This window comes from Pseudoalteromonas sp. C2R02 (assembly GCF_018860845.1).
GTDB lineage: Bacteria > Pseudomonadota > Gammaproteobacteria > Enterobacterales > Alteromonadaceae > Pseudoalteromonas.
The window spans coordinates 173,015-217,685 of sequence record NZ_JAHKQC010000041.1 but is presented as its reverse complement, the minus strand read 5'-3'; the positions used below and the strand labels follow the sequence as shown (position 1 = coordinate 217,685).

Below are 44,671 nucleotides of genomic sequence, written 5' to 3'. Positions count from 1 at the left end.
AAGCGGAGGTGCATAATACACCTTAAAAGTTTTGAGTCAATGGTTAATTTAAAATTAATTTTTTAACTTTAAATCTGATTCAAACTTTTCGGAGATAAATCTCCTTCCTACATCAGTCGATGTCGCTACATCCCTTTAAGAATGTTGCTTGCCGTCTGTGTCGGTGGAGGCGCAGTATAGGCATTTTTGAAATCTGCGCAAGTGTTTTTTTAAGATAAGTTGATATTTCTGGCCGTTCGCTCATTATATATACAAAACGTCCTAAAATAGGACGTTTCTATTAAATAAAGTCAGTAAATTCGGCTTTATCTCTGTAAGAGATTTAGATTTAGTAACTATTTTACAAATATTTCCATTTCTTCGCCGATTTGCTTACGCATTTCCATTAATCGTATTGCAGTATCATGCTGCTTAATATCAGCTTCAGTTTCTGGGATCCATTTAGGTATTTCGATCTTTTGACCCGTTTCATCAACTGCCACCATAATTACAATACAATGTGTTGTAATACGTCTATTCAGTGACTTTGGATCACAAGCTGTTACTTCTAATGCAATATGCATAGAAGAAGTACCTGTATAAATAACTTTAGCTTCAACTTCAACTAAACTACCGACATGTATAGGTGCAACAAATCGAATACCACCAGCGTATGCTGTTACACAATAGCGCCCACTCCAACCAGCTGAACATGCATAAGCAGCTAAATCTATCCATTTCATTACTGCACCACCATGTACTTTGCCTCCAAAGTTCACATCTTGCGGCTCTGCTAAAAATCTTAATGTTATATCGCGCTGTGGTTTTTTCATGATTTGCTCTCAATAATGCTTAATGAATTAAGCTATTTTTCAACTATATAAACTATTATTTAATAATAGAACAAACTTAGTCAAAGCATAAAGCTATAAATCTGATATTATATAGGGTCAAAACGGCCTAAAAGTACAGCTTTGTACTCAAGGTCTATTATATACAGGTCATAACAGATCAATTATAGGAAAAACACCTTGAGTCAAACCACCTTTACATCCGTTAAGTTACAACCGGCCCTAATAGAGAATCTTACTTCTCTGGGTTATAACAATATGACGCAAATTCAAGCCGAAAGTCTACCCCATGTTCTTGCGGGTAAAGATGTGATCGCACAAGGAAAAACTGGTTCAGGAAAAACCGCTGCTTTTGGTTTAGGTATATTAGAGAAATTAAAAGTTAAACAATTTAGAATTCAATCATTGGTACTTTGTCCTACTCGTGAATTAGCCGATCAAGTTGCTAAAGAAATTCGTAAATTAGCGCGTAGTATTCATAACATTAAAGTTTTAACTATTTGTGGTGGTATGCCTTTTGGTCCACAAGTTGGTTCTTTAGAGCATGGGGCTCATATTATTGTAGGAACGCCAGGTCGAATTGAAGATCACTTACATCGCGGCACATTAAATTTAGACAATGTGACGACTTTAGTACTTGATGAAGCTGATCGCATGTTAGAAATGGGTTTTGAATCTGCGATTGATGCAATAACAGATGCGACACCAGATAACCGCCAGACTTTATTATTCAGTGCTACATTCCCTGATTCTATCAAAACAGTATCTGAACATATCATGGTTGATCCTGTTATGGTGAAAGTTGCTTCTTCTGATAACAATACTAATATTCGTCAATATTTTTATAAAGTAGAAAATAATAAACAACGCTTAGTCGCACTTCGTTTATTACTTTTAAAGCATCGCCCAGAGAGCTGTGTTGTATTTTGTAATACAAAAGTTGAAACACAAAGAATTTCAGACGAACTTAATAACTTTGGTTTAAGCGCCTTAGCTTTAAACGGTGATTTAGAGCAAAGAGACAGAGATCAGACCTTAGTCCGCTTTACCAATAAAAGCGTATGTATATTAGTTGCAACTGATGTAGCAGCGCGTGGTCTAGATGTTGATTCACTTGATATGGTGATTAACTTTGAAGTCGTTCGCGATCCAGAAGTACATGTACATCGCATTGGTCGTACTGGCCGTGCCGGTAAAAAAGGCACAGCGCACTCTATTTTCATTGAAACAGAAACACATCGCTTTGAAAAAGTATCTGAATATATGGATAAAGAGTTCGATCTTTCGGTATTGCCGCCATTTAGCATATTGGAAAAACCAGGTTATAAACCAGACATGGTGACATTGCAAATTGATGGCGGTAAAAAACAAAAAGTACGTCCTGGAGATATTTTAGGCGCATTGACAGGTAAAAATGGTATTGCTGGCAAACAAGTTGGCAAAATCAATATGTTTGATAACTGGGCATATGTTGCAGTACATAAAGATGCTTCAAAACCAGCCCTTGCAAAATTATCTGAAGGTAAATTAAAAGGTCGCTCATTTAGAGTTAGACGTGTTAGATAAAACACTTATTACCTTCAAAATAAACACATATTAAATACACAGAATTTAGGAAATAAAAGACATGGCACAAGAAAAGAAATTTGATTACAAAGTAATTCAAGATGGCGAAAAATGGCACGCAGAAATTACTCGTCGTGTTTCAGCGAGAAAAACAAGCGTTTCCAAGCGTAAAAAAGGTTTTGAATCTCAAGAAGCCGCTGAGCAATGGGGTAAAGAGCAATTAGAAGTATTCTTACAAAACTTACAAGAGCGTAATAAGCGTAAAGCTGAAAAGCGTGTTGTTCGTAATGAACTTGAAGCGCAAGCTATCGAGAAAGAAGAAGAATACAAAGCAAAGCGTCTAGCTGCACGCCTTGCTGCTGAAGAAGAAAGAGAAGAAGACCAAGAGTAATAGGTCTTCTTACTCAAATGGTTGAAATACACACTGTATTTCAACCCTATTCTTTTAAGTACCCTACTAATTTTACCTTACCAATTTTTTAATAATTCATGCACTGCCTTCTTAGGTGTTTTCACTAGTTTTTTCACTAATGAAAATGGAATATCAGTTAAATCATAATCTAACCTCATATCTTCCAACATTGCCACCCAAAGCTTGGCTGTCATTTGCGAATCAAATAATGCTCGGTGAAAACCGCCATCAGCAGGAATTTTTTTATATCTAATTAAATCTCCCAACTTATGTGTTGGTGCATCTTGATAAATCCGTCGCGCTAATAACATAGAGCAAGCAAACTCACCTGAATAACTTCGTGAAATTTGCTGTAATTCAGCATCTAAAAATCGTTTATCAAATGATGCGTTGTGGGCTATTAAATTTGAATCACCAATAAAATTGGCAAACTCATCCATTACTTCTGCACAAGAGGGCATGCCTTTTAGCATTTGATTACTAATACCTGTGTAATCTTCAATAAAGCCTGTAATTTGAAAACCAGGATCCATTAATTGACTGAAAGAATCTGTTATCAGCCCATTTTCAATACGTACGGCACCAATTTCTATAGCGCGATCGCCCATATTGGGTGATAAACCTGTTGTTTCAAAATCGAGTATCACTAAAGAGCTAGCTGAGTTTTTTAATGCCATATTTAATTTCTACCGGAGAGTTTAACGCATTTTACGCTTATCTCACTACCTGAGCTAGTTTATTGTATTAACATTTCCTTACGTTTACGTTTTGTTAACCTTAACTAAAGTGTGTAACTTAATCCTGTAAAAAATATTGACACACATTGAAAAGGAAGCGAAAAATGAAATTTACCAGTATTTCTTTAGCACTTGCGCTCGCTATTGCAGGAAGTAGTACAGCTTACGCAGCTGATAAAGATAAAAAAGATAATAAAAAGAAAAAAGATAAAACCCTCACTGAATTATTAAAAGATAAAGTAGAAGCCAAAGGTTTATTAACTTTTTACCAAGATGAAAAAACCGGTAAAAACTTAATGTTATTAAATGAAAGCCAACTAAATACGCCTATTTTATACTTTGCACATACTGTTGATGGTGTTACCGATGCAGGTCATTTCAGAGGTGCATATAGAGAAACAAAAATAATAGAATTTAGACGTCACTTTAACCGCATTGATATTATTAGCAAAACACCTCGCCATAAATTTGACCCTAAAAGCCCAATCAGCAAAGCCCAAAATGCCAACATCTCAGAAGCTGTTTTAGCTAGCATCAAAATAGAAAAAGAAGAAAAAGGCCAAATAGCACTGAAAGTTGATAAGCTATTTTTAAGTGAAGCTTTACATAAAGTATCACCTTGGGCGCGTTTAAATGATAAAAATGCTAAAAAACGTTTTAATTTAGGCAAACTTAACGATAAAAAATCACGTATTGTAAATAAGCGCAGTTACGATAATAACGTAGATGTTGTTGTAGATTATGTATTTAATAATAGTAACCCTAAAGTTTACGGCTCAAATGCAGTTACCGATCCCCGTTCTGTTTCAATCAAAATACAGCATTCATTTGTAGAGCTACCTAAAAATGATTTTAAACCACGATTAGATGATGCGCGTATTGGTTATTTCACTCAACAATACGATCAAATGACATCAAGCGAATGGGCACCTTATCAAGATGCGATTAATCGTTGGGATTTAACGAAAAAAGATCCTTCAGCAGCATTATCTGAGCCTGTAAAACCAATTGTTTGGTGGATAGAAAATACAACGCCTCATGAATGGCGCAAAACAATTGAAGAAGCAGTGCTAGATTGGAATATTTCATTTGAGAAAGCAGGTTTTAAAAATGCGATTCAAGTAAAAGTGCAACCAGATGATGCTAAGTGGGATGCCGGTGATATTAATTATAATGTATTACGCTGGACTTCATCTCCTCGCCCGCCATTTGGTGGTTATGGTCCATCATTAGCAAATCCACTTACCGGTGAAATATTGGGTGCCGACATCATGTTGGAATTCGTATTTATGAAAAACCGCTGGGTATACGACAAGCTTTATAGTCAAGGTGCTGCAAGCTTAACTGATATGACGGCGCAAATCGAAGGCTTAAATTGTAGTGCGGGTCATGATCTACAGCAGGGCATGATGTTAGGAAAAACATTAGCAAATGGTTCATCTATCCAAGAAAAAGCATTATTGGATGAAGGCCTTCGTATGCTGATATTGCATGAAGTTGGCCATACATTAGGGCTTAACCATAATATGAAAGCCTCTATCATGTGGGATGAAAAAGAAGTTCACGATAAATCACTTACAAAAGGTATTTTAACTGGTTCAGTGATGGATTACACGCCAGCAAATGTAGCTCCTCTAGGTGTAACTCAAGGCGATTACTTCCAAGTAAAACCTGGGCCATACGATAACTGGGCTATTGAATACGGTTATTCAACGGCATTAGAAGATGAAACTGCTGAACAACAAAGATTAACTAAAATATTATCGCGTTCTGCTGAAAAAGGACTCGATTTTGGTAATGATGCCGATGATATGCGCCGTCCTGGTCGCCATATCGACCCACGCATCATGATTGGTGATATGTCATCTGATCCAGTTGCTTATGCGACTGATCGCATGGCATTAATCAATCATACTTTTGGTGAATTAAAAGAGAGATCATTAACTGAAGGTGATTCATACCAACAACTACTGATTTCAGCAAATGTGTTATACGGACAATACAAAAAACAAGCTGAAGTAATATCACGCCAAGTAGGTGGTGTATATGTTGAGCGTAATTTTGTTGATAGCAAAGCTGCATCACAACCTTATACGCCAGTACCAAAGGCGATGCAAAAAGCAGCAATGAATGCATTAGCTAAATATGTATTTGCATCTGATACTCTTGCAGAGATCCAACCGCTTTATACACATTTACAACACCAACGCCGTGGCTTTAGCCATTACGGTAAAAATGAAGACCCTAAAGGTCACAAGATGGTGTTAAATGTACAAAAGTCAGTATTAGATCAGCTGCTACATGCAAATGTATTACAACGTATTTCTGATACTGGTTTATATGGTAATGATTACAGCTTAACAAGCTTTATGAAAGATTTAACAACTTCAATATTTGTTGATGAAAAGTCAGTTAATTCGATGAGCCAAAACCTGCAAATTGAATATGTACAAAGGTTAATTAAAATCGCAGGCATAGGTAAAAAATCAGCTTATGATAATTTAGCTAAAACATCTGCGCTGTATCAATTACAAACTATTGCTGGTCAAGATGCTCCTTGGGGTGCTGATGATTCAACTAAAGCGCACAAAGCATATTTAGATCTCATCATCAAAAAAGCTTTAGAAGCTTAAACTTTTAAAAGTTACAGAATTAAGTGCACTTAATATAAGAATATTAAGTGCATTTTTTATTTTCGAGTTTTTAATTTAACTGGGTATAAAGTTTCAATCGCTTTATTAATAGTCTCTAATGCTTCAGGGTTTTGAGCTAAATAACCTTTTGATAAATACATACCAAAAGGTCTCACTTTTTGAACTACAGTTTTATAATAGCTTCTTGAATGCCCTAGTTTATCTATTGCTTCTAAAAAAACAGCTTCAGATAAAAAAATTGCATCTAACCTTCCTTTACTGAGCATTTTCAAAAGTGTATCCGGCTCTAAAACACCTGATACAGATACAAACTTATGTTTACTTAACCATTTATGCGTATTGGTATTTAATATAGTGCCTACATTAGCCAATTTAAATTTAGCCGAGTCAGGATCTAAATTTGATGTCCGAAGCAAAAACCAACACCAAGCATTTTGCATCACAGGCTTAGTGAAAACCGCTATTTTATCTCTTTCGCCATTTTGAGACGCTAGAAAAAAACCGTCTGAGTAACCGGATTTAACTTCATATATTGCGCGATCATAATCTGTGGTGAGTTTAAAACTAAATGGAATCGCTGCCTTTTTTAATATTTTAGACACCCTAGAAACTCCCTCACCCGTTAACTCACCATTTTTTTGATACATATACGGGGGAAAGTTTGGCACAACAAACCTAATAGGCTCTACTGCATTAAGTATCGGACTAAAAAGTAAAAATGTGAAAATAATTCTAAAATTCATTAGCCTTAAATAACAAGTTATTTCATAGTATTGAAGTATAGTAAAAATGCTTTGTATTACCCAAAATATAATATGAAATAATTAAGGCTAGCCATTAAGTTAACGTTTTAAATTTATTGGGTTTAATAAAATATTTAAATATCGGTTTTTTGATTTGTGTGATCACATTACCTAATACAACACATAATAAACCTAAAGTAGAAAACACAGTCCATTGATAATTCTCAAATATGCTCGAAACAACTAAGGCAACAATCGGCGTTATCACTAATAAATATGCTGCGTTATTTGCCCCTATTCTATCTACCAATAATAAATATACGGTAAAGCCAATCACAGATGCGGGGATCGCTAAATAAGCTAGACTCGTTAAATAACGTGTACTTATTTCTATATCAAAACTCAAACCTTTAAATAGAATAATAATAAGTAAAGTAATGCAGCCATATATCATGGCATAACTTGTGGCGGTAAAAGGTTGTACTTTATTTTTGGTATTACGAATGCTGATCATATTACCAATAGAAAAACACCAAGTTCCAGCTAGCGCGTAAAACAAACCTAGCAAAACCTCTTTAGATAAATTTGTTTGCATAAAATCGCTAGCAAATAACAAACTAATACCCGTTAAACCAATTATCACTCCAAGCCAAAAATTATTGTTAGTTTTTGTGCCATAAAAAATTCGACCGTGAATCGCATTAAAAATAGGTGCAGTCGCCATAACAACAGCCGTTAAACCACTGGCAATATAAGATGTAGAGCTATAAAAAAATAAAAAGTTACAACAAAATAAACACGCCCCCTGAACAGCGAAAAACTTTTGATCTGTTACTTTCACTGATTGCAGCTTATTAAATGCTTTTCCAATAGTAAACATCACTATCGCAGCAAATAAAAAGCGATATAAAATAGAAACTTCCATTGGCGTACTGCCTTGTTGCCACTTAATAGCAATCCAAGAAAACCCCCATACAAAAACCATTAATGCATATAAAAAAGCTGTCATTCCATTCCCCAATACATAATAAAAAAATATTATGAATCTATATGCCAAGTTTTTCTGTCACTATATTTTGAAAACTAACACAATATTGCGGTTATTATTTCCTGAACACTTGAGCCCTTTATGGTTAACAGTTACTGTTTATATATGAATGCTAATATCGAAAAGCCACTCAACAAAAAACCTATCAGTTTTGAGTTGTCAAAAAAAACCTGTGTTAGGCAAAAGTCTTTAACACATGGTTTAACTTGGGCGCATTACCGCAATAAAGATGAACATTTATACTATGAGAATAATAATCAACATACGCTGAGCATGTATTTAACTGGCGGCTACAATACCTTTCGAACTGATATTAAAGCCAATAAAGGCGCACCAGGTAAGTTTTGTTTAATGCCAAAAGGCGCAGATAGCCAATGGCAATTAGGCGATACGCAAGAGTTCATGCACTTATACTTTGATGATGCTTACATTAAAAGGTTAGCGCTCAGCGTATTTGATATCGACCCTAGAACAGTGCAACTACCTGAACTCACTTTTATCCCAGATTTAGGCTTAGAAGCTTTATTTCGCCATAATATGGCAGCAGCTAATTGGCATACTAATGATATGCAATTGGCAATGGAACAAGTCACTGATACCATTTTAATTTCTATGCTGAAAAACATGGGAAATACAAAATTAAAAACACCATTAAAAGGCGGATTATCTCCTAAAATATGTATTCTTGTTTGTGATTACATTCATGCTAATTATCAAAGACAAATATACCTATCTGAATTAGCAGGATTAGCACAATTAAGTGAGTATCATTTTTGTCGTATGTTTAAAGAAAGCTTAGCGCAAACGCCACAAGAATATTTAATGAAAGTAAGAATAGGACATGTTAAAAATGCACTATTACACTCAACACAAAACTTAGCTGACATTGCATTAGAAGTTGGCTTTTCAAATCAAAGCCATATGGGTCGTTACTTTAAAAAGCTTATAGGAATTTCCCCGAGAGAATTTAGAAAAAAAGCCTAACCAGCTGATATAAATAAAATAAAGAATTCTTTACAAAAACATACAATTCTCTTTCCTGCGCTGGTATTAATTTCCACCATCATCCGATAACATGCTTTAATAACCCCTAAAGTAGGGCATAAACCAATTGTATTAAGTAAGTTCTCATTCAGCGAGATCTAATTAGGTCAATTGGTATAAATTGACAACTCAATGCAAGGAAGTATCTAATAAAATGAATCATGTTATAAAGCTATCTAGCTTAATCTTCATACCCTACTTTTTATCTGGTTGTGGTTCAGATAACCCATCCACTCAATATCCAGAACAAACTATTTTTCAACATATTAATATCACGGCAACTCAGAATGCAATTAAAGCAAATAGTGAATACTACTCAAATGATGTCGTTTATTTTTCTTCTAATAATGAAAAGCAATTTCTTAGTATAAATGATGACAAAAAGTTTGAGCTAAAGGTAAAAAGAACTTCTACGCCAGATTACAATAGCAGCACAGATTATCTTACAGACATAGAAGTAGACCAACCTTTAATGCCTGGAGATGTATTTAAAGTTATATTCGAGCGTAGTAACGGTAACACCTTAGAATCAAAGGCTTCATTACCTGAATTTATACAATTTATCTCCCCACAAGAAGCGCAAACAATTGACCATAGTACTGAAGACTTAATTATTGAATGGGATTTAGCGGCAAATAAAAATAGCAAGTTATTTCTTCAAGGTGAATGTTTATTAGGAGAGTTTCATAATTCATTACCTAACATGATCTCTTTTAATTTAGAGCCTGGGCAAACACTCTTAACGATAGATGCTAATAGCCTTGAAAAACATTACGGGCTTGAAGAAGATAACTGTGAAGTTACTGCTAATTTGTATAATGAAGTTGAAGGCATAAATGATACAAATTTCGCAGGCGGTACCTATAAGATCAGCAGTCATTCAAAACAAAAATTTGTATTAAGTAATTTACAGGATCCGAATCATGATTAATAAATTAGCCTTATTACCTCTTCTATTAATCAGCTCATTAAGTTTAGCACAAGAGCCTACACCTCAGTGGTATACAGGCATTACTGCTGGTTTAAATCATACCGACTCTGACACATTAGGTGATCCGAATACAAAATATGGCATAAAAGGCGGATATATTTTAAATCACTGGCTAGCCGTTGAATCAGAATTTATTTTACATAACAATGAATCAAATCGTTTTTGTGATTCCGCTGAATTTTCTAATGAGTGTGTGACTTTAAAACAAGAATACTATTATGGTTTTATTGGACTACGAGCAACCAAACCTGTTGGCAATGTATTTGCGTTTACTGCCCGTTTAGGTGGTGCATTGGCTAATTATGACTCTAGTTTAACCGGTAGTGAAAGTAAGTTTAATGTCAGTGGTTCGCTAGGCATGTTATGGAATATAGGTCAAAACAGCCAACTTACTTTAGAGTTACAACAAGTCGATTATGCACTTGCTAATAAAGCCCATGAAAATATTATTAGCCAGAATCTATCTTTCACGATGAAATTTTAATGGGTGGTTATTAACTTATCTAAATCATAGTTCTGAAGTTGAGGAGTCTCTTTTATTAAAGGGACTTTTTTATTTCTATAGGCTGATAAATAATATTGTGTCGGCCAATTATGTGGCTTCATATTATTATTTTTAACTCCTAGCTCTGTCACATCAAAAGTCGCGGTATAAGGTAAATTAATATTGCTACCAGGCACACCGTCCCGGGTATCAATATAACTATCACTAAAATCAGCACATGTACCAAATTTATCTATACCGTAATTCCACCATACCCCAGCATAAACTGACACAGGATCTAAATAGGTCGTTTGAATTTTAATATCTGAACTTTGCTCTTTTACTGCTTCACATAAACCTAAAGCAACAAAAGCACCACAACTATGACCTATAACATGGATTGATTTAACTTTTGTTTCTTTGAGCAGCCTTTGCCCCAATTGATGACCTATTTTTTTTGCTGAAACAGAACAGATAAATACATTATCGGAAAATTCAGACCAATTAAGGCTTATATTCTGCTGAGATTTTACTATATTATTTTGCTTAATAAGCTTTTGTAATTCATCACTCCAACTATCAGGGTTATCTTTTACTCCATGAGCTGAAACTGAAAAAAATTCTGCTTTTGAATTAAGAGGGATATTGATGACCGATGATAAATCTCTAGGCCAAAATGCATATGTGATAAAGCCAAGAGAACCTAAAATAAATGGAATACCAGGAATGATCACTAATAGCCAAATAGACCAACGAACTAACTGTTTGTTAGGAATTGAATTTATATTTAAAGGTTTAATTTATATTCTCAAAGGTATAATAACTAAAATATAAGATAACAAATTGCATAGCTAAGTGCACATTACCTCCCAGCCCAATATTTCTCTTTTTTCAATTCTTAAATACTCAGGTTATGTAAGCAGCAAATAAAAGAGGAAATTTGCTGCTGTGAGGGTAATTAAATTATATGTTTAACTAAACAACTAAAATTAATGACTAAAAATATGTTCATTTAACTCAGCTAAAGCATCTAACCATTTAGTAACGGTTTTTTCATCATGAGGTGCAGGTGATACACCTGTGACCAAGTCACCTGCAATTAAAGACTCAATGGCAATAGCAACAGTTAAAGACACTAAACGTGCCATTGCAGAACCATTTTCATTGCCCGCTTCATCTACACCAAAGCTGCCATTAAATAGTGTTTTTTCGCCTGATGGGTCTTTAACTTCAAGCTCAACAGATAATACAACACGATCTGATTCGCCTTCGTCATATTGATGTTTAGCCCAAAGCTCATCACTGATTACTTGTAAACGTTTCATGCCCGCATCGCCAGTTAATGTATCAACTTCAGTGAATAATTTTTCCCATGCTTGTGCCCAACCATTTAAACGTAACGTACCACGCACAAACTCTTGTACATTCCAATCATTTGCAAAGCCATATTGCGCTTGAAATGGTACTGAATCACGGTTTGGATAAGCCTGAAAAGTCTCTTTAGAACCATCAGCCAAAGTCACATCATAATGAGATAAAGCTAACCAAGGTTTTTCTGTGCGCTTTATTTCGCCTTCACCTATCCACTGTGCTGGAGATTTCAGTGCTTTTAAAACACCCAGTGGTGACCAAGAAAATTTATATTTAAACTCATTGGCTACTTTTGGAAAACCACCACAATATGAACGGAAGTAATGTTGGTTATTTTTGTCAAAGCTTTCAGATGCTTCATATTTAGCAACTAAAGCATGTGCTAATAAATGATCAAGGCCTGGATCTAAACCCACTTCATTTACAAAACTTAAATCAGCTGCTTTCGCTTTTTCATCTAAAGCCTGCATTTCAGGCGATACATAACTACTCGATACAAAATGTGCTTTATGACCCAAACAAATTTCAGCTACTTGTACATGCATCGTTGCTGGCAACATAGAAATAACAACATCACCCGCTTGTATCTCTTGCTCTAATGATGACCAATCAAGTTGCTTTACTGGGATATCAATCTTTAAACTTGAAACAGCTTGCTGTGCTTTTTCTAACGTACGATTCCATAACACTAACTTTTGTCCAGATAATGCAACTTTGCGTATACCTGGAAGTGATGATAGTCCTGCGCCTAACCAATGAACTGTGCTCATGTTATTCTCTTATATTTGATTAATTTTTTGATTAAATACGTGATTAGCCCTTTGCCAAACACCTTGTTCTAAATTATCTAGCTGTAACAAATGCGGTAGTAATTGCTGACAAAAATCTTCGCTGCTTTCAACAGGTAATAATGAAGGTAAGTGATCAATCGCAATTAAATCTAATGGGTTATCGCCTTCAACTAAACGTAGTGTCGGATCTGAAAATGTTGTGCATGTATCGTAAATTGGTAGCGGATTATAATCACCATACGGATCACAACTCACATCACAAATAATTGATAATCTACGATCTGCTTGATGTAACATTTCAGTGGTTAAAAATGGTGGCAGTGCAGCTTGAACAAATACACAGTTAACCACAACATCACATTCTAAAAGCTGTGGGAAAGGTCCGCCAACTTTAGTTTCTTCAATATCCCACTCAATCACTTGAGCGCCAACACTTTTAGCCATTTCAACAGCGCCGCGGCCACTTCGGCCTTTTGCGCCGATCACCAAAACTTTAGCTGGTTTATCTCTCAGCGATAATAAAGATTTAATTTCATTTACTAATGCAGCTTGATTTGGTGATGAAGCTAATTTAGGTAAAACAGGAGCCATTTGCTGTGAACGTCTTGCAAATGCTTTTAAAGCAACTGCCGCGCCGGCAAAACCAGCCCAATAACCAAAAGCTGCTATTCGACGATTATTTTCATCAACCAAATATTCAAGATCAAATAATTGACCTTGTCCTTGAGTAAAACGTTGCAACACTTCTTTCCAACCTTGCTGATTTTTATATACGTGAGCAAAGTGGATATGTTTATGCGCTAGTGGCCATTTTTCTTCCGTAAGCTCTTTTAAACCAAGAATAATAGTATCAAGAGGCGCTTCACGCCAACTATGTGCAGGCTGTATATCACATCCTATATCACGATATGGCTGGCTTGAAATAGCGCTTTGCTCAGACTCTTCAACTGTTACTTTAAAACCAGCATCTAAAAGCTTCTTAGCGACATTTGGGGTAAGCGCAATACGCTCTTCTAATGGTTTTGTTTCAGCACGCAACCAAATATGTGCTTTACTCATATTTAATGACCTCAGACGACTGCTTTTCAACATTTTTGATTGAATAAGCAAAATGAATTTGAATAATTAGTGTTATTTATAGTACAAATGAAATACATTATCAACGATATAAATTATACGATATAGTAAATACTAAGATTTAGTCGTCAAAATAGAGGGTTATTTGTGGAAAATTTAGCGTTATTTGATGCCAATTGTTCTGAGTCAGAAATTCAGGAATTAGTAGCTAAGCATTACAATTTATTAGTAAAAGTTAAAAAGCTACCTGGGTATATAGATCTAAATTACCGACTTGCAACTGAAGATAGCAAAAAATATATTTTAAAAATAGCCAATAGTGCAGAACCTTTGTCTGAACTCGATATGCAAAACAAAATGATGCAGTTTATCGAGCAAAACCCGATTGAACAGTATCAATTTCCCCAAGTTATTGCAGATATAAATCATCAAGATATTACCCTTTTAATTGATACTCAAAACCAACCTAGATACATGCGCTTGTTAAGTTTTGTTGATGGTGTTTTTTATTCAGAACATAAAAATATTAACTGCCAGCACCATCAAAAACTAGGTGAAATGCTAGGGAAATTTAATAGCCAATTAGTTAATTTTGATCATGATGCTAGTGAGCGATATCTTGATTGGGATTTAAAAAATGCACAGCAGGTAATTGAAAGTAAAATACATGAACTCAGTTGTGATACACAAAAACAACAAGTAAAACGTATTTTATCGACTTTTGTCCATCAAGTTAGCCCTTTTACTGAAAAATTACCACAAGCTGTGATACATAATGATATTAATGATTACAATTTATTGTTATCTAGCCATGATGAAAATTCAGATATACAAGGTGTGATTGATTTTGGCGATATGGTGAAAAGCTATCAAATAAATGAATTAGCCATTGCTTGTACTTACGCACTGTTAGATACAAACAACCCTATATCGGTCATCAAAACTATCGCCTTAGCTTATCATCAACAAAGAAAGCTTAATCCAACTGAAGCTTGGGTTTTATTTCCACTTATTTGTGCGCGCTTAGCCACCAGCGTATGTAATTCAGCACAAGCTATAAAAGCTGAACCAGATAATGAATACTTACTTATTTCAGCTAAGCCTGCATGGCGAGCAATTGAAAAGTTATTAAAATTTGATGCAAAAACCATAGGTTTTGAGCTACAAAGGTTATGTCAGTTTGAAACTCAAAATAACCAACAGCATCAAGAAATTTTACAACAAAGACAAGATAATCTGTTTAAAACTTTAAGTGTGTCTTACAAAGATCCCCTGATCATTGAACGAGGCCAAGGCCAATATTTATTAGATGAAAACAATGTCGCTTATTTAGATATGGTAAATAATGTTTGCCATGTTGGTCATTGTCATCCAAAAGTTGTTGAAGCAGGTCAAAAACAAATGGCGATGCTTAATACCAATACCCGCTATTTAAATAACAACATTATTGCATATAGCGAAGCGCTATTAAGCAAAATGCCAGATGAATTATCTGTTGTGATGTTTGTTAATTCAGGCAGTGAAGCCAATGAATTAGCCATGCGTTTAATGCAGTGCTACAACAAATCTAATGAGCTCATTGTTGTTGATGGCGCATATCACGGTAATACCAACAAAGCGATTGAGATCAGCCCTTATAAATTTAATGGCCCTGGTGGCGACGGCGCTGCAGATAATATTCATATTGTGCCTATGCCAGATCCTTATCGCGGTAAGTTTAAAGGCATGAGTGAAAAAACAGGTCAAGCTTATGCAGAATCAGTGAGTGAAACCATTAGCCAGCTCACTTTACAAGGCAAGCAAGTTGGTGGTTTTATTTGTGAATCTCTACAAGGCGTTGGCGGAAATTTAATTATGCCTGATGGTTATTTAAGGTCTGTATATCGTTCAATAAGAGCTGCTGGCGGATTATGTATTGCTGATGAAGTACAAGTTGGATTTGGCCGGGTTGGCACACATTGGTGGGCATTTGAAACACAAGATGTAGTGCCAGATATCGTCACTTTAGGTAAACCTATAGGTAATGGACATCCATTAGCTGCCGTTGTCACCACTAAAAAAGTAGCTGATGCTTTTGTAACTGGTATGGAATATTTCAATACCTTTGGCGGAAACCCAGTGTCTTGCGCCATAGGTAAAGCGGTTATCGATACCATTAGCGAAGATAAGCTAAGAGAGAATGCGATAATGACTGGCAACTATATGATGATGCAGTTGAGACAATTGCAAAATCAATTTCCTATCATAGGAGATGTACGTGGTTTAGGGCTATTTATTGGTGCCGAGCTTGTACGAGACCAAAACCTAACACCCGCCACAGAAGAAGCTAAATATTTAGTTGAGCAGCTCAAAACACGTAATATTTTACTTAGCTTAGATGGCCCATTTAATAACGTACTTAAAATCAAACCGCCTATCGTATTTAATCAAAGCAATGTGGATTATTTCATTGCTCAATTAAAGGACTGCTTAGCGCATTTATAATTAGCCCCTCCCAAATCACTTCTAAATTGAAAGATGATTTGGGAATAAACCGCCATAAATAAATGTGCGGATCATAAAGATAGTATTTACCCATAAAAATATAATAAGGAAATACGTATGTCTCAAACTAAAACTCCTAGCTTGCTGGATGCGCTCACCCCTATCGTTGCACTTTTGATTATGCTTGCAACTTCTGTTTATTTATTTTCATCTGATAGCTCTTCTGGTGCCAATCAAATCGCTTTAATTATGGCTGCTTGTATCGCTTTATTAGTCGCCGTAAAAAATGGCTATAAATGGCAACAACTTGAGGCTGGAATCGTAAAAAGCGTTGCTTCAGTCACAGGTGCATTACTTATTTTATTTGCGGTGGGTGCGCTCATAGGAACATGGATATTAGCAGGCACAGTACCAGCCATGATTTATTACGGTATCCAACTATTAAGTCCGGATTATTTTTATGCTGCCAGTTGTTTAATTTGTGCTGTAATAGCAATTAGTATTGGTAGTTCTTGGACTGTTGCCGGCACCATAGGTGTTGCCTTAATAGGTATCGCTGCTGCACTAGGATTAAATATAGAAATCACAGCAGGAGCAATCATTAGCGGCGCTTATTTTGGTGATAAAATGTCGCCATTATCAGATACTACAAATCTAGCGCCTGCCATAGTGGGTACCGATATTTTTAAACATATCAAACATATGAGTTGGACAACTATACCCAGTATTTCAATCGCATTAACTGGCTTTTTAATACTAGGTTTTAATAATAATGCAACTAACTCAGATACCCAGTTAAATGATATTTTAGTGATATTAGATAATGATTTTTCAATCGGTTTGCATCTATTACTGCCATTAGTTGTTGTTCTATTTTTAGCCTATAAAAAAACACCTGCATTTCCTACCGTCATTTTAGGTTCATTATCAGGGGCTTTATGTGCGCTTGTTTTTCAATTTGAAGGCATAGTTAAATTTGCTAATGATGACAACTTACTACCTATTATTGCTGCATTAAAAGGTATTTGGATCACTATGTTTTCTGGTTATGAAGCCAATACTTCTGATGCTGTGATCAATCAATTATTAAGTAGAGGCGGCATGAGCGGTATGCTCAATACAATTTGGCTAATTTTATGTGCCATGGCTTTTGGCGGAGTGATGGAAGTCAGCGGTATGCTAAAACGTATCGTGCAATCACTGTTAACTTTAGTCAAAGGCAGCTCCAGTTTAATTATAACAACTCTGGCTACTTGTATAGGTGCAAATATAATTACTGCTGATCAATACATCGCTATTGTATTGCCCGGTCGCATGCTCAAAGTGGAATATGCAAAACATGGATTAGACCCGGTTAATTTAAGTCGCTCAATAGAAGATTCAGCGACTATTACTAGCCCATTAGTGCCATGGAATACGTGTGGTGCATATATGGCTGTTACTTTAGGTGTCGCAACTATGACTTATTTACCTTATGCCTTTTTTAATCTGATCTGCCCAATTGTCAGTGGTATTTATGCCTATTTTAATTTCAAGATAGAATTACTTGATGATGGTTTAGTGGCAACTTAAAGGAGTTCACTCACTGTATCGCTAATGAAATTCATAGTTAGGATCTTAACCTTTAAAGCGCCAGACCCAATTTAAGGTAATTATTTTCATTTATTTTACAATTAAGGGTTGACTCAAACAAAGATCTAACTGATAATCATTCTCATTGATTACCTACCTCCTGACTCAGGTAATCAACGTACTCTGTACAACTACTACTTGCTACATAAAAATTATATCGGTGACGGTCGATAAATTGCTCCAAAAGCCCTAACGGGCTTTTTTATTGCCTAAAATTTATACCCCATTTAATTCATAAAATTAACACAGCTAATTTTACTAAGCCTTCTATAGTTTATAGATGTATTCTGTTTCGGTGAGCTTATGCATTTAAAAAAATTGTTATTCATTATTTTTTTGATACCTCAACTGATTGCTTGTGATTCTGGAAATAAAAAAGAACAAGCGTCAAACACACCACCCTCCCCTTATTTATATCAACAGCCGATAGAAACTAATGATGGCTGGCAAACCGCTAGCTTAGATGAGCTAAATGTTGAAAGCACATCATTAAATTCCTTGATGGACAATATTAATAACAATGAATTTGGCTATCGCTTTATAGATTCAATTGTCATCGTCAAAAGTAATAAATTAATTTTTCATGAGCAAATAAAAGATAAGTTAGACTTTACAGATGCCTGGAGCAACAATAAAAATGTTGATTTACATATATTAAATTCAGTGACAAAGAGTATGACTTCAGCACTCATTGGCATAGCAATAGATCAAGGTTTTATCCCTCATATAAATGTTAAAATAATCGACTATTTTCAACATAAATCTTTTGATAAAAATTGGCACGACAGCAAAAATGACGTCACTTTAAAAAACTGGCTCACCATGCGCCATGGATTATTGTGGGATGAATGGAATGTATCCTATTTAGAGTCCAGTAATTTAAATAGCCAAATGAATAATGCAAAAGATCCCATACAGTTTTTATTAGACCGCCCCATGAGCACCACTCCAGGTGAAACCTTTGCTTATTCAACAGGCGTCAGCTTTGGATTAGGACGTATCCTTCAACATGCTACTGATATGACTGTCACTGAGTTTATGAAGCAGTATTTATTTGAACCTTTAAAAATCACTCGCTTTGATACTTGGAAACTAGATGGACAATTACACACTGGCAGCGGCTTATATTTAACTACTAGAGATATGGCTAAATTTGGTCAATTATTTTTAAACAAAGGAAAATGGCAAGGTCAGCAAGTTATCTCCGAATCTTGGATAACCGAATCTACAAGACAATTAATAAATAAAGGGAATTGGGGATATGGATATCAATGGTGGATAACATCCTACTTTGCCAATAATCAAAAGCTAGATACTTATTATGCCGATGGTTTTGGTGGCCAATATATCTTTGTATTTCCACAAATTGATACTGTAATTGCAATAACAGGCAGTGCTTATGAATCAAGTCAAAGAGAGCAAAGAAATTTAACTCAAATATTAGAACAACATATCTTGCCTGTATTAATTGAATAGTTAATTAACATCACAATATCGTTATTTTTAAAATAAAAATACAGTACAATACGCAAAAAATTGTACGAGTATCACAATGAAAACACATTCAACTAAAAGTGAATTAAAAATAATACCGCTAGTACTAATCGCTATTGTTTTAGTGATAGCTGGTCATTTTTTAATGAAGCCTATTTTTCACAATACACTTTGGGTTGAATATTCATTAGCTTTATTGCCTTTTATTTTAATTTTATTAGTAGTTTGGGCATTTAAAATAGCCATAAAAAATGAAAAAGATAATAATGATGACCGAACTAATTAGCGCCATTTCAAAAAGCTTAGCTAGCATCCCCCATCCCCACCACCGCAATCACCTCCCCCGCCAAATCCTCCACCATCACCACTACCAAAACCTCCATTTCCTGAAGTAGCGCCAAAAAATACCACTACTTTTCCAAAAGCTAATAAGGTGAAGATAGAAAACATTAAAGGAGAAAATAAATTGCGAAAAGCGGATTCCGATTGCATATCTGTTAATAACCAAAAAACAGCTAAACCGAAAAAAGTCAGTAACCAAGGTTTCATATTACTAGCCTTATATAAACAGTAAATAACTTATTTAAGCATAGTAAAATTAGCAAAAAATGTATTCAAAGCTAGGCGTAAAACTAAGCATGCGTTAGCATACGCAAAACTAATCTGATTAATTAAAAGAATGGATGTAGAAACTAAATGGCTAAGAGATTTTTTGGTGCTAGCGCAAACAAAGAATTTTTCGCGTGCAGCGCAACTTAGACATATTACACAACCCGCTTTTAGTCGCAGGATCAAAGCACTCGAAAATCATTTAGACTGCAAACTGATCAATCGTTTATACCAGCCTTTAAAGCTCACAGATAAAGGCATTTTATTTGAGCAAAGCGCACAAAAAATTATAAATGAATTAGATCAAACGCTTGCCTTATTACATAAAACCGATGATAAACAAATTGATTTAAAAATTGCAGCAACACACACCCTATCATTAGGTATATTCCCTTTATTGGCTCAGCATTTAAGCCAAATAAATAATAAAGTGAATACGCGATTAAATGTCGCCGATGCTGATGACTGTATTAATTTACTGAGTAATCAAAGCTGTGATTACTTATTAGCGTTTAGCGATCCTTTGCTGGCATCATATCAAGCTGATTCACTTTTATTAGGCAGTATAAAGTTACTGCCTGTATGCAAGCCCGATGAAAACGGAAAACCTTTATTTAGCTTAACAGACAACAGCGGCGCTATTCCTTTTCTGTCATACCAACATAATATCTACTTAGGTCGCGTGGTGAATCAGCTCATCACAAATAATCGACAAGTGCTGAAAATGCGCCAGATATTAGAAGCACCTATGGCTGACACTTTAAAAATGATGGCGATTCAAGGTTTAGGCATCGCTTGGATCCCTGAGTTTAGTATTTATGATGAATTAGCCAACGAACAACTCACGATATGTGGTGAAAAAAAATGGCATCCAACTTTAGAAGTACGCTTATATCGTCATGATAATCAAAAAAATGAGCTTGAATCATTATGGCAACATTTAAAGGGATTCCAACTATAGCTATTGCTTAGCCCTGTTATGCAAAACTTGCATAACGTTATGTCATAAACGGCATTAGTCAAACCATCAATTTAAATTTACCTTAGCGCCACGTTCAAACACTAAGGTACATCATGGCTGCAAACTCTCTCACAATGCGCTCTGAAACCGATTTACTCGGCAGCATGCAAATTTCAAATAACGCTTATTATGGCATTCAAACCCAGCGCGCTATGGATAATTTTCAATTATCCGGAAAAAAGCTAAAGCAACATCCTGAATTAATCCAAGCATTAGCTCAGGTAAAAGCAGCCTGCGCCCAGGCCAATAATAAACAAAAGTTATTAGATAACGATAAAACCAATGCAATTTGCAGTGCTGCCGTAAAAGTAGTGAATGGCGATTATGACGATCAATTCTTAATAGATATGATCCAAGGTGGCGCAGGTACTTCTAGTAATATGAATATCAATGAAGTACTTGCTAATGTTGGTTTAGAACTAATGGGCCATGACAAAGGCCAGTATGCACTTTTACATCCAAATACAGATGTAAATATGTCGCAGTCTACTAATGATGTTTACCCAACAGCAGTACGCTTATCCATTTTATTAAAACAGCAAAAATTATTAGCTGAAATTAAAGCTTTGGTTAAAAGCTTTTCAAATAAATCTGATGAATTTAACGATATTCTCAAACTCGCCAGAACCCAATTACAAGATGCAGTTCCTATGACATTAGGGCAAGAGTTTAAAAGCTTTGCATCTACCTTAGGTGAAGATATTAAACTTATCTCTAATACTTCAAAGTTACTTACTGAAGTTAACTTAGGTGGCACAGCTGTTGGCACAGGGATCAATACACAACAAGGTTACGGCAAACTCGCTATTGATACTTTAACGCAATTGACCAATATAAACTTTGTACCAGCTGATGACTTAGTTGAAGCCAGCTCAGATATGGGCGCATTTGTAATTTATTCTGCAACTTTAAAACGTTTAGCGCTTAAATTATCAAAAATATCTAATGATTTACGTCTTTTAAGTATGGGTCCTAGAGCCGGATTAAGTGAAATCAACCTACCCGCTCGCCAACCTGGTAGCTCAATTATGCCAGGCAAGGTAAACCCAGTGATCCCTGAAGCGGTAAGCCAATGTGCTTATCAAGTAATGGGCAATGACTTAGCTATTTCAATGTCGGCAGAGGCTGGACAATTACAATTAAATGCAATGGAACCTTTAATTGCAGTAAATGTATTAGATTCAATTGAATTATTAACCAATGCAATACACATGTTCAGAACTTTATGTGTAGACGGTATCACAGCAAATTCTGAGCGTTGTAAAGATTTATTAGATAACAGCCTAGGTTTAGTCACAGCACTTAATCCGTATTTAGGTTATGAAGCATCAACTAAAGTAGCCAAACAAGCCCTTATGTCAGGTGATTCTGTTGTTGATTTAATTAGACAACAAAACCTATTAACCGAAGATCAGCTCCTTGATATTTTACAGCCACATAAAATGACGCAACCAGCAGCTTAATAAATCTTTATTTCATAATAGCCTTAATGATATTTAAAACATCATCAAGGCTATTTTTTTATCTCAGAATTCATATTCAAGCCACCTAAAAAATCCTTTCTAGGTGTGTAATTTATCCAATCCGTTTGTTTAATAATTTTATTGTCTTCATTAAACTCTAATGACATTACAAATAGCCAAGGACCAAACGTTTTACCATTAAATTTAAATTGGTGGAAATAGCCTTCAGTGATTGCCTTTTTATTTTCAATAACTTGATTTGTCACAGTAAGAATATGCTCAGGACCTAAGCGTTCAAACTTGCCATTATGCCAATTCAAAAATGACTGAATTTCATCTTTTTTTCGTAAATCATTGCCATAAATAATATCTTTAAGCGTCGCATTTTTTGCATAGAAAGACATAAACTTTTTAAAGTCTTGTCGCTGAGCATAAGTATTAAAGTACTCCTGAACGGTAAGCTTTAATTGCTTTGGATTTGCATATGATTTATGGCTAATACAGAGGATTATTACCATCAGTGAAATAAATAAAGTTTTCATTTTTAATTATTATATGAAGTTTAGATAAAGGAAATAATATCGGTTTCAGGTAAAACACACCATAAGAAAATTTACGTCGAGCACTTGTTGCACTCGACACTTTCTTTACAAGATAGTTTGGTACGCAGTTTCGTCCCAACCATCTAATATACCATTTTTGAAATTGATTATTGGTATCAGGCTAGTTAGACCTATCAATTAATATTTATAAATTACAAGATTGCTTGGTAAGCAGTTTCACCCCAGCCTTCTAATATGCCATTTTTGAAATTGATTATTGGTATCAGGCTAGTTAGACCTATCAATTAATATTTATAAATTACAAGATTGCTTGGTAAGCAATTTCACCCCAGCCTTCTAATATGCCATTTTTGAAAATGACCGGAGTACAGGCTTTTTTACTCATATCACCATCCTGGCTTGTTGCAAAAAAGTACACTCGGTATTCGTTACTATTTTTCTGCATGACTTCAGAAAACTCTGGAGTATTAAAGTCCGATAATACACTTTTATAGTCTGTACCTAATTTCAACTGAGAAATTTTTGTTCGATTATTCTCATGATACGCTTGCCATGAACTTGAACTTCCCCAGTGAGTATCTATATCTCCATCTGATACCTTTACAATACAGCCCGTAAGTAAAGGAGTAGAAAGCGCAGCAATTAGTAGTAGAGTCTTTTTCATTTTAAATCTATCCATTTTATATAGTTATATTTTTTACTTTCCTCTTTAAAGCAAAACACAGACCAAAACAAAAAAACAATAATTATCAACGACTTATAATATTTACTTTATTATAATTGAAATTTAATACTACTTATTAGTAATTTTAACCATTTTATTAAAATATCTACTCATCTTCGACTCTGTAATAAAATGTAGATTTAGCTTGCAGTTTCTAACAATTTTTTACGCCACAAACACACAGTGGATTGCTATTATTTCCCACAGAAACTAAAGAGGATAGCATCATGAAAAAAATTATATCAATCGCATTACTAACTAGCTTATTAGGTGCCTGCGCACATCATGATGACGTAGTACCTGATGCTAGTGGTACACATTACATTGTATTAAAGACAACTTCGAAAGATCAAGCAACGCGAGAAGCTTTAAAACAAGCTAAACATTTTTGCAAAGAAGACAATAAAAAAATGTATGTAGTCGATCAGCAACAATCTTATAAAGGTGAAAAAGACGAAGCGAGTTATTTAGAAGCTAAGCAAAGTTTAGAAGTTGTAAATGACATCAGTACTGCTTTATGGATTTTTGGTGACGGTCATGTTGATGATGCCGGCGCTTTAGTTGCTATTGGCACGGCCATTGGTGAAGCCTCTTTAGGAAAACCATATTTAACCAATATGACATTTAAATGCGCTGCTAGTTAAAAATATAAAGCAATACTGACTCCGATAATAAGCTAACAGTCCCACCTACACATATATCTTAAAGATTGGTTGTAGGTTGGGCTTTAGCATAACTACTTTTTATCCGAACAAATAAAAACTACCACTCAACTGAAAAGTTATGACTGGTAACTTGATTACCTATCGCAGTTAATTTTTTCACCTCAATTAACGGCACTTTCGCTAAATGTGCTTGAGCCTTTATTGTTAATACTTCCTGATCATGAAGTTTAACAATATCCGTAGCGATACCTAAAAAGGTTTCATTTGTTTTTGTAGTCACTTCTATTTTACTTTGGCGCATGCATACTATTTCAAAATAATCGTGGGCATCACAAGAAATATTTTCAGTCATTAATAAAGCCTATTACTTAAAGAAAAGTAGACCTTGTATATTGGTAAATTATTTCCATCTCCTCATATCTTTAAATAATGATAATTCCCATGGTCGCATAGCTAATAATAAACCTATATGTTCACGACTTTCTAGGGGTAAAGCAGCATCATCCTGATTTAATACTGCAGCCTCTTTAGTTAATTGGTTTAATTTACGTTGAATAATATCGATAGATGATTGAGAGTAAGTCCCTCTTAAATAAAAACGAAAGCTATTAGGTGCATCAAAAGTTGATGCTATAAACTTTGAAATGACATCTTTTTCCATAAACCTTTCTAGAGGACCATTTTTTATCCATCTAAAGTCTTGGGCAATGAGTAGTTTATAATGATTATCAGGCAATAACTGAATCATCTTTAATTTATCTAATTTTGCCATTAATTGAATGCATTGCAGTGATTCTATTTGATAATGCTCAATGATTTCATTAAATGTCCAAGCATCTCGAACGCATACTGCCACTAAAAATAGCTGAGAATCAGATACTAACTCTTTTTCTTGTTCAATGGTTAATTCTGTTAGTTGCTGATTTTGTTTTTGCGCAATTAAAAATAAGTCCGATAGGTTCATATTTATTAAGCCACATATTTGCTCCAAGCGTTCTAATGTAAAACTATTAGACGAAAAAATGCGTTTAATATTTGCTTCACTCATACCTAATTGATTAGCGATATCTTTATAGGTGAGTTGCTGCTGTCTAAGCAATTGCTTTAAAGTATTGCTGATCTGAATAATTTGACTCATAACCTTTCAAACTCAAAAAGTATCGTAATAATATACTTAAAGTAACGCTATGTTATACATTTAACAAGTAAGTTTACATTATCACTACCCTTTTCTATTGTTCATCTCGTCAACAACAAAATACACACAATAAATACAAGGTGAACAAAAATGAAAAATTTAACTATTTTAAAAACAAGCGCATTATTAATTTTATCATTAGCAAGCACCACTGTGATAGCTGACAACTCAGCACAACATACTAGCAAAGCGGTAAAACATTCAGCTTTAGCAGTCTCTCATGGCGCAGCTTCAACAACCAAGGTCGCGAGCGCAGTAGTTGCAGTGCCATTAATTGTTGCAGGTAGTGCCAGTTTAGCAGTAGGCACTAGCATCGCAGCAAGTACTGCAAAGAGCGGTCCATTAGTCATTACAGAAAAAACAATTACTGTAGACCCTGCTCCAAAAATGGTAATGAAAAAAGATAATAAAAAATAAATAGGAGCTGGCATATGAAATCAACTAAATCATTTATTCAAATTATCAGTGCGATATCTCTTATATTCAGTTCAATACCTAGTTGGGCAGGAAGCAATAGTACTCAACAAGCTGTTTTAGAGCCTAGTGCAATCAAAATATTTGCTAAAGACATTGAAAAATATGCGGCATCACAAGGTGCCCGCGCTTTTATTATCGCTCGTGCTGGCAGACCTGAAAAAGACCTGCCTAAAGGTATTAAATTCACACATACTGCCATTGCTGTTTATTCTGAAATTACCTTAACAAATGGTGAGCAAGTACAAGGATATGCAATACATAACCTATATCAAAAAGAAGATGAACTAAATAAAAGTAGCCTAGTTGTAGATTATCCTGTTGATTTCTTTTGGGGTGTACAAACTTTGAAAGCTGGAATAATAATTCCGGCACCTCAATTACAACAGCGTTTAATTGAAGTAATCGCTAGTGGTAAAAATAAGCAGGTACACAATGAAAATTATTCGGTTATCGCCAATCCGTTCAATAACCAGTTTCAAAATTGCACAGAACATACATTAAATGTCATTAACGCTGCAATTTATCAAACAACCGATATCGATAGATTGAAGGCTAATGCCAAGGCTTATTTTAAACCAATAAGAGTGAAAATCAGCCCTTTTAAACTTATGCTCGGAAAAGTATTTATGGATGATGTAACAACAAAAGATCACCCGAATAAAATCTATACAAGCACTTTTTCAACCATAGCTCATTATTTAAATAAAAATGAGCTATTAGAAAAAGCCATCATTTATAAAGATAACCAAGTGACACCTTTAATATAAAAAGCTAAAAACAGTGAAAGGAAATTACTATGACACATGTATCAAACGCTCCAACAAAATCGTTTATATTCGCCTCTATCGCAGCTTTAGCAATAGGCACAAGTGCATTCGGGATAGCTTTATTTAACGCACAAATGGCGCTTAATGAAAAAGGCTATTATTTAATTATTTTACTCTATGGTCTGTTTTCTATGGTTTCTTTACAAAAAACAATTCGAGATAAAATGGAAGGTATAAAAACATCAAAAGCATATTACTTAATGGCTTGGGTATCTTCAGGTATTGCGATTGCACTTTTAGTACTTGGACTTTACAACGCTGATTTATTACTCAGTGAGAAAGGGTTCTATGCCATGTCATATGTTTTAAGTTTATTTTCAGCCATTACAGTACAAAAAAATATTAGAGATAAAGCACAATCACCTAATGAAGATAAAAACATTTTAATTGATGAAACAAACATTTAAAAAACAAGGATAAATATCTAAAAGAGTCTTTCCATAAAGGCTCTTTTCTCCTATCCTAGATTGTAAATAGAAAGATTTACCACATGGATAAGTTCTATAAATAATAAAAGAGAGATTAAGTGGAGCTAGTATCTAAAATGCGTTGGCCATGGCTTATATATTTGGCTTTAGCACTATCTTATACCTTATCAGGGCAAATTCTTTATAGTTTAGCAGCGCAAACACAAGTTGTTTCTGTTTGGTTACCTGCAGGCATTGCATTAGTTGGATGCTACTTATGGTGGTGGCGCTTTGTTCCTGCGCTTTTCATTTCGTCAATGACTTTCAATTTAATTGAGCACTCCTCATTCACGCATTTTTTTTCTATTGTCAGTATCGAAGTTGCGATCATGGCTTTTGGAGCATGTTTTCAAGCTATGGTTGGCGCCGCACTATTAAAATATTGGCTGGGTAATCCACTTAAACTCAAATCAGATTTACGCGCTTTAGGTTTTATTTTCGTTGTTGGTATTTTAGTTAATTTAATTTCGCCCAATATCGGCATATTTGCTTTAAGCCAATTTAATCCTGATTATGGTTTTAGCAATTATTGGCATAATGTCACTTTATGGTGGCTCGGTGACTCTTTAGGGGTTTTATTAGCAACACCATTTTTATTAAGCTTATTAAATTTTAAAAATATTGATGAACAAAAAAGAAAAGCGAGCTTTTTGGTTATGACAACAGCTTGCTTGCTCTTTATATTTGTAACTTTAACTGCAATCTTGTTTTCATCTAATAACCTCAACAATGCCAATCAACTTGCTAAAAAAGAGCTTAAAGTAGTAGAAAATAGCCTGTATCGACAACTAAATAATAGTTTAGTTAACATTCAAACCTTAGCAAACTTTATTCAAACCACCCCAGACTTAGATCGTCAATCATTTAAAAACTTTGCCTCTCAATTAATGAAAAATGAGCCAAGTATTAAAGCGCTTTCTTGGAACCCATTAATAACACAAGATCAAATACTTGAATTTGAAGAGCAACTGTCAAATATATACCTGAGAAAAATGAAAATTAAAGGCTCCCCACTATTAGAAACGGACCCTTTAGTTGTTGTTAAATTAATAATGCCAGAACTTGAAAATAAAAATGCGATCGGGTTTAACGTTTATTCAAATCAAAAAAGAAAATCGGTTTTAGCTAATGCAAAACTCAATCACGAACCCAAAGCCACACCTATTATTCAATTAGTGCAATCAACTAAGCCTGAACCTGGTTATTTATTATTTGTACCTGTATATAACTTAAATATAAATACTCAAAAGCGAGAGTTATTAGGTTATGCCACAGGAGTATTTTTAGCACAAAAAATGATTGAAGCGACTTTTGGCACATCTCAAAATAAAATATTTGATTACGAGATATATGAAAAAGGCAGTAATGAAAACTTTTTAAATAATACTGACGATAATAAATTGACCTTAAATAAATCAGGTAACTCTAAATCACTTGTTTTTAACTTAACAGATCAAATTTGGCATATGAACTTAGTACCAAATAATGATTTTTTAAGTCATTATCAAAGTAGATTAGAAATGGTTTTATATGTATTTCATGTACTTATTGTATCGTTTATTATGTTATTAATTTTATTAATGAATAACCGACAAATCATTCTTAATGCGATGGTTAAAAGCCGTACTTTCGAACTTATCAAAGCAAAAGAGGATTCAGATAATGCAAATTTAGCTAAAAGTCGATTTTTAGCGAATATGAGCCATGAAATCAGAACACCTTTAAATGCTGTTATTGGATTTTCTCAATTATCTAAACAAGCCCATGATCAAATAGAGCTAAAATCATATATAGATAAAATTGAACTGTCGTCAAAAACATTATTGCATATAGTTAATGATATTTTAGATATCTCTAAAATTGAAGCTGATAAGTTAGTGTTAGAAAAAACCGCTTTTAATATGCATGAATTATTAAATAGAATGGACTGCCTATTTGAAACAACAGCCAAAGAAAAAGATATAAATTGGATTGTGACAGATAACTTACCCAAGAATTTATGGTATGTAGGCGACCCGACTAGAATTGAACAGATTCTAATGAATTTAAGCAGTAATGCATTAAAATTTACACAGCAAGGATCTGTCTCGATCACAGCACAACTCACTGAACTTCATTTAAATAAAGCACATGTAGAGATAACAGTTAAAGATACGGGCATAGGGTTAAAACCTGAAGCTATCAAAAATTTATTTGATGCCTTTACTCAGGCCGATACATCTACGTCAAGGCGATTCGGAGGTACTGGTTTAGGATTAACAATCTCAAGAGAGTTAAGCTTATTAATGGGTGGAAAAATATCTGTAGAAAGTGAATTTAACCAAGGATCTCAATTTAGTTTAAACTTAAAACTAGATACCTTAGAAAAAATTACCGAACAAAATAACCATGAAAGCACTCAAAAATCTGACTTATCAGGACTAAAATTACTTGTCGCTGAAGATAACCATATAAATCAAATTGTAATTAAAAATATGCTGGAGTCTTTTGGTATTGATCCTGTTATTGTTGAAAACGGACAAGAAGCAGTGCAAGCCATTAAAGATGAAGAGTTTGATATGGTACTTATGGATTGCCAGATGCCAGTGTTAGACGGCTATAAAGCAACAGCACTTATTAGGAGCCTACCTAATACACAACATATACCTATTATCACACTCACAGCGGATGTCATGCCTGAAGATATTACTCGCGCTTTTGAAGCTGGCTGTAATGCGCATTTGGCTAAACCAATTGATATTGATAAATTAAAGTCATGTTTAAAGGAATATGCCCCTTAAGTTTTTCAAAATACAGTGGCAAAATGCAATTCCCCTTTGCTACTTTTTTTGCAATTTGCCAGTAACAACTAACAACTAGATATAAATCATAGCGCTAAAACTTGGTATTGAGTATGCATTCTTAAATGTGTGACTTAACCATTGGAGTACTCACATGACTTATTTAACTTTATTATCTGACTCTCAAGCTGAACAAAATGCCACTACTAGTATTTTTGAAACTTTGAAAAGCATAACGCCCTCATTGAAAGAACCCCTTCAAGATGAAGCATTCAACTTATTATTTGAGGAGGAGCATGACTTTATTTTGGGATATAACTAATATTGAAACTAAACTAGGGGGCTCTCCCCTAGTTTCATTAACAGTTTTTACAAAGCTTTAAACTTGAGCTGTGAATTCTCTTATTTGTGATAGCGAGGCCGCGCCCACTTTAGTATCAACCACTTTGCCTTGTTTCATTAACAATAATGTTGGAATACCCCGAATACCAAAACGCACCATAAGCTCTTGAGATTTATCCGCATCCACTTTAACAACTTTTATATCGTCTCGCTCTTGTGAAATAGCATCAACTATAGGTGCAATCATTTTACAAGGTCCGCACCAAGGTGCATAAAAATCGACTAAAACACCACCTTCAAAGTTTTCTACTTCAACCTCAAAATCACACGCTAAAATTTCATTTACTTTCGACATAACTTTACTTCCATTGCTATTTAGTTGCCCTCAGTCTAAAGAAACAGCATTACTTTGATTAGATAGCAAACATTAAAAACATTGTTCTAAATTTAGAACAGTGTTTAAATTTACGTTTAAAATCTAATTAAATGGATAACTGATGAAAGCTAGTTTAGATGATTTATATATGTTTAATGTTTTAGTGGAGTCAGGCTCATTTACCCTTGGTGCAAAAAAACTCAATATGCCAAAATCAAAGTTGAGCCGTCATTTAGTACAACTAGAAAAACAGCTATCGACCCAGCTTCTGATCCGAACAACAAGAAGCCAAGAACTCACACAAAGTGGCCAGCTTCTTTATCAAAAAAGTAAACCTCATATCGAAGCATTATTGAAAGTAGAAGAAGAAGTTGGCTCATTAATTAATGAACCAAAAGGGCAACTTAACATTCTTTTACCGATAGAGTTTTTCAGCCGTATTATTAGCGAATTAATAACTGACTTTGCTAAACAGTATCCAAAAATCAACTTAACTTGCGCCCATTACTCAGGTGTAATACCAAAAATCAACCACACTACAGATCTCACTTTTGTACTACACGAAACACCACTAAAAGCATCTAATTGGATAGCTAAAACGCTATTAAGCTTCCCACAATCATTATTTGCATCGCGTGATTACGACGTCAGTAAATTATCAAAACCAGAGCAGTTAATTAATGAATCATGCATTTTAACTAATCCACAAGAACAATGGATTTTTCGAAATAAAAACACACTACAAGTCGTTCCTATTGATAGTAGAGTCGTACTTCCCAGCCCTGAAATGCGTTTAGAGGCAATGCAAAGAGGTTTAGGCATAGTAAAACTACCAGACTACACTTGCCAAAATAATAATAAAATCAGAAGAATAAAGTTAACTAAAGATCCTGCAGCACAACAGTTAAGTGTTTTATATCAAAGTAGAAGTATTCCTTTAAAAACACGGGCTTTTTTAGACTTTTTTCAAAACAATATAGGGAGATTGTCCTAAACTAATTAAGAGTATTTACTTGCTCATAAGCCAAAAATATTGTTAACATTAATTTTACAATTCGAAAGGATGTATAATGATAAAAATAATATTCAAGTGGGTTAGCATTTTGCTTTTAACCATTCTAATTTTTGGTGGCGCATTGGCTTCCCATGAGTGGTACGCCAATAAACCTTTCTTTTTCAGATCATATCTTGACCGAACCATGATTAAAGTAGCCTTTGATAGCCCTGAAACTTTAACTTCTTTAGGCTTTTTAGAATCAATTGGCATAAAAGGGCATAATGCTGAGCTCGACGATAGTAGCCAAAAGAAATCTGATGAGCTATTTCATTTAATGAAACATGTAAAGCTCGGGATTGAAAACTATTCTGAAGAAGAGCTAAACGATTCCGAAAACCTATCAAGAGAAATAGCCTTATATTTACTTAATTTTGGTATCAATTCAGAGCAATTCAGATACCATAACTACCCTGTTAATCAGTTATTTGGTATACAGAATGATTATCCCAGTTTTATGGATGCGCAACACCAAGTCAATGTGGTTGAAGATGCTGAAAACTATATATCTCGATTATCTAAAGTAAAACTCAAATTTGAACAAAGTCTGGAAGGGCTAAAAATAAGAGAAGAAAAAGGCATTATTCCACCTCTATTTGTCATAGAGCGCGTACTAGATGAAATGACTCGCTTTGTAGAACAACCAATTGAAGAAAATATTTTATACTCCTCTTTAAAAACTAAAATTGATGACTCAGATGAAATATCTTCTAAACAACAGAGCGCAATTTTAGCTAAAGTAGCAACTCAGATGCAGGAATCGGTTCACCCTGCCTATCAAATACTTATTGAGTATTTTACAAATTTAAAACGCAAAGCCAGTACAGATGATGGTTTTTGGCGTTTACCACTCGGCGAACAAGCCTATGCTGCCTCATTAAAGTTTTTTACAACAACCGATTATACACCTGAACAAATCCATCAAATGGGTTTGACTGAAGTAGCTAGAATTCAAAGTGAGATATTAGCTATTTTAGCATCTCAAGGATATTCAACGGAACAGGGCTTCACCCAATCGATCGAAATATTAAAAGCGCAAGAAGCGTTTTATTACCCTGATACAGATGCTGGAAGAGCGCAAATTCTTGCTGATTATCAAACTATTTTAGATGAAATCAGCATAGGGTTAGATCCCGCGTTTCGCATACAACCTAAAGCAGGAATGGAAGTACGACGTATTCCTAAATTTAAAGAAAAAACAGCACCTGGGGCTTATTATCAACAACCCTCAATCGATGGCAGTCGTCCAGGACTATTTTTCGCCAATCTATATGATATTAAAGCTACACCAAAGTATAGTATGCGAACTTTAGCATATCATGAAGGTATACCAGGCCATCACTTTCAAATCGCTATCGGTATGGAGCTTGAAGGTATGCCACTCTTTAGGCGTATGTCACCTTTTACAGCTTACACTGAAGGCTGGGCTTTATATGCAGAATATTTAGCATGGGAATTAGGTTTTGAGAATGACCCATTTGATAATATAGGACGTTTACAAGCTGAGTTATTTAGAGCCGTAAGATTAGTAGTAGATACAGGCTTACATCATAAGCGATGGACACGAGAGCAATCCATTCAGTATATGTTAGCAAATACTGGCATGGCCTTATCTGACGTTACTTCTGAAATTGAACGATATATCGTTATGCCAGGACAAGCCACATCTTATAAAGTTGGAATGATGAAAATACTCTCTCTTAGAGAGAAAGCCAAAGCGGCTTTAGGTAAACAGTTTACTTTAAGAGATTTTCACGATGTAGTGCTAAAAAATGGCGCGGTACCATTACATATACTAGAGAGATTAGTTGATCAATACATCGAAAGATTACAAAAAATCACTAAAAAATAAATCGAAAAAATCCCCGATATCTATCGGGGATAAAAGAATTAAAACTGGTAACTTACACCTGCTGTAAATGTTGATGTATCTAAATTACCCATATCAATGAATTGTAGACCTGCATTTAAACCTAAACCAAAGTCCCAACGATACTGCCAACCAGCCTCAGCAAATAAACCAAAGCCAGATTCATCTGTATCAGTATTATCTCTATAATTTATTTCGTAATCATAGAATTGACCTCCAAGCTTAGCAAACAAGCTATTACGTTTACTTAATGGAATTGAACCTTTAGCTGCAATAACAAAGTTAGTATATTCTATATCATCGTCATCCCAATCAAACCAGCCTGTATCACAGTCCCAATCATCGTTGTCATAATCGTTATCACAATCCCAACCCCAATCAGATCCTGAATTTATACCTACTTCAATAGCAACTTGTTTATTGATTGCATAATTGTAATATCCATACAATTGAATCACGCCATCATCGCTGAAATGCGATCGTTCATAATCTGCACTACCTAATGACCATTGTGCGCCAAAGGTATGCTTTTTATCCGTTAGGGTTTGAGGTACTTCTTGATTAGCAAATGCAGAAGCACTTAATACTGTGGCAAAAATAGCAGAGATTGCGGTTAAATTTTTCATAATCATCCTTAATATTAGGCTTGAAAACAATTCAAATTAAATTGCACTGAAGTATATATAAATTAGGGGCGTTAAATTGTCTGAAATTGTAAGAATAAGTTAGCTAAAGTACATTAAAGCCCTGATTGAGATAAAAGTTCAGTCAAAGCTTTTAATCCTTTACCTTTATTACTTATTTTCCAAGCTAAAAAACATTCAGCTGTATTATTGCCATCTAAATTAATTTCTATCAATTCTCCTGTTTTTAAATACTGCTCAATTCTATGACGCGGTAAATAACCTATGCCTACACCAGCTAATTGTGCTGATATTTTTTGATCTATATTTTGAACATATAAGATTTGCTGACTATCAATCAAACCCGCTGTGCGCGCTACATTTATTTTAGCTGTATCATGCGTGACTATACGTCTGATATTTTTAAGTTCCGCCTTAAATGCTAATGCATTTTTAGCTAAGCTCGCTTTAGGGTGCGTACTTGAAATAACAGGAAGCATATCAATGGACTGCATAGGCACAGCTCTAAAGCCTTTTTGCAATGGCACAGGGCCCGTTGCACCAACGGCTAAATCTACTTCATCATGCTCTAATGCATCCCAACCACCATTTAAAACGCTTTCTCGGATATCTATTTCAATTGTTGGGTGTGCTAATAAAAACTCAGATAAAATCTTAAAAAAATGCTCACTATCTATCACAGAATCAATAGCGATATTTATTTTTGCTTCCCAGCCTGTTGCAACTTGCTTTGCTTTATCAGCTAACAAACTTGTTGCTTGCAAGATCAAACGACCCTCTTCTAATACAAGCCTACCAGCCGCGGTTAATACAGAACGGCGTCCCTGACGCTCAAATAAAGTGATATTTAATTGCTCTTCGAGTTTTTGAACAACATAAGATAATGCTGATGTTGCTTTATTCAATTCTTCCGCTGCTTTTGCAAAACTTTGACGTCTATCAATTGCATCTAAAACAGTTAAAGCCTCTATTGTGATTGGGTTTTTATTCATAAACACACGCATTTAATTGTTCAAATTATTTGAACATTCTAATCTAAAAACCACTGTGTTTTGAAATTTTAAATTCAATAAACTGGTTACATCAAATCGACAGAGCACAATAGAGGAATAAATAATGTCTCTTTCAACAATCAAACAACTTATACAAAACATAGCATCTTCAAAATCAGGCTTAGATACATTGGCATTACGTTTTGGTGCAGGTGCCATTTTTTTTGCTCATGGTGCACAAAAATTATTTGCTTGGTTTGGAGGTTATGGACTTGAAGGCACTGGTGGTTGGATGGAATCCATAGGTATTACACCTGGAGTTTTAATGGCTACAATGGCAGGTTCGGCTGAATTTTTTGGCGGCATATTTTTAATGTTAGGTTTATTGGTGCGCCCAACTTCAATTGTATTAGCTATCACTATGTTAGTTGCCATTTTTAGCGTTCATATCAACAACGGTCTATTTATGAGTAACAACGGATATGAATTTGCACTGGCTCTGTTAATTATCAGTATCAGCTTAGTATTTAGAGGTGCAGGCAGCTTAAGTTTAGATAAATTAGTAACTAAAAAGTTAGGAGCATAGTCATGGGTTTATTACAAAATGGTCAATGGGTTGATGCTTGGTATGAAACTAAAGCAAATAAGGGTGAATTTAAGCGCCAAGCCAGTAAATTTAGAAATTGGATCACATATGATGGTAGCGCAGGCCCAACTGGTACATCGGGATTTAAAGCTGAAAAAGGCCGCTATCATTTATATGTTTCTTTAGCTTGCCCGTGGGCACACCGCACACTCATTTTTAGAGCTTTAAAACAGCTTGAAGAATATATCGATGTTACTGTTGTTGATGCACTTATGGCTGAAAATGGCTGGGAAGTGAGCGACCCTTTATATGATTTCAATTATTTATATCAGATCTATTTAAAAGCCGATAGTCAATATGAAGGTCGTGTGACAGTGCCTGTTTTATGGGATAAACAAACAAAAACAATCGTAAGCAATGAATCAGCTGATATTATCAGAATATTTAACACTGCATTTAATCAACTTACTAATAATCAAGATGATTATTACCCTGAGTCAATGCAAAATGAAATCGACCAAATAAACGATCGTATTTACTCTGATATCAACAATGGCGTATACCGCAATGGGTTTGCAACAACTCAAGATGCATATGAAACCGCTTACCACACCCTTTTTGATGCTTTAGATTGGGTTGAAGGCATACTAACAAACAATAGATATCTAACTGGTGATATGCTCACCGAAGCTGACTGGCGATTATTTACGACTTTAATACGCTTTGATGCCGTATATCATGGTCACTTTAAATGTAATAAACAAAAATTAGCCGACTATCCAGCAATCAGTGGTTATATTCGCGAGCTTTATCAAATTGATGGTGTAAAAAATACAGTTGATATGACGCATATAAAAGATCATTACTATAAGAGTCATACAAGTATCAACCCAACAGGTGTGGTGCCTATCGGCCCTGAACTTAATTTCATGCAGCCTCATGAGCGTGATGAAATGAAAATTAAAGCAGGAGTGAAATAATGAGAGAGCTAAAACAAGTCATTAATGCCTTAGCATCTCAAGATGGTGATGGGGTAAATATTCATAGAGTCGGTGGTCAACATACTCACCAGTTTTTAAACCCATTTTTAATGTTAGATGAAATCAACTCTGACAATGCCAGTGACTACATAGGAGGTTTTCCGTCACATCCACATCGCGGATTTGAAACCATCACTTATATGAAAGCAGGTAAAATGCGCCATAAGGATCATATGGGTAATAACGGCATAATTGAAAGTGGGGATGTCCAATGGATGACAGCAGGTAAAGGTGTCATCCACTCTGAAATGCCTGAGCAAGAAAATGGCTTATTGCATGGTTTTCAAATTTGGTTAAATTTACCCGCCAATGAAAAGCTAAAACCCGCTGCTTATAGAGATTTACGAAATAGTGATATACCAAAGTTAGTCCTGGAATCTGGAGGTACAGTCAGTGTTGTAGCAGGTACTTTAAAAGTTCAAGAACAACAAGTGACAGGCCCTTTACCTGAACTTTCAACTCAGCCTATATTTTTAGATTTAGAACTTAATGTAAACGAAGTTGCTGAACTTAAATTTAACAGCCATAACCCCGTTCTCGTATTTATTTATCAAGGTGATTCTACTGAACTCAAATATCGCCAAATGGGGCTATACTCCACAGGTGACACCTTGTCTATACAATCAAATAACCAAGGGTTAAAGGCTATTATTTTAAGTGGTACACCAATTAATGAACCAATAGTGCAGTACGGGCCGTTTGTTATGAATTCTAGAGAAGAGATTAACCAAGCGATTCATGACTATCAAAACAAACAATTTTTCTAGGATTGTTCGTAACTTTATTGAGGTATAATCGCCTCAATAAGGGTATCAATTGTTATGAATTCCAGAGAAGAGATTAACTAAGCGATTCATGACTATCACAACAACCAATTTTTCTAGGATTGTTCGTAACTTTATTGAGGTGTAATCGCCTCAATAAGGGTATCAATTACAATAAACTCAAGAAAATATATTAATTATTATCAAAATAGTCAATTTGTCTAATAGACCATCAGTTCTCCATAAATATAGCCATTCTTTTGATTTAGTTGCTATTTTCAACCTAAACATTCAAGTATACTGAGCTCGAAAATTTAAGTTTAAGGTAGGTTTTACAGTTACATATGAAAGGAATTAAAGTTTCAGTAGAACAATTGCAGCCGGGGATATTTATTCAACTGCCACTTAAATGGTTTCAGCATCCATTTGTTTTAAATAATTTTAAAATAAAATCAACAGATCAAATCAAAATCATTAAGAATTTGGGCATTAAACATGTGATCGCTTTTCCTACAAAAAGTGACAATAAGCCACTTACAGGAAGTGAAATCAGCATTGAAACCGAAACAAGTTCAGATAAAGTCAACGAATTAAAAGATGAACTAACCGTTTTAAAAGAGCTGAGAATTGAAAAACTAAAACAGTTTCGTCGCAATATAAATCGAACTGAGAAAAACTTTAAACGCTCTATGTTGCATGTTCGCACCATAATGAAAGATATTCGCAGCAGACCTGTACAAGCAATAGATCAAGCAAGCCAGTTAATAGACGAAATATCAGAGCAATTATTAAGCAAAGGCGATATTGTTTTACACTTAATGAGTGAATCAAAAGAAGACGAAAATCTATATTACCATTCATTAAATGTTGCTATTTTAGCTATGCTAATCGGTAAGAAGAAAGGCTTATCAAAAACATCCCTAACAACATTAGGTATGGCCGCATTATTTCATGATATTGGTAAATTAAAAGTACCTACACAAATTTTACGTAAAACAACACCACTAACAGGCCCCGAAGAAAACTATCTAAAACTACATCCTCAATACAGTGTTGAATTATTAGATTTAGCGAATGACTTTGATAAAAAAGCCAAACGAATAATCGTTCAACATCATGAGTTATATGATGGCAGTGGTTACCCAAATAAGCTCAAAGGTCATCAATTAGACCCTTTGGCAAATATATTAAGCGTTGTGAATAGTTATGATAATTTATGTCATCCGAGTGATACTAAAAAAGCTAAAACCCCCTATTCGGCTTTGTCACATCTTTTTAAACGAGATAAACATAAATATGAGCCTCATTCTTTAGGTTTATTGGTTAAACTTCTCGGGATTTATCCACCTGGAACAGTTGTAGAGCTAGATACAGGACAAATTGGTTTGGTTATTTCAGTAAATTTAAGTAAATTACTATTCCCTAACGTACTCATTTTTGATCCATTAATTCCTAAAGAACAGGCTTTGATCATAGATTTAGATGAATCACATGAATTAAAAATCGCTAGAGCATTAAATTTAAATCAGATATCCAAAGAGGTATATGAATATTTAAGCCCTAGAAGTCGAGTAAGTTATTTTATAGAGCAAGCGAAATAACCTAGATTCACGATACTGAATTTAAGGCTGAAGGAACTCATGAGTTTTAACCACTTGCTCTCTTTGAGAAAAACTTAACATTTGATCTGCAACTGCACCTGAATTTCCTGATTGATAAATTTCAGATAATACGTTTTTCATGCCTGCCATCGCTGCGCGTTGCAAATCTGAAGGGATAATTATGAGTTGATAGCCAAGCTGCTTTAAGCGTTCAGTTGATACTAAAGGTGTTTTACCGCTATGAAACATATTAATCAATTTAGGGCCGGGAACTTGCTCCGCTATTAATTCTATTTGCGCTACTGTTTCTGGTGCTTCTACAAAAATCATATCAGCACCTGCCTCAACATATGCTTTAGCTCTTTCAATGGCATCTTCAAACCCAGTAACAGCAATGGCATCTGTTCGTGCAATTATCATCATGTTATCAGCATATTTTTTTGCAACTGCAATCTTATGTTTCATTTCTTCAATACTGATCAGTGACTTGCCATCTAAATGACCACATCGTTTAGGAAACTGCTGATCTTCAATGTGCAATGCAGCCACTCCAGCATTACTAAATAGCTCAACTGTTCGCTTAACATTTATTTCATTACCAAACCCTGTATCCGCATCCGCTATGACAGGTAAACTCGTTGATTCAACTATTTGCCTCATTCTGTCTGCAACTTCAGTTAAAGTGAGTAAACCAATATCAGGTACCCCAGTACTGCGCGCAATAGCCCCACCGCTTGCATAAATTGCGCTAAAACCTGCTTGTTCAACTAAGCGCGCCGATAAACCATCAAATACACCAGGTGCCGTTACTATGCTTTGCAGCTCAATTAATTCAACTAATCTATTGTTTTTCATGATATATACCTGTTTAAAAGTGAAACATTCCAAGCAAAATATAAAACTACTTGATTACTTTATTGAATAAACAGCATATACTGCCCACAAATGTCTTTCTTACTAAAAAATGACTATTTATGTCGACTAACGGACACGACTGGAAATTATTTAAACCTAGGCTGAGTATATTCAAAAAACTACCTTATCCAGTTTTTATGAAAGCAAAAGATTTGCCTCCTAGAGGAAAAGTCATTGGTCACAAACATGATTGGGACCAATTGATATATGCAGTATCAGGCTTATTGGAAGTCAATAGCATTAAAGGCGATCACCTTATTCCATCAGGGCAAGCTATATGGATACCAGCCAATCAACTTCATAGTATTGCCACAATTAATGGGGCAAAACTTCGCAGTGTGCACCTACAGAAAGGTCTAATAAATCAATTAGATAAAGATATTACAGTATTAAAAGTTGATAGTTTAACCAGAGAGTTAATTAGCAAGGCAAGTCACTTTCCCTTTTCTGAAACCACCAATTCTAGTTTTACTAAGCAACAAACCCGCTTACTAAATGTGCTAGTTGATGAAATAACACAACTAGAACAAGTACCTTTATGCCTGCCTTTATCAAACGATCCATTATTGTTACCCATTCTGATTTGGCAGCAAAAAACACCTGATAGTAATAAAACATTACAAATGTGGTCACAGGAATTGGGCGCTAGTACAAAAACAATAGCCAGACGATTCGACTCAAAACTCGGTATTAGCTTCACTAAATGGCGAGAACAATTAAGATTACATAAAGCAATTCAATGGCTAAGTGAAAATAGATCAGTGACAGATGTCGCTTTAAGTTTAGGATATGACTCACTGCCTGCATTTATTCAAATGTTTAAGAGACAAACAGGTACTACACCTGGCAAATTTGTAAATATTAAATAAACAGTATTCGTCAATTTGTTACATTTCGCCTCCTTTATTCAAAATAACCATTCAACACCTTAACTTTATTCAATAAATAAACTTACCCATCACTTTTAAGGTATTGATTTAAATGCTTTATGAACAAGAAATTATGAATGACATCAAAACCTTTTTACCGATCATAAAGGCGATTACCTTAAATGTAGTTATTTCCACTTAAAGTGTAGAAATAACCATCAAATACAGTCGGTTTAAAGATATTTAAATTTACAAAACCGCCTCTTTAATGAACTTTTTTACATTATTATCAATTAGAGACTGAAATGAAAAAAATAATACCAATTCTAGCTGGATTAGCTGTTTCACACGCCCATGCAAATGTTGTGATCACTGAGTACGTTGAAGGTGGTGGCACAAATAAAGTGATCGAAATATCCAATCTTGGAACTGAGAATGTAAATCTAAAAGATCAAGGTTACAAGCTCTCTTTGTACTCCAATGGCTCAGCAACGGCAACAGGTGAAACAGACCTGATTGGCACTTTAATACCTTCATCTAGTATTGTTATTTATAATAATGGTGCAACAGATGCGTTTAAAAAAGCGGCACCACAAGGTATTGATGGCAGTAGTTCTGCTAACTTTAATGGTGATGATGCTGTTGTTTTATCTAATTCAGCAGGGATTGTTGATAGCTTTGGTCAAGTAGGTGTGCGTCAGCAATGGTCTAATGATGATGGGTTTAATTCTAAAGATAAAACCTTACGCCGCTTAGAAAGTATCACTGAAGGCGATAGTATTTCTGACGATGATTTTACTAGTCAACTGTCACAATGGGCTACTTTTGATAAAGATACTTCTGACGGCTTAGGCTGCATGGGTGAAGCTGCTTGTACCGGTAATGAACCTCTACCTATTGAAGAAGTTGATAATACACCGCCAGGTGTTGTAATTATTTCAGAGTACATTGAAGGTGGTAGTAACAATAAAGTTATCGAAATATCTAACATTGGTGGCTCTGACGTTGATTTAGCACCTGAAGGATATAAATTAGAGCTGTTTTCAAATGGTGCAACACAAGCAAATTCTGAGGCATTATTACAAGGTTTATTAATACCTGGTTCTAGTATTGTTATATATAACAACGGCGCGACAGATGCTTTTAAAAAAGAGGCACCTCAAGGTATTGAAGCGTCAAACGTCATTGCATTCAACGGTGATGATGCCATTGTGTTATCAAATAAAGATGGCGTAGTGGATAGTTTTGGTCAAGTTGGCGTTCGCCAACAGTGGACAAATGACTCAGGTTTTAACTCTAAAGATAAAACCTTACGCAGATTAGCAACAGTATTAACTGGTGATACTATTTCTGATGATGACTTTGCGAGTCAGTTATCACAATGGTCTGTATTTGATAAAGATACTGCAGATGGCCTTGGTTGTAATGGTGAAGATATCTGTACAGGCACTGAGCCACAACCAGGTGTAGGTACTGAAATTGGTGATGAAACCGGCGGTGGTAGCGAAAGCATTTGTACAAACTGCCCAGATATTACTAAAGTGGCAGATCAAGCTACATTTAACGATAGTGTTTATTACACAAATACAATTACCGCAGATGAAAGTAATAAAGCAGCCTTCAAAGCAGCTATCACACAAGATATATCAGCATTTCATAAACAGCTTAGTTATTCTGAAGTATGGACTGCAATGACTTATACAGATCAAGATCCTGCTATCGCAGATAATATTCTGTTAATTTATTCAGGTCGTTCAATTCCTAAAGCCGAGAATGGTTCAGGTTCCGCTTCAACCAATCAAGATTACTGGAATCGCGAACACGTTTGGGCTAAAAGCCATGGTTTTCCTGATTCTAGCCAATTAGGTTATACAGATATTCATCACCTTCGCCCTGCTGATGTATCAATGAATACACAACGTAGTGATAATGACTTTGGTAATGGCGGTACTCCGGTAACAGAAGCACCCGAAAACTCAAAAAATGGTTCAATTTCATGGGAACCTAGAAACCAAGTTAAGGGTGATGTTGCGCGTATGATGTTCTATATGGATACACGTTATGAAGTGGGTAATGTATCAAATATGCCTGATCTTGTATTAGTTGATAAGGCTGAAACATTACGCACAGGTTTCTCTGATGGCATAGGTGAACTTGGCAAGTTATGTACTTTATTAGAGTGGCATGAAAATGATCCAATCGATGAGTTTGAATTAAAAAGAAATAATACAATTTACGAATACCAAGGTAACCGTAACCCATATATCGATCATCCAGAATGGATTGATGTTGTTTATAAAGAACAATGTGAAACACCTGTAGATACAGCATTAACAGCAAGTATTTCTGGTGCTCAAAATGTTGAAGAAGGACAATCAATAACACTTACAGCTTCAGCTAACCTAGAAGATATCACTTACACTTGGCAACAAGTAAGTGGTCCTGAAATTACACTTTCAAATACAACCGAAGCGAGCATTACATTCACAGCTCCTGAGGTTGATAGTGATACTGCAATTAGTTTTAGTGTAACGATTACAAAAAATAGTGAAACAGTTACTGAAATTGCAAGCTTTAACATTACAAATAAAACTGAAGAAGCCAAGCCTGAAGAAAATAAATCTTCAAGTGGTGGTTCACTGTATTACTTATTTACCATGTTAATTGGTTTAGGTTTATTCAGACGTAAATATAGTTAATCCCCCTAAGCCTCCCTAGCTCCCACTAGAGAGGCTTTTTAAAAACTTACAATCAAAACTTCCTCAAATACAACTAATAAACTACCATAGCCGCGATTTTAGTATTTATTCAAACATGGGTTATTAATTTGCAAACTTTAGCGCAACTCAAAGCGGGACAATTAAACGGAATTAAGCGGCTGCAACTTGTAGAAGAGTTGACTCAGTTTCCACAAGAGATCTTTGATTTAGCCGATTCTTTAGAAATATTAGATTTATCTAACAACAAACTCTCAAGTTTGCCTGAAGATTTATGTCGCTTGCATCGATTAAAAATTCTATTTATTTCTAATAATGAATTTGAACACTTACCAAATGCGTTAGGTAAATGCCCACAGCTAGAAATGATAGGTTTTAAAGCCAATAAAATTAAAACCATTGCAGATGACGCATTACCAGTGCAAACGCGATGGTTAATTTTAACTGATAATAAAATTGAAAAACTACCTAGTAACATAGGTAAGTTACACAGATTACAAAAGCTAGCACTAGCTGGTAATCAGCTATCTAAGTTGCCTGACACTATGGCAAACTGTAAAAGTTTAGAGTTAATCCGATTATCAGCTAATAAGTTAACAGCCTTACCTAATTGGTTAATACAGCTGCCAAAATTATCTTGGTTTGCATGCTCTGGTAATGATTTTAATGCGAATACATCTAATAACAGTCCTGTTGAGCAAGTAAAGCTTATTGATTTTGAGTTAACACAACAAATTGGAGAGGGTGCT

Annotated in this window: 43 protein-coding genes (1 of these 43 only partly in view); 27 read left to right on the top strand and 16 right to left on the bottom strand. The window is 34.9% G+C overall.

Translation table 11 applies throughout. The features are described 5' to 3' along the window. Positions 1-335: 335 nt before the first annotated feature. Positions 336-812: an acyl-CoA thioesterase gene (locus KO527_RS20405; RefSeq protein WP_042148865.1), complete on the bottom strand. Its 477-nt coding sequence runs from the start codon at positions 810-812 to the stop codon at positions 336-338. A gap of 198 nt (positions 813-1,010) precedes the next feature. Here KO527_RS20405 and dbpA point away from each other — a divergent pair, with 198 nt between their 5' ends. Next, the gene (dbpA, locus tag KO527_RS20400) at positions 1,011-2,396 is read left to right on the top strand and encodes an ATP-dependent RNA helicase DbpA (RefSeq protein ID WP_216042102.1); all 1,386 of its coding nucleotides are present in this window, start codon (positions 1,011-1,013) and stop codon (positions 2,394-2,396) included. 61 nt (positions 2,397-2,457) lie between these two features. Continuing rightward, entirely contained in the window at positions 2,458-2,787 is a 330-nt protein-coding gene (locus KO527_RS20395) for a DUF3622 domain-containing protein (RefSeq protein ID WP_042148873.1), read from the top strand. A 77-nt stretch (positions 2,788-2,864) separates the two neighbouring features. Here the strand turns inward: KO527_RS20395 and KO527_RS20390 are convergent, their stop codons facing one another. Continuing rightward, the gene (locus KO527_RS20390; RefSeq protein ID WP_216042101.1) at positions 2,865-3,485 is read right to left on the bottom strand and encodes a 3'-5' exonuclease; all 621 of its coding nucleotides are present in this window, start codon (positions 3,483-3,485) and stop codon (positions 2,865-2,867) included. Between the two features lie 164 nt (positions 3,486-3,649). On the opposite strand from KO527_RS20390, the gene KO527_RS20385 reads away from it, so the two are divergent. Next, a complete protein-coding gene (locus KO527_RS20385; protein WP_216042100.1) occupies positions 3,650-6,178 on the top strand; it encodes a zinc-dependent metalloprotease in 2,529 nt (842 codons plus the stop codon). A gap of 56 nt (positions 6,179-6,234) precedes the next feature. Here the strand turns inward: KO527_RS20385 and KO527_RS20380 are convergent, their stop codons facing one another. Together KO527_RS20380 and KO527_RS20375 are read right to left on the bottom strand one after the other, a co-directional pair. After that, entirely contained in the window at positions 6,235-6,867 is a 633-nt protein-coding gene (locus KO527_RS20380; RefSeq protein WP_216042099.1) for a transporter substrate-binding domain-containing protein, read from the bottom strand. Positions 6,868-7,036: 169 nt separating this feature from the next. Further along, the gene (locus KO527_RS20375; protein ID WP_216042098.1) at positions 7,037-7,951 is read right to left on the bottom strand and encodes an EamA family transporter; all 915 of its coding nucleotides are present in this window, start codon (positions 7,949-7,951) and stop codon (positions 7,037-7,039) included. Positions 7,952-8,095: 144 nt separating this feature from the next. Here KO527_RS20375 and KO527_RS20370 point away from each other — a divergent pair, with 144 nt between their 5' ends. The 3 genes from KO527_RS20370 to KO527_RS20360 all read left to right on the top strand — a co-directional run bounded on the left by KO527_RS20370 (position 8,096) and on the right by KO527_RS20360 (position 10,509). After that, positions 8,096-8,974, top strand: coding sequence for an AraC family transcriptional regulator (locus tag KO527_RS20370; protein ID WP_216042097.1), 879 nt, complete (start codon positions 8,096-8,098; stop codon positions 8,972-8,974). 214 nt (positions 8,975-9,188) lie between these two features. Then, the gene (locus KO527_RS20365) at positions 9,189-9,965 is read left to right on the top strand and encodes a hypothetical protein (protein WP_216042096.1); all 777 of its coding nucleotides are present in this window, start codon (positions 9,189-9,191) and stop codon (positions 9,963-9,965) included. Beyond that, positions 9,958-10,509 (top strand): outer membrane beta-barrel protein, encoded by a 552-nt coding sequence (locus tag KO527_RS20360; protein ID WP_216042095.1) that lies wholly within the window; start codon positions 9,958-9,960, stop codon positions 10,507-10,509. Before KO527_RS20365 ends, KO527_RS20360 begins: the two co-directional genes overlap by 8 nt. On the opposite strand, the gene KO527_RS20355 is transcribed toward KO527_RS20360, so the two are convergent. The 3 genes from KO527_RS20355 to KO527_RS20345 all read right to left on the bottom strand — a co-directional run bounded on the left by KO527_RS20355 (position 10,506) and on the right by KO527_RS20345 (position 13,730). Beyond that, positions 10,506-11,243 (bottom strand): hypothetical protein, encoded by a 738-nt coding sequence (locus KO527_RS20355; RefSeq protein WP_216042094.1) that lies wholly within the window; start codon positions 11,241-11,243, stop codon positions 10,506-10,508. The genes KO527_RS20360 and KO527_RS20355 overlap by 4 nt on opposite strands. Before the next feature lie 255 nt (positions 11,244-11,498). Next, entirely contained in the window at positions 11,499-12,650 is a 1,152-nt protein-coding gene (locus KO527_RS20350) for a saccharopine dehydrogenase family protein (protein WP_216042093.1), read from the bottom strand. Positions 12,651-12,659: 9 nt separating this feature from the next. Further along, on the bottom strand, positions 12,660-13,730 hold the full coding sequence (locus KO527_RS20345) for a saccharopine dehydrogenase (protein WP_216042092.1): 1,071 nt from the start codon (positions 13,728-13,730) through the stop codon (positions 12,660-12,662). 165 nt (positions 13,731-13,895) lie between these two features. Here KO527_RS20345 and KO527_RS20340 point away from each other — a divergent pair, with 165 nt between their 5' ends. The 4 genes from KO527_RS20340 (at position 13,896) to KO527_RS20325 (ending at position 19,644) form a co-directional block, all read left to right on the top strand. Next, positions 13,896-16,232 (top strand): aminotransferase class III-fold pyridoxal phosphate-dependent enzyme, encoded by a 2,337-nt coding sequence (locus KO527_RS20340; RefSeq protein WP_216042091.1) that lies wholly within the window; start codon positions 13,896-13,898, stop codon positions 16,230-16,232. 117 nt (positions 16,233-16,349) lie between these two features. Then, entirely contained in the window at positions 16,350-17,804 is a 1,455-nt protein-coding gene (gene nhaC / locus KO527_RS20335) for a Na+/H+ antiporter NhaC (RefSeq protein ID WP_216042090.1), read from the top strand. A 363-nt stretch (positions 17,805-18,167) separates the two neighbouring features. Beyond that, entirely contained in the window at positions 18,168-19,340 is a 1,173-nt protein-coding gene (locus KO527_RS20330; protein WP_216042089.1) for a serine hydrolase, read from the top strand. 76 nt (positions 19,341-19,416) lie between these two features. Further along, positions 19,417-19,644, top strand: coding sequence for a hypothetical protein (locus KO527_RS20325; protein ID WP_042148900.1), 228 nt, complete (start codon positions 19,417-19,419; stop codon positions 19,642-19,644). 20 nt (positions 19,645-19,664) lie between these two features. On the opposite strand, the gene KO527_RS20320 is transcribed toward KO527_RS20325, so the two are convergent. Beyond that, positions 19,665-19,907, bottom strand: coding sequence for a hypothetical protein (locus KO527_RS20320; RefSeq protein ID WP_216042088.1), 243 nt, complete (start codon positions 19,905-19,907; stop codon positions 19,665-19,667). 130 nt (positions 19,908-20,037) lie between these two features. Between KO527_RS20320 and KO527_RS20315 the strand changes: the two genes are divergently transcribed. Both KO527_RS20315 and KO527_RS20310 read left to right on the top strand, forming a co-directional pair. After that, positions 20,038-20,928 (top strand): LysR substrate-binding domain-containing protein, encoded by an 891-nt coding sequence (locus tag KO527_RS20315; RefSeq protein WP_252733904.1) that lies wholly within the window; start codon positions 20,038-20,040, stop codon positions 20,926-20,928. A 113-nt stretch (positions 20,929-21,041) separates the two neighbouring features. Next, entirely contained in the window at positions 21,042-22,451 is a 1,410-nt protein-coding gene (locus tag KO527_RS20310; RefSeq protein ID WP_216042086.1) for an aspartate ammonia-lyase, read from the top strand. A gap of 50 nt (positions 22,452-22,501) precedes the next feature. Here the strand turns inward: KO527_RS20310 and KO527_RS20305 are convergent, their stop codons facing one another. Continuing rightward, positions 22,502-22,993, bottom strand: a complete 492-nt coding sequence (locus tag KO527_RS20305) for a hypothetical protein (protein ID WP_216042085.1) — start codon at positions 22,991-22,993, stop codon at positions 22,502-22,504. A gap of 319 nt (positions 22,994-23,312) precedes the next feature. Then, complete coding sequence (locus KO527_RS20300) at positions 23,313-23,678, bottom strand: DUF3192 domain-containing protein (RefSeq protein WP_216042084.1); 366 nt, start codon at positions 23,676-23,678, stop codon at positions 23,313-23,315. Positions 23,679-23,965: 287 nt separating this feature from the next. Between KO527_RS20300 and KO527_RS20295 the strand changes: the two genes are divergently transcribed. After that, positions 23,966-24,382, top strand: a complete 417-nt coding sequence (locus KO527_RS20295) for a hypothetical protein (protein WP_216042083.1) — start codon at positions 23,966-23,968, stop codon at positions 24,380-24,382. A 118-nt stretch (positions 24,383-24,500) separates the two neighbouring features. Here KO527_RS20295 and KO527_RS20290 read toward each other — a convergent pair whose 3' ends face one another. Beyond that, positions 24,501-24,755, bottom strand: coding sequence for a Rho-binding antiterminator (locus KO527_RS20290; RefSeq protein ID WP_216042082.1), 255 nt, complete (start codon positions 24,753-24,755; stop codon positions 24,501-24,503). Between the two features lie 48 nt (positions 24,756-24,803). Further along, positions 24,804-25,541 (bottom strand): helix-turn-helix domain-containing protein, encoded by a 738-nt coding sequence (locus tag KO527_RS20285; protein WP_216042081.1) that lies wholly within the window; start codon positions 25,539-25,541, stop codon positions 24,804-24,806. A 150-nt stretch (positions 25,542-25,691) separates the two neighbouring features. On the opposite strand from KO527_RS20285, the gene KO527_RS20280 reads away from it, so the two are divergent. The 5 genes from KO527_RS20280 to KO527_RS20260 all read left to right on the top strand — a co-directional run bounded on the left by KO527_RS20280 (position 25,692) and on the right by KO527_RS20260 (position 30,474). Next, a complete protein-coding gene (locus tag KO527_RS20280) occupies positions 25,692-26,018 on the top strand; it encodes a hypothetical protein (RefSeq protein WP_216042080.1) in 327 nt (108 codons plus the stop codon). Positions 26,019-26,032: 14 nt separating this feature from the next. Beyond that, positions 26,033-26,845: a DUF2145 domain-containing protein gene (locus KO527_RS20275; protein WP_216042079.1), complete on the top strand. Its 813-nt coding sequence runs from the start codon at positions 26,033-26,035 to the stop codon at positions 26,843-26,845. A 29-nt stretch (positions 26,846-26,874) separates the two neighbouring features. After that, on the top strand, positions 26,875-27,312 hold the full coding sequence (gene yiaA, locus KO527_RS20270; RefSeq protein WP_216042078.1) for an inner membrane protein YiaA: 438 nt from the start codon (positions 26,875-26,877) through the stop codon (positions 27,310-27,312). Positions 27,313-27,431: 119 nt separating this feature from the next. Next, complete coding sequence (locus tag KO527_RS20265; RefSeq protein WP_354668644.1) at positions 27,432-30,152, top strand: CHASE domain-containing protein; 2,721 nt, start codon at positions 27,432-27,434, stop codon at positions 30,150-30,152. Positions 30,153-30,306: 154 nt separating this feature from the next. Then, entirely contained in the window at positions 30,307-30,474 is a 168-nt protein-coding gene (locus tag KO527_RS20260) for a hypothetical protein (RefSeq protein ID WP_216042077.1), read from the top strand. Positions 30,475-30,531: 57 nt separating this feature from the next. Here KO527_RS20260 and trxA read toward each other — a convergent pair whose 3' ends face one another. Then, positions 30,532-30,849: a thioredoxin gene (trxA, locus tag KO527_RS20255; RefSeq protein WP_216042076.1), complete on the bottom strand. Its 318-nt coding sequence runs from the start codon at positions 30,847-30,849 to the stop codon at positions 30,532-30,534. A gap of 142 nt (positions 30,850-30,991) precedes the next feature. Here trxA and KO527_RS20250 point away from each other — a divergent pair, with 142 nt between their 5' ends. Both KO527_RS20250 and KO527_RS20245 read left to right on the top strand, forming a co-directional pair. Further along, positions 30,992-31,864 (top strand): LysR family transcriptional regulator, encoded by an 873-nt coding sequence (locus KO527_RS20250; RefSeq protein WP_216042075.1) that lies wholly within the window; start codon positions 30,992-30,994, stop codon positions 31,862-31,864. Between the two features lie 76 nt (positions 31,865-31,940). After that, entirely contained in the window at positions 31,941-33,776 is a 1,836-nt protein-coding gene (locus KO527_RS20245) for a DUF885 domain-containing protein (RefSeq protein WP_216042074.1), read from the top strand. A 38-nt stretch (positions 33,777-33,814) separates the two neighbouring features. Here KO527_RS20245 and KO527_RS20240 read toward each other — a convergent pair whose 3' ends face one another. Together KO527_RS20240 and KO527_RS20235 are read right to left on the bottom strand one after the other, a co-directional pair. Beyond that, entirely contained in the window at positions 33,815-34,420 is a 606-nt protein-coding gene (locus tag KO527_RS20240; protein ID WP_216042073.1) for a porin family protein, read from the bottom strand. 113 nt (positions 34,421-34,533) lie between these two features. Beyond that, a complete protein-coding gene (locus KO527_RS20235) occupies positions 34,534-35,430 on the bottom strand; it encodes a LysR substrate-binding domain-containing protein (protein ID WP_216042072.1) in 897 nt (298 codons plus the stop codon). Between the two features lie 124 nt (positions 35,431-35,554). On the opposite strand from KO527_RS20235, the gene KO527_RS20230 reads away from it, so the two are divergent. From KO527_RS20230 to KO527_RS20215, 4 genes are all read left to right on the top strand, one after another. Continuing rightward, the gene (locus tag KO527_RS20230; protein ID WP_216042071.1) at positions 35,555-36,016 is read left to right on the top strand and encodes a DoxX family protein; all 462 of its coding nucleotides are present in this window, start codon (positions 35,555-35,557) and stop codon (positions 36,014-36,016) included. A 2-nt stretch (positions 36,017-36,018) separates the two neighbouring features. Then, positions 36,019-36,996: a glutathione S-transferase family protein gene (locus KO527_RS20225; RefSeq protein WP_216042070.1), complete on the top strand. Its 978-nt coding sequence runs from the start codon at positions 36,019-36,021 to the stop codon at positions 36,994-36,996. After that, positions 36,996-37,823, top strand: a complete 828-nt coding sequence (locus tag KO527_RS20220; RefSeq protein WP_216042069.1) for a pirin family protein — start codon at positions 36,996-36,998, stop codon at positions 37,821-37,823. The genes KO527_RS20225 and KO527_RS20220 overlap by 1 nt, the downstream gene beginning before the upstream one ends. Positions 37,824-38,164: 341 nt before the next feature. Further along, entirely contained in the window at positions 38,165-39,421 is a 1,257-nt protein-coding gene (locus KO527_RS20215) for an HD-GYP domain-containing protein (RefSeq protein WP_216042068.1), read from the top strand. A gap of 21 nt (positions 39,422-39,442) precedes the next feature. Here KO527_RS20215 and KO527_RS20210 read toward each other — a convergent pair whose 3' ends face one another. Further along, on the bottom strand, positions 39,443-40,276 hold the full coding sequence (locus KO527_RS20210) for an isocitrate lyase/PEP mutase family protein (RefSeq protein ID WP_216042067.1): 834 nt from the start codon (positions 40,274-40,276) through the stop codon (positions 39,443-39,445). 119 nt (positions 40,277-40,395) lie between these two features. On the opposite strand from KO527_RS20210, the gene KO527_RS20205 reads away from it, so the two are divergent. The 3 genes from KO527_RS20205 to KO527_RS20195 all read left to right on the top strand — a co-directional run. Then, complete coding sequence (locus KO527_RS20205) at positions 40,396-41,205, top strand: helix-turn-helix transcriptional regulator (RefSeq protein WP_216042066.1); 810 nt, start codon at positions 40,396-40,398, stop codon at positions 41,203-41,205. A 305-nt stretch (positions 41,206-41,510) separates the two neighbouring features. Further along, the gene (locus tag KO527_RS20200; RefSeq protein ID WP_216042065.1) at positions 41,511-43,904 is read left to right on the top strand and encodes an endonuclease; all 2,394 of its coding nucleotides are present in this window, start codon (positions 41,511-41,513) and stop codon (positions 43,902-43,904) included. 128 nt (positions 43,905-44,032) lie between these two features. Then, on the top strand, positions 44,033-44,671 hold the beginning of the coding sequence (locus tag KO527_RS20195; RefSeq protein WP_216042064.1) for a leucine-rich repeat-containing protein kinase family protein. Its footprint extends 690 nt past the window's final position; 639 of the gene's 1,329 nt are visible here — the first part of the coding sequence; it begins with the start codon at positions 44,033-44,035; its stop codon lies off the right edge, out of view.

What these genes read in the sequence shown, in the direction of transcription:
- KO527_RS20385 (WP_216042100.1), top strand. Translation starts at nt 3,650, where the DNA reads ATGAAATTTACCAGTATTTCTTTAGCACTTGCGCTCGCTATTGCAGGA.
- KO527_RS20280 (WP_216042080.1), top strand. Translation starts at nt 25,692, where the DNA reads ATGAAAAATTTAACTATTTTAAAAACAAGCGCATTATTAATTTTATCA.
- KO527_RS20275 (WP_216042079.1), top strand. Translation starts at nt 26,033, where the DNA reads ATGAAATCAACTAAATCATTTATTCAAATTATCAGTGCGATATCTCTT.
- KO527_RS20395 (WP_042148873.1), top strand. Translation starts at nt 2,458, where the DNA reads ATGGCACAAGAAAAGAAATTTGATTACAAAGTAATTCAAGATGGCGAA.
- KO527_RS20360 (WP_216042095.1), top strand. Translation starts at nt 9,958, where the DNA reads ATGATTAATAAATTAGCCTTATTACCTCTTCTATTAATCAGCTCATTA.
- KO527_RS20235 (WP_216042072.1), bottom strand. Translation starts at nt 35,430, where the DNA reads ATGAATAAAAACCCAATCACAATAGAGGCTTTAACTGTTTTAGATGCA.
- KO527_RS20310 (WP_216042086.1), top strand. Translation starts at nt 21,042, where the DNA reads ATGGCTGCAAACTCTCTCACAATGCGCTCTGAAACCGATTTACTCGGC.
- KO527_RS20370 (WP_216042097.1), top strand. Translation starts at nt 8,096, where the DNA reads ATGAATGCTAATATCGAAAAGCCACTCAACAAAAAACCTATCAGTTTT.
- KO527_RS20330 (WP_216042089.1), top strand. Translation starts at nt 18,168, where the DNA reads ATGCATTTAAAAAAATTGTTATTCATTATTTTTTTGATACCTCAACTG.
- KO527_RS20375 (WP_216042098.1), bottom strand. Translation starts at nt 7,951, where the DNA reads ATGACAGCTTTTTTATATGCATTAATGGTTTTTGTATGGGGGTTTTCT.
- trxA (WP_216042076.1), bottom strand. Translation starts at nt 30,849, where the DNA reads ATGTCGAAAGTAAATGAAATTTTAGCGTGTGATTTTGAGGTTGAAGTA.
- KO527_RS20305 (WP_216042085.1), bottom strand. Translation starts at nt 22,993, where the DNA reads ATGAAAACTTTATTTATTTCACTGATGGTAATAATCCTCTGTATTAGC.
- KO527_RS20325 (WP_042148900.1), top strand. Translation starts at nt 19,417, where the DNA reads ATGAAAACACATTCAACTAAAAGTGAATTAAAAATAATACCGCTAGTA.
- KO527_RS20230 (WP_216042071.1), top strand. Translation starts at nt 35,555, where the DNA reads ATGTCTCTTTCAACAATCAAACAACTTATACAAAACATAGCATCTTCA.
- KO527_RS20390 (WP_216042101.1), bottom strand. Translation starts at nt 3,485, where the DNA reads ATGGCATTAAAAAACTCAGCTAGCTCTTTAGTGATACTCGATTTTGAA.
- KO527_RS20320 (WP_216042088.1), bottom strand. Translation starts at nt 19,907, where the DNA reads ATGAAACCTTGGTTACTGACTTTTTTCGGTTTAGCTGTTTTTTGGTTA.
- nhaC (WP_216042090.1), top strand. Translation starts at nt 16,350, where the DNA reads ATGTCTCAAACTAAAACTCCTAGCTTGCTGGATGCGCTCACCCCTATC.
- KO527_RS20260 (WP_216042077.1), top strand. Translation starts at nt 30,307, where the DNA reads ATGACTTATTTAACTTTATTATCTGACTCTCAAGCTGAACAAAATGCC.
- KO527_RS20300 (WP_216042084.1), bottom strand. Translation starts at nt 23,678, where the DNA reads ATGAAAAAGACTCTACTACTAATTGCTGCGCTTTCTACTCCTTTACTT.
- KO527_RS20295 (WP_216042083.1), top strand. Translation starts at nt 23,966, where the DNA reads ATGAAAAAAATTATATCAATCGCATTACTAACTAGCTTATTAGGTGCC.
- KO527_RS20285 (WP_216042081.1), bottom strand. Translation starts at nt 25,541, where the DNA reads ATGAGTCAAATTATTCAGATCAGCAATACTTTAAAGCAATTGCTTAGA.
- KO527_RS20405 (WP_042148865.1), bottom strand. Translation starts at nt 812, where the DNA reads ATGAAAAAACCACAGCGCGATATAACATTAAGATTTTTAGCAGAGCCG.
- KO527_RS20245 (WP_216042074.1), top strand. Translation starts at nt 31,941, where the DNA reads ATGATAAAAATAATATTCAAGTGGGTTAGCATTTTGCTTTTAACCATT.
- KO527_RS20350 (WP_216042093.1), bottom strand. Translation starts at nt 12,650, where the DNA reads ATGAGCACAGTTCATTGGTTAGGCGCAGGACTATCATCACTTCCAGGT.
- KO527_RS20345 (WP_216042092.1), bottom strand. Translation starts at nt 13,730, where the DNA reads ATGAGTAAAGCACATATTTGGTTGCGTGCTGAAACAAAACCATTAGAA.
- KO527_RS20215 (WP_216042068.1), top strand. Translation starts at nt 38,165, where the DNA reads ATGAAAGGAATTAAAGTTTCAGTAGAACAATTGCAGCCGGGGATATTT.
- KO527_RS20240 (WP_216042073.1), bottom strand. Translation starts at nt 34,420, where the DNA reads ATGAAAAATTTAACCGCAATCTCTGCTATTTTTGCCACAGTATTAAGT.
- yiaA (WP_216042078.1), top strand. Translation starts at nt 26,875, where the DNA reads ATGACACATGTATCAAACGCTCCAACAAAATCGTTTATATTCGCCTCT.
- KO527_RS20200 (WP_216042065.1), top strand. Translation starts at nt 41,511, where the DNA reads ATGAAAAAAATAATACCAATTCTAGCTGGATTAGCTGTTTCACACGCC.
- KO527_RS20250 (WP_216042075.1), top strand. Translation starts at nt 30,992, where the DNA reads ATGAAAGCTAGTTTAGATGATTTATATATGTTTAATGTTTTAGTGGAG.
- KO527_RS20220 (WP_216042069.1), top strand. Translation starts at nt 36,996, where the DNA reads ATGAGAGAGCTAAAACAAGTCATTAATGCCTTAGCATCTCAAGATGGT.
- KO527_RS20365 (WP_216042096.1), top strand. Translation starts at nt 9,189, where the DNA reads ATGAATCATGTTATAAAGCTATCTAGCTTAATCTTCATACCCTACTTT.
- KO527_RS20290 (WP_216042082.1), bottom strand. Translation starts at nt 24,755, where the DNA reads ATGACTGAAAATATTTCTTGTGATGCCCACGATTATTTTGAAATAGTA.
- KO527_RS20210 (WP_216042067.1), bottom strand. Translation starts at nt 40,276, where the DNA reads ATGAAAAACAATAGATTAGTTGAATTAATTGAGCTGCAAAGCATAGTA.
- KO527_RS20315 (WP_252733904.1), top strand. Translation starts at nt 20,038, where the DNA reads ATGGATGTAGAAACTAAATGGCTAAGAGATTTTTTGGTGCTAGCGCAA.
- KO527_RS20205 (WP_216042066.1), top strand. Translation starts at nt 40,396, where the DNA reads ATGTCGACTAACGGACACGACTGGAAATTATTTAAACCTAGGCTGAGT.
- KO527_RS20225 (WP_216042070.1), top strand. Translation starts at nt 36,019, where the DNA reads ATGGGTTTATTACAAAATGGTCAATGGGTTGATGCTTGGTATGAAACT.